At 54.6% G+C, this 57,671-nt stretch carries 43 protein-coding genes (1 of these 43 cut by a window edge); 6 read left to right on the forward strand and 37 right to left on the reverse strand.

The window, feature by feature from the left end; all coding sequences use genetic code 11:
- Positions 1-288: 288 nt before the first annotated feature.
- From RIN49_RS08390 to RIN49_RS08405, 4 genes are read right to left on the reverse strand one after another with little or no spacing between them, the layout of a single operon-like run.
- On the reverse strand, positions 289-1,296 hold the full coding sequence (locus RIN49_RS08390; RefSeq protein WP_309119816.1) for a phosphogluconate dehydrogenase C-terminal domain-containing protein: 1,008 nt from the start codon (positions 1,294-1,296) through the stop codon (positions 289-291).
- The gene (locus tag RIN49_RS08395) at positions 1,188-2,564 is read right to left on the reverse strand and encodes a four-carbon acid sugar kinase family protein (protein ID WP_309119719.1); all 1,377 of its coding nucleotides are present in this window, start codon (positions 2,562-2,564) and stop codon (positions 1,188-1,190) included. The genes RIN49_RS08390 and RIN49_RS08395 overlap by 109 nt, the downstream gene beginning before the upstream one ends.
- 17 nt (positions 2,565-2,581) lie before the next feature.
- Positions 2,582-3,853: a ribulose-bisphosphate carboxylase large subunit family protein gene (locus RIN49_RS08400; RefSeq protein ID WP_309119720.1), complete on the reverse strand. Its 1,272-nt coding sequence runs from the start codon at positions 3,851-3,853 to the stop codon at positions 2,582-2,584.
- Complete coding sequence (locus tag RIN49_RS08405) at positions 3,850-5,136, reverse strand: glycoside hydrolase family 140 protein (RefSeq protein WP_309119721.1); 1,287 nt, start codon at positions 5,134-5,136, stop codon at positions 3,850-3,852. The genes RIN49_RS08400 and RIN49_RS08405 overlap by 4 nt, the downstream gene beginning before the upstream one ends.
- 197 nt (positions 5,137-5,333) lie before the next feature.
- On the opposite strand from RIN49_RS08405, the gene RIN49_RS08410 reads away from it, so the two are divergent.
- A complete protein-coding gene (locus RIN49_RS08410; RefSeq protein ID WP_309119722.1) occupies positions 5,334-6,158 on the forward strand; it encodes an AraC family transcriptional regulator in 825 nt (274 codons plus the stop codon).
- A 39-nt stretch (positions 6,159-6,197) separates the two neighbouring features.
- Here RIN49_RS08410 and RIN49_RS08415 read toward each other — a convergent pair whose 3' ends face one another.
- The 13 genes from RIN49_RS08415 to RIN49_RS08475 form a co-directional block, all read right to left on the reverse strand.
- Positions 6,198-7,292 (reverse strand): Gfo/Idh/MocA family protein, encoded by a 1,095-nt coding sequence (locus RIN49_RS08415; RefSeq protein WP_309119723.1) that lies wholly within the window; start codon positions 7,290-7,292, stop codon positions 6,198-6,200.
- Positions 7,292-8,059 carry a sugar phosphate isomerase/epimerase family protein gene (locus RIN49_RS08420; protein WP_309119724.1) on the reverse strand — a complete coding sequence of 256 codons (768 nt, stop codon included), beginning with the start codon at positions 8,057-8,059 and terminating at the stop codon, positions 7,292-7,294. The genes RIN49_RS08415 and RIN49_RS08420 overlap by 1 nt, the downstream gene beginning before the upstream one ends.
- A gap of 18 nt (positions 8,060-8,077) precedes the next feature.
- On the reverse strand, positions 8,078-9,124 hold the full coding sequence (locus RIN49_RS08425) for a Gfo/Idh/MocA family protein (protein ID WP_309119725.1): 1,047 nt from the start codon (positions 9,122-9,124) through the stop codon (positions 8,078-8,080).
- Between the two features lie 91 nt (positions 9,125-9,215).
- Positions 9,216-10,784, reverse strand: a complete 1,569-nt coding sequence (locus RIN49_RS08430; protein ID WP_309119726.1) for a DUF3502 domain-containing protein — start codon at positions 10,782-10,784, stop codon at positions 9,216-9,218.
- Between the two features lie 71 nt (positions 10,785-10,855).
- On the reverse strand, positions 10,856-11,755 hold the full coding sequence (locus RIN49_RS08435) for a carbohydrate ABC transporter permease (RefSeq protein ID WP_309119727.1): 900 nt from the start codon (positions 11,753-11,755) through the stop codon (positions 10,856-10,858).
- Between the two features lie 18 nt (positions 11,756-11,773).
- Entirely contained in the window at positions 11,774-12,718 is a 945-nt protein-coding gene (locus RIN49_RS08440) for an ABC transporter permease (RefSeq protein ID WP_309119728.1), read from the reverse strand.
- A gap of 329 nt (positions 12,719-13,047) precedes the next feature.
- Entirely contained in the window at positions 13,048-14,031 is a 984-nt protein-coding gene (locus RIN49_RS08445) for a LacI family DNA-binding transcriptional regulator (RefSeq protein ID WP_309119729.1), read from the reverse strand.
- An 80-nt stretch (positions 14,032-14,111) separates the two neighbouring features.
- Complete coding sequence (locus RIN49_RS08450) at positions 14,112-17,504, reverse strand: GH36-type glycosyl hydrolase domain-containing protein (protein WP_309119730.1); 3,393 nt, start codon at positions 17,502-17,504, stop codon at positions 14,112-14,114.
- Between the two features lie 237 nt (positions 17,505-17,741).
- On the reverse strand, positions 17,742-19,145 hold the full coding sequence (locus tag RIN49_RS08455; protein WP_309119731.1) for a sulfatase family protein: 1,404 nt from the start codon (positions 19,143-19,145) through the stop codon (positions 17,742-17,744).
- Positions 19,146-19,306: 161 nt separating this feature from the next.
- Positions 19,307-21,103, reverse strand: coding sequence for a hypothetical protein (locus RIN49_RS08460; RefSeq protein WP_309119732.1), 1,797 nt, complete (start codon positions 21,101-21,103; stop codon positions 19,307-19,309).
- A gap of 283 nt (positions 21,104-21,386) precedes the next feature.
- The gene (locus RIN49_RS08465; protein WP_309119733.1) at positions 21,387-21,863 is read right to left on the reverse strand and encodes a GNAT family N-acetyltransferase; all 477 of its coding nucleotides are present in this window, start codon (positions 21,861-21,863) and stop codon (positions 21,387-21,389) included.
- 189 nt (positions 21,864-22,052) lie between these two features.
- The gene (locus RIN49_RS08470) at positions 22,053-22,832 is read right to left on the reverse strand and encodes a class I SAM-dependent methyltransferase (protein ID WP_309119734.1); all 780 of its coding nucleotides are present in this window, start codon (positions 22,830-22,832) and stop codon (positions 22,053-22,055) included.
- Positions 22,833-22,880: 48 nt separating this feature from the next.
- Entirely contained in the window at positions 22,881-23,756 is an 876-nt protein-coding gene (locus RIN49_RS08475) for a LysR family transcriptional regulator (RefSeq protein ID WP_309119735.1), read from the reverse strand.
- Between the two features lie 177 nt (positions 23,757-23,933).
- On the opposite strand from RIN49_RS08475, the gene RIN49_RS08480 reads away from it, so the two are divergent.
- The 5 genes from RIN49_RS08480 (at position 23,934) to secD (ending at position 30,772) form a co-directional block, all read left to right on the forward strand.
- Positions 23,934-25,310: an MFS transporter gene (locus RIN49_RS08480; protein WP_309119817.1), complete on the forward strand. Its 1,377-nt coding sequence runs from the start codon at positions 23,934-23,936 to the stop codon at positions 25,308-25,310.
- Between the two features lie 13 nt (positions 25,311-25,323).
- The gene (locus tag RIN49_RS08485; RefSeq protein ID WP_309119736.1) at positions 25,324-26,241 is read left to right on the forward strand and encodes an NADP-dependent oxidoreductase; all 918 of its coding nucleotides are present in this window, start codon (positions 25,324-25,326) and stop codon (positions 26,239-26,241) included.
- A gap of 165 nt (positions 26,242-26,406) precedes the next feature.
- Positions 26,407-27,942: an MDR family MFS transporter gene (locus tag RIN49_RS08490; protein WP_309119737.1), complete on the forward strand. Its 1,536-nt coding sequence runs from the start codon at positions 26,407-26,409 to the stop codon at positions 27,940-27,942.
- A gap of 263 nt (positions 27,943-28,205) precedes the next feature.
- Positions 28,206-28,583, forward strand: a complete 378-nt coding sequence (locus RIN49_RS08495; RefSeq protein WP_309119738.1) for a hypothetical protein — start codon at positions 28,206-28,208, stop codon at positions 28,581-28,583.
- A gap of 182 nt (positions 28,584-28,765) precedes the next feature.
- The gene (secD, locus tag RIN49_RS08500) at positions 28,766-30,772 is read left to right on the forward strand and encodes a protein translocase subunit SecD (RefSeq protein WP_309119739.1); all 2,007 of its coding nucleotides are present in this window, start codon (positions 28,766-28,768) and stop codon (positions 30,770-30,772) included.
- Between the two features lie 76 nt (positions 30,773-30,848).
- On the opposite strand, the gene RIN49_RS08505 is transcribed toward secD, so the two are convergent.
- The 20 genes from RIN49_RS08505 to RIN49_RS08600 form a co-directional block, all read right to left on the reverse strand.
- Complete coding sequence (locus RIN49_RS08505) at positions 30,849-31,562, reverse strand: glycerophosphodiester phosphodiesterase family protein (RefSeq protein ID WP_309119740.1); 714 nt, start codon at positions 31,560-31,562, stop codon at positions 30,849-30,851.
- A gap of 33 nt (positions 31,563-31,595) precedes the next feature.
- Entirely contained in the window at positions 31,596-32,468 is an 873-nt protein-coding gene (locus RIN49_RS08510; protein WP_309119741.1) for a carbohydrate ABC transporter permease, read from the reverse strand.
- A complete protein-coding gene (locus RIN49_RS08515) occupies positions 32,468-33,367 on the reverse strand; it encodes an ABC transporter permease (protein WP_309119742.1) in 900 nt (299 codons plus the stop codon). The genes RIN49_RS08510 and RIN49_RS08515 overlap by 1 nt, the downstream gene beginning before the upstream one ends.
- Positions 33,368-33,457: 90 nt before the next feature.
- A complete protein-coding gene (locus RIN49_RS08520; RefSeq protein ID WP_309119743.1) occupies positions 33,458-34,999 on the reverse strand; it encodes an extracellular solute-binding protein in 1,542 nt (513 codons plus the stop codon).
- 74 nt (positions 35,000-35,073) lie between these two features.
- The gene (locus RIN49_RS08525; RefSeq protein WP_309119744.1) at positions 35,074-36,942 is read right to left on the reverse strand and encodes a cache domain-containing sensor histidine kinase; all 1,869 of its coding nucleotides are present in this window, start codon (positions 36,940-36,942) and stop codon (positions 35,074-35,076) included.
- Positions 36,942-37,958 (reverse strand): helix-turn-helix domain-containing protein, encoded by a 1,017-nt coding sequence (locus tag RIN49_RS08530; protein ID WP_309119745.1) that lies wholly within the window; start codon positions 37,956-37,958, stop codon positions 36,942-36,944. Before RIN49_RS08530 ends, RIN49_RS08525 begins: the two co-directional genes overlap by 1 nt.
- An 86-nt stretch (positions 37,959-38,044) precedes the next feature.
- Positions 38,045-39,313, reverse strand: coding sequence for an MFS transporter (locus RIN49_RS08535; protein WP_309119818.1), 1,269 nt, complete (start codon positions 39,311-39,313; stop codon positions 38,045-38,047).
- Between the two features lie 244 nt (positions 39,314-39,557).
- Complete coding sequence (locus tag RIN49_RS08540) at positions 39,558-40,955, reverse strand: sensor histidine kinase (RefSeq protein ID WP_309119746.1); 1,398 nt, start codon at positions 40,953-40,955, stop codon at positions 39,558-39,560.
- Positions 40,956-40,957: 2 nt separating this feature from the next.
- Entirely contained in the window at positions 40,958-41,668 is a 711-nt protein-coding gene (locus RIN49_RS08545) for a response regulator transcription factor (protein ID WP_309119747.1), read from the reverse strand.
- A 78-nt stretch (positions 41,669-41,746) separates the two neighbouring features.
- Complete coding sequence (locus RIN49_RS08550) at positions 41,747-42,691, reverse strand: carbohydrate ABC transporter permease (RefSeq protein WP_309119819.1); 945 nt, start codon at positions 42,689-42,691, stop codon at positions 41,747-41,749.
- A 49-nt stretch (positions 42,692-42,740) separates the two neighbouring features.
- Positions 42,741-43,601 (reverse strand): carbohydrate ABC transporter permease, encoded by an 861-nt coding sequence (locus tag RIN49_RS08555; RefSeq protein WP_309119748.1) that lies wholly within the window; start codon positions 43,599-43,601, stop codon positions 42,741-42,743.
- A complete protein-coding gene (locus RIN49_RS08560; RefSeq protein WP_309119749.1) occupies positions 43,598-45,886 on the reverse strand; it encodes a DUF5696 domain-containing protein in 2,289 nt (762 codons plus the stop codon). The genes RIN49_RS08555 and RIN49_RS08560 overlap by 4 nt, the downstream gene beginning before the upstream one ends.
- Positions 45,883-48,042, reverse strand: coding sequence for a YIP1 family protein (locus RIN49_RS08565; protein ID WP_309119750.1), 2,160 nt, complete (start codon positions 48,040-48,042; stop codon positions 45,883-45,885). Before RIN49_RS08565 ends, RIN49_RS08560 begins: the two co-directional genes overlap by 4 nt.
- A gap of 26 nt (positions 48,043-48,068) precedes the next feature.
- Complete coding sequence (locus RIN49_RS08570) at positions 48,069-48,974, reverse strand: carbohydrate ABC transporter permease (RefSeq protein ID WP_309119751.1); 906 nt, start codon at positions 48,972-48,974, stop codon at positions 48,069-48,071.
- Entirely contained in the window at positions 48,971-49,900 is a 930-nt protein-coding gene (locus tag RIN49_RS08575) for a carbohydrate ABC transporter permease (protein ID WP_309119752.1), read from the reverse strand. The genes RIN49_RS08570 and RIN49_RS08575 overlap by 4 nt, the downstream gene beginning before the upstream one ends.
- A complete protein-coding gene (locus RIN49_RS08580; RefSeq protein WP_309119753.1) occupies positions 49,890-52,781 on the reverse strand; it encodes an extracellular solute-binding protein in 2,892 nt (963 codons plus the stop codon). Before RIN49_RS08580 ends, RIN49_RS08575 begins: the two co-directional genes overlap by 11 nt.
- Positions 52,782-52,949: 168 nt before the next feature.
- Positions 52,950-54,068 (reverse strand): ABC transporter ATP-binding protein, encoded by a 1,119-nt coding sequence (locus RIN49_RS08585; RefSeq protein ID WP_309119754.1) that lies wholly within the window; start codon positions 54,066-54,068, stop codon positions 52,950-52,952.
- 164 nt (positions 54,069-54,232) lie between these two features.
- Complete coding sequence (locus RIN49_RS08590; protein ID WP_309119755.1) at positions 54,233-55,555, reverse strand: Gfo/Idh/MocA family protein; 1,323 nt, start codon at positions 55,553-55,555, stop codon at positions 54,233-54,235.
- A 43-nt stretch (positions 55,556-55,598) separates the two neighbouring features.
- Entirely contained in the window at positions 55,599-56,948 is a 1,350-nt protein-coding gene (locus RIN49_RS08595; protein ID WP_309119756.1) for an ABC transporter substrate-binding protein, read from the reverse strand.
- A gap of 40 nt (positions 56,949-56,988) precedes the next feature.
- A protein-coding gene (locus RIN49_RS08600; protein WP_309119757.1) for a dihydrodipicolinate synthase family protein crosses the window boundary here: on the reverse strand, positions 56,989-57,671 show its 3' portion. The gene runs 250 nt beyond the window's last position; only the last 683 of its 933 coding nucleotides appear in the window; its start codon lies beyond the right edge, outside the window; its stop codon occupies positions 56,989-56,991.

Below are 57,671 nucleotides of genomic sequence, written 5' to 3' on the forward strand. Positions count from 1 at the left end.
ACAGCGACTTTCCCTATTTCGCGCGAAATCGCCGGTAAGGTCCGTTTCTAGCACGAATAGGGAAATTTGATGTTCCCTATTTGCCCCTTTATGCCTTGCGCGGCGAAAATAGGGAACTTTCCTGTACTCTATCGTCAGTTGCGTCCACGTCGCACGCCGCCGACGCGCGAAATGAGGAGCTCCTCCTAAATTTTTAGGGCATGCCGCCTCGAAAATTGAGGAGCGCCTCCCCATTTGCACGCGCCCATAGAAACAAAGCGCGCCGCCTCCCGACGGCGCGTTACCTTATTAAAGCTTCTGCATCTTCTCCGGGTGGAGCATGACGTCGATCTGCTCGCGAATGCTCTCCGGCCGGAACAGCTGCTTCCAATTTTCCTTGATCATCGCCCGACGGCCGTAGTCGATGGCGACGAGGCACGCGTCCGAGAACGGATTGACCCGGTTAAAGACGACGGCGAGCTCGATATTGATATGGCCTAGCATGAAGTCCTTGGCGGCTTCGTACGGAACGCCGCGCCGCACCGCCTCGTCCATCGCTTCGCCCAGCAGCGTAGCCATCATCGCCCCGATCGTCTCCGCCATCGTCGGTTCGAGGATCGCCATCTGCTCCACCGTAATCCGATGCGACCGCATGACCGGCGCATACATCTCGGCGGCGAGCCGCTCGCCGACCTCGTAATCCGATTCCGGTCCCTGCATCAACGCGCACACGATCGCCTGCTTGGCGGCGACGCCGCCGAACAAGTCGCTCTTCGCCTCCGGCGTCGTCTCGTCGTTGAAAACCGGCGGATGACACGGATGCGCCACGAAGTATGCGACATCCGCCCGCTCGGGCAGCTTCCCCAGATAGGCGGCGGCCGGGTCCAGCGCCACGAGCATGGCGCCGGACTTCATCTTAGGCACGATTCCCGCCGAGACGTCGCCGATCGCGACGTCCGGGATGGCCAGCACGACGATATCCGCTTCGGCGACGGCCTCTTCGAGCGGCGTCGTGCGGAGTCCGCGCTCCGCGAGCCGGGCGATGCCCCGCTCCCCGATCTCCACGTAATGTACGCGCCGATCGCCTTTCTTCAGGTTGTCCGCGATTCTGCAGCCCATCTTGCCGCCGGCGCCGAGTAACGCAACGCTTTGAGTACGCATGGTATTCGTTCCTCCCCCATCCCAAGTTGTAGTATAAAAGTCCGCCTCTATCGGCCTTCCAGCACGCGCACGAAATAATCCTCCCGCCCGACCTGGCCGCCCTTGAGCGCCAGCTCCTTGCCGTCGAAGCGCGGATCGTAAGCATAGCTGAGACAGAGCGGACCGCCGGGCGCGATCGGCATAAGACAGCTCAGCGCATAAATGCCCAGTTCGCGTGCGACGTAGCCCGACGTATCGCCGCCGGCCGCGAGAAACCGCGGAAGCCCCGTCCGCTCGATCGCCTCGCGCGTCAGCTTGCCGAGCTGCTCCCCGATCATGCGGCCCGTATCGAGCGACGTTCGCCCCGCGGCCTCCATGCGGCGCTTCAGCGCCTCCGTCTCGAGGCCGTTCGGCCCCAACGCGGTGTACAGCAACGGGCTGCCGCCCTGCGCCAGCGCCGCGAGCGAACGCTCGAGCAGCCGATGCCGATACGCCTCTGCCTCGTCCGGCGCCGCGAAGCCGTTCGCGTCCACCGGAATGCCGACGAAGCCGTTCCGCAGCGCGTATCGAATCTGCGCTTCGGTGACGGGCGAGCAGCTGCCCGACACCGCGAACATTTGCTTCGCGGGCCCGACGCGCCGGAACGGCGAGACGTCCGGAGCGATGAGCCCTTGTCTGCGCCAATGCGCCGTAAGCGCGTATTCCACGCCGGAGGAACCGATCACGAACCGCCCTCCCCCGAGCGCGCCTTCCCAAATCAAGCTCCCCGCCCGCTCGAGGCGCGCCTCGTCGAGCACGTCGAACAACACGAGATCGGGACGGTCCGCGAGCCGCAGGCGCAGGCGCTCCCGCACAGTGTCCTCTTCGCCGTCGAGATCGAGAAGGTCCATCAGCGCGATCGACATCGTCGTCTGCTTCCCGAGATGCAGCCGCAAATCCGCTTCGTCCATCGGCGTAACGGGATGGCGCGACATCGTCGGATGCCGGTCGAGCCGGAACGTATCGTCCCCTACCGTCGCGAAGTGGTTCCCGAACACCGTATACCGCTTCAACGCCGGCGCACCGACGAGGATCGGGATCGGCCGCTCCCCGCCGAACGCCGCCCGACCGAGCTCCGCCGCCTTCCCGATGCTGCCGATGTCCGGCGAGGAGTCGAACGTCGAGCACATCTTATAGTGCACGACCGGCGTGCCGGCGTCCCGCAGCGAAGCGAAGACGGGCGCGAGCTCCCGCTTCATCTCCGCCGGCGTCATGGAGCGGCTCACGCCGGCGACGCCGAAGGCTTGCAAATCCGGGAAGCGCCGATCGAGCAGCTCCCGCGTCGGCGGCTCCAGGAAGAGCGCCGTCTTCACGCCGCCGAGCATCAGCGCTTCCATGGAATCGGTCGATCCGGTGAAGTCGTCCCCGTAGAAGGAGATCAATCGCCTTACGGGCGATGTCGTCATGGACGGCACACCCCTTTCTATTTCGAAAATGTATCCAACGCCTGCCGCAGCTCTAGGTGCTCCGCCGCGAACGCCTCGCGGTCGAGTCCCCCGATCGCCGCTTCCCAAGCGAGCTGCATGCTGCGGACGCCGCTCGCCGGTCCCCCCGGATGCGCCATGATGCCGCCGCCCGCGATATTCATCAGGTCGTACGTGCCGAGCCGCCGGTACGTCGACTCCGCCGTCGCGGCCGACTGCCCGGAGGACAGCACCGGCATGCAGGCGTAGCCGCCGAAGAGCGGAGTCCGTACGCCTTCCACGGAGCGGATGACGGACTCGTTCGACTCGTAAAACTTGCTGTCCAGCGCATTCACGTGCAGATGGTCGGCGCCGGCCAGACGGCACAGCTTCTGATACGCCGCGAACTCCATGCCGAGCGCCGGGCAGCGGGTCATCATCCCCCACTGATTGCGATGACCGTGAATCGGCACCTCGCTGAATGAGTTCAAATAGGCGAGACCCGCGAGCCCGACGCTCTGAATGCTGACCATGACGCATGTGCCGCCGTGCCGCACGACCGTGTCGTGGTTTCGCCGCAGCTCGTCGATGTCGCCCGTAATGTTGAACGCGTACATCGCCTTCTTGCCCGTCTTGTCCGCGTGGCGCTCGATTTCTTCCATAACGACGCGCACCTTGTCTTCCAGCGGCGCGAACGTCGGATTCGCGTTCAATTCGTCGTCCTTAATGAAATCCAGCCCCGCCTCGACCAACTCGCGCACGACGAGCCGAAGCTCCTCCACGGTCAGTCCGATGCTCGGCTTCACGATCGTGCCGATGATCGGCCGGCCATAGACGCCGGCGAGCCGGCGCGTCCCCTCGACCCCGAACTTCGGACCGGGATAGCGGCGCTTGAACGATTCCGGAAGCTCTACGTCGAGCAGACGCAAGCCGCTAAACTCTCGCAGCTCGTAGAGATTGCCCGCGATTGTCGCCATCAGGTTCGGAATCGACGGCCCGAAGTTGTGCATCGGGAATTCCAGCTCCACGATGCCCCGACGATACAAGCCGTCGGCGTTCTTCGGCGGCTGCGCCCCCGGCAGACTGGGCGCCTTCGCCGGCTCCAGCTCCTCGATGCGGACGATATCCGCGCCGCTGCGCGCCTTCACCTCCGGCGTCTCGCCCGGCACGGGTACGAACGTGCCGGTCGATTGTTCGCCGGCCATCGTCTCGGCCGCCCGCCGCAGCTCGTACGGCGTCTCGATCCAATACGTCGCCTTGACGACTTCGCCTCTCGCGTCGCCTCGCGTCATGACGCTCCTCCCCTCCGGCGGGCGACGATCAACGCGTCGCCGTTGTAGCCGTGCACGCCGAACTCCGTAACGCCGTCCCGCACCGACGGCCGCGGCCGAACGACGTTGCGTCCGCCGAACTCGATCATCGCGAACTCGTAGCCGCCGAAGTCGAACGCGATCTTCGCCCCCAGGTTATGGGGCATATAGATCGCCGCCGTCCGGCGGTCGGGCGTCATCGCGAGCGCGACGTCCTCGGCGTGCCGGAGCAGCAAGTCGTTCGCCGGCTCGAGGTCGAACAGGTCGTACGTCTCGAACAGCCACTTGCAGAACGCGACGTCCTGCGCCCCCTGGAACCGCATCGCGGTGCGCCAATCGCACGGCGCGCCCCACAGGTCCTCGCTCGTGAACGGCTGCCCCGCCGCGTGCCAGGACCAGACGCCGTGCGCGCCGTACGTGAACCCGGCCTTGGCGCCGGAGAGGACGCTCTGCCAGAACGCACGGCGGATGTCGGCCGCGACGAAGCGGCCGTATTGCTTGAAGTAGCCGATCCCTTCGTAGTGCGGCTCGCCGTTGACGATCGGCCGCTTCACGGACAGCCCGTAGTGGTACTTCGCGCTCCGGGAGGCCGGCGCATCCGGCGAATGCCCCTGCTGGTACATGTAGAAGTCTAGCAGCGGGTCGTTCACGATCGACGCGTCGAGCTCGAGACTCGGCACCGGATGATAAGTGGTCAGGGCGTCCGGCCGCAGCCGCTTCAGCGTCTCCATCGCCCTCCGATACGCGCGGAACGTCGCCTCCGACGGGAAGTTCGTGTCGCCGCTGACGAGATAGACCGGGTCCGTATCGCCGAGCGCCCGTACGACGGACGTCACGTAGCCCTCGATCGCATCCTCCGGCATGACGAGCTCCGGGCGGAACCCCGCCGCCCACGTGTCCGGCACGAAGCTGGCCCAGAGCAGGACGAGCGCGGGGGTCAGCCCGTACTCGCGAGCGCGACGGGTCATCCGGGCGGCCTTTTCGAAATAAACGTCGTTCGGTTGGAAGAAATCCCAGCTCCCGTCCGCGCGCAGGGCGAACGGGTAGATGCGGTCCGCGGCGGACGACATGTCGTGTTCGATCGGCAGCACGCTGATTTGCACGGCGTTGAAGCCTTGGGCCGACCGGAAGCGGAGATACTCCTCCCACTCCTCCTCCGCCGCGTTCGTGAATACGTTCCAGACCGTATCCGCCAAATAGAACAACGGCCTGCCGTCCGACACGAACCGGTCCTTCGTCTCGGCGATGCGTAATTGCGTGGTCATACGGTTCTCCTCCCTGAAATTTCCGCCCCGATAGAGCTTTGGAGAAAGCATAGCATCGTTCGAGCCCTGCCGTATTTAGTAGAAATCGCAAATTTGCCCCCGGTTGTGAGGGCGCGGCTTCCTTGATAAGATTGGGGGGAAAGTCGGTCGTTTGCACAAAACTGAAATCGCCGTCATCTTTCGGGGAGGGATCGGCTATGCGGATTCGAGAATACGGCACATTGAAGATGCAGCCTTCCGGCGCGGGGGGCGTTCATCCGTATGATGAAATTTTATATATCGATTCCGGAGATTCCGAATTGCAGTGGATGGACCGGAGCTACCGGCTGCCGGCGCCTTGCCTCATGCTCATTCCGGCGAATACGCCGCACTGGGTGACGCCGCGAACGCCCGAAATCTTGGGGTGGTACCTGGAGACGGATATGGAATCGGCGCCGTTCCTCGAATACGACGCCGTACTGAACTGGAATCAGAGACAGTCGCGGAGCGACGCGAGTCGATCGTGGCCGCAGCCGTTGTCCGCCTGCATCGCCGGCGTCTCGTCGATCGTCGAGACGTACGAACGCGGCGAGCTGCACGCGTCGTCCGCGCATCGGCTGCTCGAATGGGACATTCAGAAGCTGCTGTTCCTCGTGGAGCTCACCGTCTCCGCGCCGGCGGACAACGTCCGACCGACGCCGGCGATCGACAAGCAGCTGTATACCGCGCTTCGCTATATGGAACGATCGTTTAAAAACAACATTACGATCGAAGAACTCGCGAGTATTTGCCATCTAACGCCCTCCTACGTCATTCGACTGTTCAAGCAGACGTTCGGCGCTACGCCGATCCAATATTTGCAGGAGCTTCGCTTGAAGGCCGCCATCAGTTACCTCGGTACGACCGATATGCCGATTCAAGACATCGCGGAGACGACCGGCTTCGCCAATCTGCATTATTTCAGCCGCATGTTTAAACAAAAGGTCGGGGAGAGCCCTAGCGCTTGGCGGAAAAAGCGGAGGGAACATTCGCCTGGTTCTTAGGATGATATCGACGCAACATTGCGATAAAAAAAGGCGGCATTATACCGCCTTCCAACATTTACGTTCCGCCGATTCCATCACGGCATCCATGACCGCCTGAACGTAGTATCCGTCCAAGAACGTAGGAGCATCCGCATCAGTCGCTTCTCCCCCCGCCTTGCGATCGCGAATCCGGTCGATCCATTTCCAAATCTCATTGCGTTCCGTGACTCTCCAAGGCCGGAAGAGCTCCTCCGTCGGGACGTTGTTTTCGTTCCATGCCCCGACCTCCGACGACAAATCGATCGGAACGGCCGCTTGTTTCGCCTTCGCGAGCGACAAGCTTGCTCCCAGATGGCTGGCGGCGAATTCCAACTTCCCCAGATCGCCGATCAACGTCATCCGGATCGTCTGCCCGTTCCGGCCTTGGTGTTCCAACCAGCTTGTGCGGAACGTACCGGTGGCTCCCCGTTCGTGGCGTCCGAGGAACACGACTTCGTCCGCCGCCGCATCCGGCCACTGATCGCGATAGGCGAACCGCGCATCGGCGGCCACCTCGGTCAATCGCTCTCCAGTCGCGAACGCGGCCAAATCGATGAGATGCGAGCCTAAGTCGCCTAGTACGCCGCCGATTCCTCCTCTAGCGGCGGAGCCGCGCCACCCGGGGGGACCCGATACGCCGTAATCGCCGGTATACTCGAAATGCCCCGAGCGCAGGCGGCCGATTTCGCCGCGTTGCACCATCGCCTTCATCCGGCGAACGCCGGGGTGTTCGCGATACGTGAAGTTCAATCCGTGAACGACGCCCGTCCGTTCCGCCGTGCGCAGCATCGCGGCTGCCTCTTCCAACGTCGCGGCCAGCGGCTTTTCGCTAATGACGTGAATCCCTCGCTCCATTGCGGCCGTCGCGATCGCGGCATGAACGTCGTTGGGGGTCACGATGCATACGCCGTCAAGGCAGGCTCGCTCGAACATGTCGTCGTACGACTCGTATACCGAAGGAATTCCGTACGTTTCCGCCATCCGTCTGGCGCTGTCCCCGCTTCCGCTGCAGATCGAGGATAGCTCGACATGCGGATGCTTCAATAGGACCGGGACATACCACAAGTCCGCGAACCAACTCGCTCCCGCCAGTCCGATCTTGATCTTATCCATTACCGAAGCAAGCCCATTTCTTTCAAGTTCAGATAGCTGACCGTCGCCGTCTCGATGCCCGTAAGATTGCGGAGTTCGTCTTGTTCGACCGTCATCCATTCGACTCCGATGTCCTTCGCCGCTTCGATCGATTCCTTGATTTTCACGACGCCGGTGCCTACCGCGGTCCACTTTCTTTCTTCGTCCAAAGTATAGACGTCCTTCAAGTGGATGGCCGGAACGCGGCCCGCCATCTTGCGAAGGATGTGCGCCGGATCGGCGCCGCCGATCGTAATCCAGGCGACGTCCATGCGGAAGTACAGATGTTTCGGATCCGTATGCTCCGCCAAAATATCCAACGAATATAGGCCGTTGAATGTGTATGTGAACTCATGGGCATGGTTGTGATAGCAAAATCGGAGCCCCTCCGACGTAAGTCGAGCGCCAGCTTTGTTATACAATTCAGCATCTCGAAGCAACTGTTCCCGGTTGTCGACGACGTCCCACCAGAAGGTGACGTCCTTCGTCTGCAGCGCATGCGCCTCCCGGATGACCTGATCGAGCTGCTTCTCGTCGCGCAGCTGCTCCTTATTGACGCTGTGCGTCGCGACTTGGAGTCCCAATCCGCGAAACCGCTCGACATTCGCCTCGACGTCTCCGTTCAGCAGCTCCCCTGCGCCTTCGATCCCTTCGTACCCGATCTCCGCGACGCGCTGCATCGTCCCCCAGAAGTCTTGCTTCGCTTCTTCTCGAACGATTTCGATCAAACCAAGCTTAGGTCTCGACATCGTAAAGGCGCACGCTCCTTATTTTGTAAATTGGCCGTTCTCGAGCATCGAAATAAACGGGCTGTCCGCGAAGCCGGCGATCGGCAGCTCCACGCGCGCGTTGCGGCGTACCGACTCATAGAAGGCGAAGATGATTTCGGAGGCGCGAAGCGCTTTCCGATGCGATACTTCCGGCTCTTCGCCGCCTGCTAAGCAGTCGATCGAGTGCCGGACGTACCCTTTCATCTGATCTTGCATCGAGGAGAGCTCCATCTCCGGCTTCCACGACGGGTCCGCGTATTTGACGCCTCCGACGATCTGCCCGTCCCACATCACTTCGATAAAGCCTTCGGTGCCGATCACGCGAACGCCGGCCCAAATTTTCGTCTTATCCTCCGCCGGTTCCCATGTATCGATCGGGCCCGAATAAAGACTCGCATGAACGCCGTTCGCGAACTCCAGATGCCCGTACGCGCCGCATTCCGACGGCACGTTGAACCAGTTATACGTTTCGGTCGTATCAACCCCGCCTAGCACCCACTTCGCCGGCGTTTCGCCCATAAAGCTCATCGCCTGATCGAACGTGTGAATGCCGCAATCGAGCAAATTCGGCGGGGAATACAAATCCATCCGAAGCACTTGTCCGATGTGCCCTTCCTGGATCAGGCGCCGTACGGTCCGATTGCCCGCCGCGAAACGGCGCTGAAGGGAGAACGTCAGCTGGCAGCCCGTCGCTTCGGCGATCCGGCCCATCTCTTGACACTCTCCCCAAGTCGCCGACATCGGCTTCTCGCACAATACGGCTTTGACGCCGGCTTCCGCGCAATCGCGAAATACCGGCAGATGCAGCGGCGTCCACAAGCAGATGAGTACGACATCGGGCTTCTCCTTCGCCAACATGTCCTTGTGATCGGTGTAGACGTTCGCTTGGAATCCGAATTCGGCCTTCAGCGTCTCCGCCGACGCTTCCGAAATATCGGACAAGCCGACGACCTCGCATCTGCCGTCGGCCTGCACGCCGATCGCGTGTTCATGCGCCCGTCTGCCGCAGCCGATGAAAGCGACTCGAAAGGTTGGTGCGTTCACGTCACATCTCTCCTTTACATGTACTATAAACTCGTATGATTCATAGATAAGGGAGCTATGAACATAGCTCCCTTCCCTGTCTTATTTTACATTATTGTACCGGTTCGAACTCGGCCAGCTGCGCTTCCACTTCCGCGATCACCTTGTCGATGCCCGCCGCTTTCAGCTGCTCTCTGTATTCGGCGACCGCTTCCTTCGGATCTTTGCTCGTCTTGCCGAGCATCAGCTGCATGCCTAATTGGGAATTCACGTTGGAAATCGCGGCGATTTCCGTCGTCACGTTCTTCGGATCGAAGCTGAAGCCCATGTACGGATCGTTGATGGCGACTTTGTTCCATTCCTCATATAAGCTGCTGCGGATCGGGTTTTCCGTATCCATCGGCAAGTTATACTTATCGTTCCGCAAGGACCAAACCGCGAAGCCGCCGCCGTCTTTCTTATCGTCGAATCCGGGTGGCGTCTTCTTCATTCCGTCTTCAATGATATATTGACGGCCTTCGATACCGTACTGAATCAAGTTGTAATATTCCGGATCGGTCATGAACTTCTCGATCGCCATCAACGCGCGTTCCGGATTTTTAGAGTTCGTACTGATGACCGTGGAGTTCTCTACGCCCATTTTCCGCTTAATTTTCTGGTTTGCTTCCGCGAACGTATAGAATCCCGTCTCCACATCCGGCATCGCCTTCACATCCGAGCCGTACTTGCCGATCCAGTCCTGCGCATGCGTCAGGTAACCGGCCGAGTTCGCCGATCTGAAGTTCACGTCGCCAGCGACCTGCGAGGACAACACATCCTTCGGCCAGTAGCCTTTATCCGACCATTCGCGCATCTTCACGGCCCAGTCTTCGAATTGTTGCGTGAACGCCGGGTGGAATACCTTCTTAAAGTCTTCCGGGCTGCTCGTGACGAGGTTCAGCTCCGCGAACGAGATGCCCGGCGCGTTGATCCACTTCTCCGTCGTATCGACCAACATTCTGTACATGTTGAAAGCGTCGTTCGCATTGCCGTTGATCGCCGGGAAAGATTCATTCGCCACTACGTTGTCCATATATTGTTCCAGTTCTTCGATCGTGCTGATTTTCTCCATGCCGTATTTCTTCAGCAGATCCGCACGGTATACGTAACCGGTCGGGGTGAACTCGCTGTATAAGGAAGGTACGCCGTAGATTTTGCCGTCGACCATGTTACCCGCCCAAACGGTCTCGGGAATTTCAGCCTTCAGCTTGGGAGCGACCTTATCCAGCATGTCCGTAATATCGACGAGGGCGTCTTGTCCGGCCAGCGTAAAGTACGATACCGCGGCGCCCGGCGACGCATGCGACATATCGAACTGCTCGCCGGAAGCGAACAACAGCGGGTATTTCGTGGCGATATCCGGCCAGTCGATATACTTGACTTCCAACGTCGCATTGATATCGCGCTTCAGCAATTTATTAATCTCTGCCAGAATGTCTTTGTTGGCGACGCCTTCGGAGCCCCATAAATAATAAACCAAATTCACTTCTTTCGAAATGTCTACGCCGTTGTCGGTCGTAGGCGCCGACGGCTGTTCGGACGGCGCGCTGCCGCTGCCTTCGTTCGAAGCGTTGCAGGCAGCCAATAGGGTGGTCAACATCGTAACCGTCAATAAAGCGATCGAAAATTTCTTGCCTTTCATGTTTTTAGCCTCCCTTTTTCAGATCCAAATCTTTCTTCTATAATAGATACCCCTTGAACGAGGGGTATGTATTACCCTTTGACCGCGCCGATCGTAAGACCCGTGATAAAATAGCGCTGTAAAAACGGATACAACAAGATGATCGGCCCCGTAGCCAATACGGCGGTAGCCATCTTAATGGATTGCGTCGGCAGCTCGGCCGCGTCGATGACCACGCCTTGATTGATCAGCGCTTGAATATTGGTTTGATTGATCATGCGCTGCAAGAAATATTGCAAAGGATATTTATCCGGCGTCTGGATGTAAAGCATGCCGTTATACCATTCGTTCCAAAACCCGAGCGCCGAAAAGAGGCCGACGGTGGCGAGCGACGGAATCGCCAGCGGAATGAAAATTTTCCAATAGATCAGGAAATCGCCTGCGCCGTCGATCGTTGCCGATTCGTACAAGGAATCCGGAATCGCCTTCATGAAATTCCGCATCAGGAAAATCGACCATGCGCCCACGACGCCGGGCAAGATCATCGCGAACAAGCTGTCCTTCAGGTGCAAATATTTGACCATCAGGATATAGCTTGGAATTAAGCCACCGGCGAACAGCGTCGTAAAATAAATCAGAAAGGCGAAAAAATTTCGATACTTGAAATCTTTCCGGTTCAACACGAACCCGGCCATCGACATCATAAACAATCCTAACGCGGTGCCGACGACGGTAATAAAAATCGTTACGCCATAGGCTTTGGATAACGCGGTCGAGTTGTTGATCAGCATTTCGTAAGCTTTAAGGGAAAATTCGTTCGGGATCAGCTTGTACCCTTCGCGAATGATTTCCTGTTCATTCATGAAGGAGGAGGAGATCATCAATACGAAAGGAAACAGGCAAGCCAAGGCGAAGCAGGTGATGCAGAAATAACTGATTGTCTTAATGAAAATACTGCCGAAATCTTCTTTTTGTTTATGGGCTTGAACCATACGATCCACCCTCCTCCCTTAAAATAAGGCGCTGTCCGGTTCAATCTTCCGTACGATCAGGTTGACCGTTAACACGAGAAGTAAGCCGAACAAAGATTGATAGAATCCTACTGCCGCCCCCATGGAGAAGTTGAACTGCCCCACCAGACTGCGGAAGACGTACGTATCGATAATGTCGGTTTGCGGATAAAGCACCGAGTTCGTGCCGATCAAATTATAGAACAGATCGAACGAGCCCTTGAGAATTCCGCCGAGACCGAACAGCAGCAGCAAGATGAAGGTCGGCTTCAGCATCGGCAACGTCATGTAGCGAATTCTTTGCCATCGGCTCGCCCCATCCATGTAAGCCGCTTCATAGAGGTCGTGATTAATGCCTGTAATCGTCGCCAGATAGACGATCATGCCGTATCCGGTCGCGCTCCATATTTTGAAAGCCACGATGATGTATTTCCAAATCTCGGGGTCGGAGTAAAATTCGTAGCGCTCCAGACCCAATGAGGTAAGCATCGTATTCATGAAGCCGGTGTTGTAATTGAACAGGTTGTAGGCGAACACGCCGACGATAACCATAGAGATGAAATGCGGAAGCAAGAGAACGGATTGGGAAATCTTTTTGAACCATTTGCCCGCGATTTCGGAAAGCATGATGGCGAACACGATTTGGATGACGTTCCCCAGCGCGAGAAAGACAAAATTATAAAGGAACGTATTTTTCGTAATGTTCCAGAGATCGCCGTTTTTAATCAGAAATTCGAAATTTTTCAAACCTATAAAATCGCTTCCGAAAATGCCTTTGCTAATGTTGTAGTCGACGAACGCGACGTACGCCCCCGGCATGACGAGATAGTGAAAGATAATAAAGTATAAGATCACGGGCGACAGCATCAGGAACAAAACCTTGTTCTTTAAAACTTCCTGAAAAATACTTCCACTATGAAGCTTAACCTTTGTTATGACATCCATGTGGCCCAACTCCTGTTATGTTTCTTCTTCTTCCCCTGTCGTTTAGCGCTTACATTTCAAGGTTTTTTCTGCGAAACGTTTCGATTCTCAAAAAAAATAAAAGGCTTCGACTTCCTCCAACCTTTGTTGAAACGTTTCTCTTAACACGAATATTACATCATGGACGTCGTAAAATCAACCATATTTTTGTTATGAATTCGCTTGCAAACAACTAATAATACACGTTTTTGTATAAAATATACAGGAAATGTCGCAAGTTCGAAACGTTTCGAACTTGCATTCTATCGTCCCCGGACAAGTTAAAAAGAAACGTTTCGTTCGGCATGGATTTACTTCCCCGTGCCGACTGAATTTCCTTTCAGCAACGTTACATAGATCCGCTCATGATCCACCGTATCGCCGTTAATCAGCTTGATCAACTGCTCCGCGGCGAACGCGCCCCATTTGCGCTTCGAATAATCGATCGTGGTTAGGCGCGGCTGCGTATACGAAGCCAGCTCTATATTATCGAACCCGACGATATGAATTTGTTCCCCGATCCGAACTTGCGGGTGGTGCTCCGCCAAATAATTGAACATGCCGATCGCCATCTCGTCGTTGAAGCAAAACACGGCCGAAGAAACCGAGCCGCCGTTCGTGTCCGTCATAATGTTCGCGGCCGCCCGCTCTCCCGCCGATTTGTTGAAGTCGCCTTCGATGACGGTAAGCGTAACGCCGGCTGTCCGCTCGACCACTTGCATGACGGCCTGCAGCCGCTGTTTAGAATCATACGAGCCGCTGGGTCCCGTTACGGCGTAAAGCGTTCGGTGTCCTTGCTCGATCAAATATTCCGTCGCCAGCATCGCTCCCGCCTTGTTGTCGAGCAATACCTGGTTGATGTTCGGATGCGAAAGCTCTCGGTCCAGCACAACGAGCTTATGCCCGCGATCGGCATAGCTGATCATCTCGTCGCTGCCGAACGTCTGGTCCAAAATAATGGCGCCGTCGATCATGCGCTCCGGCAGCATCCGATGCGACTGCTTGCCGCTGCATACGATAAGGTCATACCCTTTTTGCGTCAACGTCTCCCTCGTTCCCTGCAGGAGATCGCCATAGAACGCGCCGCTGAAGTCGGTTAGGAAGACGCCGATAATTTTCGTTTCTCTCGTCTTAAGCGATCTTGCCGCCGCGTTCGGTACATAATTCAATGCCTTGGCGATGGCAAGGATTCTCGACGTCGTCTCATAGGTTACCTTGGGGCTGCCGTTAAGAGCGTAAGATACCGTCGAGATCGATACCCCCGCTTGTTTAGCGATATCCTTAATACTAACCAAAGCGCTAGCCCCTCTCTATGAATATATATAACTCTATTATGATAGAAACTGGCGGCGTTTGGATACCGCCAGTTTGTTCATTACATAAAAATTTCGATCCGGTTGGAGGCCGCATTCAAGCTCGCTTTCAATCGCTCGTCCGGAATTCGCATGCCGCCCGTACGGTACGGGTTGGCCGACGGGATCAGCGGCATCTCCTCGCCGTTGATCGTGATTCTCGCGATCCGTTTCGCATCGCCGATGCGATAGACGAAGGTGATCGGCAAGCCGTCCCACATGAACTCGAAATGCATGCCGTTCAGCTTCTCGGGCAAAATCGGATCGATGATCATTCCGCCTTCCGATTGGCGAATGCCCAGCGCATTCGCGATCAGTTGGTTCATGTAAATCCCGGGACCGCTTGAATAAATCCGCCAGCCGCCTTTCACCGGCACCGTACCTTCGCGAAGCTCGTCGAATCGCTCCAGCGCCTCGTAACGGGTATTGAAGCGGCCGTCCGAGCTGCTGAAATACGAGTTGCTTTGGCGCAGCTCCGCATTCGGCACGACATCGCGCAGGCCGACCGGATTAATCATGAGCAGACTTTGCCACACTTCATCGGTCTTGCCCAGCTTCGCCATTGCCTCTACATAACGGATATGCGCATGCACGTATTGCAAGCCGATCTCCCGGCCGAAATTCGCCGCCTGCTCCGCTCGCTTGAAGTTCGCGCTTACGCCGCCCGCATATGGCGCGGGGCGATCCATAAGCCGTACGCCGTCCGGGCAATACAGACGTTCTTTAATAATGCGGTAATGCTCCTCCGCCTGTTCCTTGGTCAGCAGCTCGCCGATCATGCTGCGCGTCATCGGAAGCAGTCGGTACCGAATGCCCGTCGTCGTATCCGTCGGGTGAAGCATCAGCTTCGCTTCTCCCGGCTTCTCCATATAGACGAAGCCCGGGATCACTTCATGCCGAAGCATATAGCGGTTGAAATCTTCTTTGATCGCGGCCGCCAGCTCTAACAGCGCGGATGACTGCGTTCTATCCACGGACTCCATCGCCCGGCCGAACTTCGCGATCGTCTGATACGTCAGCGCCACGGTCCAGCTGCTGATCATATATTGCTTCAACTGCGGGTTCGCCGGTTGAAGCGTATCGTCCCAATCGCCGTCGCCATACGAGGACAAATGCGTGTCATGCAGGAAATGCTCCTTAATATAAGCGACTTGCTTCAATGCATGCTCCAGCAGCGTTGCCGTTTCCGTCGTAAATTCGCCCTTATGGCGCACGGTGTATGGAACGCGTTCCTGCAGGATGCCGTAATCGTTCGTTGCGGCCAAATAATCGCCCAACACCTTCAGCGGCCAGACGATAATGTCGCCGTGACTCTCCTCCTGCTGGATGCGGAAGTAGCGGTCGAACATGAACCATTGCGGCCAATTGCCGTCATCCTCGTATTGATGCGAGTAGACGATCTTCAGAATTTCCGCGACCTGCTCGTATTTGCGCATCGCCATGAAATATTCCGTCGGCCCTTGGCAGACGTCGCGCGTGCCCCACGCCGCGCCGCCGTATTGTTCCAATCCGTGCGGAACGGAGTAATGGACGAGCATGTTGTGCGTGTACCACCACGCCAATGCGTTTACCTTTTCCAGTTCGTCCGCGGCTTCTGTCGTTCCTTCCGCGGATAAGCGGAAGCCGTTCATCACGTTCCGGAAAAAGGTGCGGTAGCGCTCGATCTCGAGTTCCGCTTTCCGTTCCGCGAGCGGCAAATCCTCGCCATGCAGCAGTCCTTGCACGGTTATCGTCCATTCCGCGCTCGCGTCGAGCGAAAGCACCGCTAACGAAGCGGACCCGGCCTTCACTCCTTGGACCAACAGGCTTTCATCTCCAGCCGTCATCTCCGCTCCGTCCACGGCCATCCGGTATTGCAGAGCGGGGAATACGGAGGAACAAAGCGATTCGCGATCCGCTTTAAAAATAAGCATGCCATTCGCATTCTCTATATGGTAAGGAAGCTCGTATTCGTTGTTGTTCATCGACACCTGGTTCGTCACGAGATACCGATAAGCGTTCCCGTTCGCCGAACGCAAGTGGAGGCGTACCTCGGGCGTATCGACTGTCGTATAATTCGTAATAATAAGCGTATCGTCCGTTACCTTGTAGTACCAACGGGCATAGTTGAACCCGATCTCGAACAGCGAAGGCATCGCGAGCAACTGGTACGTTCCTTCCAGTTCTACATAGATGCGCTGCCCCGACGTCTTCAGCGTATTCAAAGCGTTGCGAGTATTCGTGAGCAGCTTATGGAAGTTCGTATTGCCGACGAGCAGCTGCGAGTTGAACACGCCGTACATATACGAAGTCGTCGTCATTACGTTCTCTGTCATCTTGTCGTTGCCGCCGGACATGAGGATATGGCCGTGAGGACGTTCTACAAGCAGTTCCTTCTCCTTCAACACGACATGCTCGTGGCTGTCGGTAAAGAAGGAAAGCAGCTTGCCGTCCTGCCATTCCTCGTGATGACGGTTCGGGAAATAGGCTTCAATTTCCTCCATCGTCATCGATGCGGTACGCACCGGGGAACCGATCTCGGCAGCGACTTCGACTTTATCTACAGGCTCGGAGGTTGCCGCAAGATCGGCTTCTTTGGTACGCTCGGCCTGTTCCCATGCGTTCCGAACCTCCGCGCCGAACGCCAACGAGTCGACGGCCGAAGGGTGATTCGCCTTGAACAAGCCGTAAAATACGAAGCGTGCTTTCCCCTGGAGGCGGGTACGCTCCGATTGCAGCGCCGCATATCCGAATTCGTATTGGTAAATTTCATTCGCCAATTCAGGCTTGCCAAGCGCTTCAGGCACATTCGTTTCCTTGTAGCCGAGGCCGAAAAATTGGAACCCGTCCGTCGAATAGCCGGCCGCGCCCGTAAGCGAGCCATGTTGCATATAAGGGAAGGCGCCGCCCTTCATCGGCTGATTCTGACGGAAGCACAGCACATACCCTAGCTTCTCGTCCTTAAACGCTTTATGATCGACATACTGCGACATGTAGGCTTCGTTCGTCCGAACCGCGCCGATGTCGGCGAGTCCGATATCTTGACCGTACACGACGTCGATTAATGCTTCGCTTCCTTGGGAATCCACCGTTATATCCCAGAACCAGACGCCATGCTCCGTCGCGGTGAACACGACGGCGTAGGCGATGCCGCCGAACGCCGTCCCCTCCCATCGCAAGCGCCCGTTTCCGACCGACATGCGGCTCGCCGAACGAATCCCGAGCAACGGCTCATAAGTAATGCCTTCCGCACGATGCAGGCGTAAATAAAGGTTGTTCAACGATCCTTCCACGGAACTCGACACCACTTGGTTCAGCATCGTCTCTTGATGAACGGCTCTCGACAGATCCCCGCTGCTCAGAAAATCAAACGTCAGTTCTCCCGCTTTGATCCGGATCACATCCATCGCCTTACGCGGATCGATTCCTGCTTCCATGCTTTTCACTGCCTTCCTGCTTGCAAAGTCTGAATGTAAGCGTCGTCATATTGTCAATCGAAACGTTTCTATTGATTACTGGATTATAAACAATTCTAATAGGATCGTCAATGACAGATTCCCCCGGGCAACCCGCTTTAGCCGATCGCGCGGCAAAAAAGAAGTGATGCCGGAGGCAACACTTCCCATAGGTTCTATCATCGACCGTATCCATTTCATTTTCTAACTATCGGTATATTAATGGATGTATTCGTCCTGAACGTCTTTCATTAACCCTTCCAACTGCTTCTTTAAATTTACGATCGTGTCCGAGTAGTCCGGGTCGCCGTATACATTGTTCAACTCGTAAGGATCCCGCTCCAGGTCGAAGCATTCCCATTCCGGCGGACGGTCTTCGTCTCTCGAATCCGTCGTCCCCAGCGCTTGGGCGTAATAATAAATGAGCTTATACCGATGCGTGCGGATGCCGTAGTGGGCATACACCTCATGGATGCCGTCCAGATGCATCCAATATCGGTAATACATCGAGGTCCGCCAGCCTACCGGCGTAACGCCGTTCAGCAGGGGGCGAACGCTTACGCCTTGCATGCGCACGTGCATCGGCAACCCGGCATATTCCAAGAACGTCGGAGCGAAATCTACGTTCAGAATCATCGCCTCGCTCACGCTCCCGGGCGTGATCTCTCTCGGGTAGCGAATCAAGAACGGCATGCGAAGAGACTCCTCGTACATGAACCGCTTGTCGAACCAACCATGGTCGCCCAGGAAGAAGCCCTGGTCGGACGTGTAGATGACGATCGTGTCTTCCGCCAGACCGCTCTCGTCGAGGTAATCCAGCATGCGGCCCACGTTATCGTCGATCGAAGCGATGCAGCGCAAATAATCTTTGATATACCGTTGATATTTCCACTTCCGAACCTCCTCGGGGGACAACCCTTCCGGCGGCGGTCCTTTCGTGTCGAGGTCGTGGAGGTCGTCGATGCGCATCTTCGCTTGCACGGCCGCTTGCGAGCGAGTGGCGTAGTCGTCGTTAAACGTCTCCGGCTCCGGAATGTCGATATCCTCGTAGAGATGCTTGTGCTTCTCGTCCGGCTCCCAATGACGATGCGGCGCCTTGTGATGGCACATCAACAGGAACGGGCGCTCCGCGTCGCGGCGCGCGATCCAATCGAGCGATCGATCCGTAATAATATCCGTCACATAGCCGTTGTATTTTTTCTTCGTTCCCATCTCGATAAAATCAGGATCGTGATAATCGCCCTGATCGGGCAGGACGCTCCAGTAATCGAAGCCTGTAGGATCGTAGTTGCCGCCATGCCCCAGATGCCACTTGCCGATCATCGCCGTCTGATAGCCGGCCGCCTGGAGGAGCTTCGGGAACGTGACCTGTCGACCGTCCAAGTCGTCGCCCAACGTCTTGACGCCGTTAATATGGTTGTAAGTCCCCGTGAGGATCGTCGCCCGGCTAGGCGCGCAAATCGAATTCGTGCAGAAGCAGTTGTCGAAGCGCATCCCCTCGCGCGCCAACCGGTCCAGATTCGGCGTCTCGTTGATGCGGCTGCCGTACGCGCCGATCGCATGCGAGGCATGATCGTCCGACATAATAAATAGGATGTTGGGTCGTCTTGAAGTAGAGGACATACTCGTACCTTCTTTCTGCTGTCGGAATGGAATACATAAGTTACAAATGAAACCGTTTACCGGAATTATAGATCATATACCTATCATGTACAAGGAGAAACGTTTCGATTGCAGCCAAGAAAAACCCCGAACCATTCGGCGCGGGGTCTGTTCGCTCTCAGTTATTCGGTCAACCTGTCGCGGATGCCGTTCATGTAAAGCGTTAAGGCTGCGTCGCTCTCTCCTTCGGTCATGCTGCCGTTATCGACGAATGCGACCAGCTCTCGATTGAACGCGCTCGCCAGCCGGAAGAGCAAGTCTTCGGCGTCCAGCCCGACGGCGCTTGCCAGCGACTCGCCTTGCGCCAGCGACCGGAGAAGCTCGTCCTCGGACATGTCCTCGTTCGACGCAAGAGCGGCAGTATCGGCTAAGGCCTGATCGAGACGCTCCTGCGCGTACGCTTCCGCATTCACTTCGGGAATGTAGCCCGGAGCGTTCACCGCATGGGCGATTCCTTCCCTCGCTAAGGCCTTCGTCGCTTCTGCGGCCGCAGCATCCAATTTTCCGGCCGTGACCTGAAGATCGATATACCGATCCGCGGACCATTGCAGCGAGGAGATCAGCTCATCCGCTGAGCTGCTATCCAGGCCGATCGCCTCCGCGATCGTCTCGCCCGACTTTAACGCATCGCGCAGCTCGTCGGCCGTCGTCTCCTCCTCCGCGAAGAGCGCGCTTTGCTCGACGATGCCTCGGATGCTGGCCTGGGCTATGGCGGCATCGCCTTCCTCGGCGATTTCCGCTTCCTCCGCGGCAGGCCTGGATTTCACGGCCGACTGCAAGCGTTCCGCCGCTGCCTGCTTCAACCGATCCGCCAGTTCTACCGTAAGAGCGCCGTCCTTCCAAGCTGCATCAATCGATTGCTCGGCCTTGGCGATCAGGGCTTCCTCCAAATCGCCTTCGGACATGCCCGCAACCGATGCAAGACTTTCGCCTCGTTCAAGCCACGTCATCGCGTCCTCGAACGTTTCTCCCGAAAGGATCGCCGCGTCCACCGATATCGAGGCGATTCGATCGTTCACAAGGTCTTCGCCGAACCGCTCCATCCACTCCGTAGTTTCCCGATCGTAACCGGGCGTCGTTAACGCCTGGGAAATCGCGTCTACCCCTTCCTGCAGAAGCGATTCCGCTCGCGCCTCCGTCAGGCGGTCGCTCGCGACGACCGCATCGAGATCCCGTCTCATCAGATCGGCGAGGTACTGGGGGAGCGTCATTGTTTCATACAAAGCAGGGGTCTCGTTGAGATCGTCCTCCTCGGCCGTATTCTCCTCTTCAGCCTGCGGGATGGCTGCCTCCGTCAAGCTTTGGCCGTCGCGGAGCGCAAGACGCAAGTCATATGTACTCATGCCGGCCCATCTGGCGGCGTCCTGTACGATGTTCGCGATCCGAACGCTTATCGTCTCTTCCCCGGCGTCCTGTAATGCGAAAGCGGACGCAACGGCGCTCCACGAACCTGAAATCGCCTCGTCGACAAAGTCCGTTGCGCCTTGGAGCGCTTGCTCCGCTTGCGCACGATTGATAGCTTCATTCGCGACATTGAAATCCAAGACAGAGCGAATATGCTCCAGCATCGCAGTTCTCAGCGTTTCCGCACTTAACCCGGTCGCCTCCGTTAGCGGCTGACCGGATCGGAGCATCTCATGGACATCCGCCATTTCGTTGTCCGATTCGGCTATCCCGTTCGCCAGCATCGATTGAAGTTGGCGCTGCATGAACAGTTTTACGAAATCGGAACCGGCCGCGTTTGCGTGGACCGTCGACTCCGACGCTTGGTTTTCCGCGAGCAGCGCTTCGTCCGCCGTTGCGGCGAAGGCGGATTGCGCCGGGATCGCGATAACGGCGGAAGCTGCGATGACTGCGGCGCTTGAAAGCACCATCAAGCCTCTCTGTAACGATTTCATTCCAATCTTTTTGTTTCCCATGTTTTGTTCCATCCTTCCGAAAAGTATGAATTGCGCTTAGACGTCCAAGGCCCAAGGCCTGCGCTCTTGGCGTCGTATCTCTGAGTTTGATAATAAAGAGGTTTGCTGATATTCTCCTGAATGCGGGCTTAATGCCGGCTTAAGATTTGTTAGAACCGACGAAAAAGGCGCTTTTTGACCTAGGTCAAAAAGCGCCTTTTCTTTTGCCGCTCGCATTTCGGTTCAGCCGGCCTTCATCCTCAGCGCGAGAGCGATGTTCGGATCAGAGGATGATAAACAAAAATCAGAGTTGCAATACGGTTATGGACTCGTTGTTGAAGACTTCGCCGTTGTCGCGGAAGCCGAAGCTTTCGTAAAGCTTTTTCGCAGCGACGTTTTCCGGTTTATAAGGAATCCAACAGCAATGCGCCGGACCTGCCGGAAAGGTGCGGATAAATTCCAAAATTTTCGTCATGGCTTCCCGACCGAAACCCCGATTCTGATATTGCTTATCAATCATCAGTCGCAGGATGCAATAGTTTCCTTCTGCGATCGACGGTTCTTCGTATCCGGTGATTCCATAAGTGAACATAACGAAACCGACCGGCTGCTCATCCGCATAGATGGCGAATGGAAATGGACGCCCCCCATTGGTTGCAAGGACATAACACGAAGCTACGCTTGACAAATTGGATGCAACGAAGCCCCGTTGATCTTCTGAAACCTCTAGGTTGAAAATGGCACGCCTGTTTTCCAGCGTGATTTTTTCGAGCGTAATCATAAGGAATTCTCCCTTCCCCCTCATCCTATTGCGCCGCGGCCGCATAAATAACATACAATTCATACAAGAAAAGTAATAGACTTATATTCATTTTTTTAATATACTATCATGTATTCATGGCATTTTTAGGGAAATGATTTTTGCGATAAAAAGCCCCTCCGTTATTAAAACGAGAGGGGCTTACATGTCTTATACTTTTGTAGCGCGGTAAACGAATGTCTGATTGCCGCTCGTCGGTTTCTTGCCATCCTCAAAGTCCGCGCAAACGACAATGTCGGAAAAACCGATGCTTTCCAGGATGTACTTAAATTCCTCGACTCCGTACCAGCGCAATGCAAAGCGTTGCAATTCCGTTTGGACCAATACCCCGTTACGCCACTTTTCGTATTTCAAATGACTGACGCGATATTGATGAAAGAATAAGTCGGCTTCCACCGTCTTGCTTTCCATCGTAATGATGTCGCCGTTAGGCAAGCGGTGGGTTGCCGATCCGCTCCATCGTCCGAACTCGGAACTGTTAACGTTATTATCGGGCAAAAACAGATCCAGAATCAATTGTCCGCCTGGTTCCAAATGTTCATAAAGTCGATGGAGAGCCCGCAACGACGCTTCTCGATGTTCGATCAACAAAAACGATCCGCCGGGAATGATGATTGCTTCGTACTTATGAGGCAAAGAAAGTTCCTGCAAGTTTGCCTCATACAAGACAGGGGTTAAGCCGCGTTCCTCGCATCGTTTTCGGCAGGATGCCAACATTTGCGGGGAGTAATCCGCTCCGTCCACGGTTAATCCCGATTCAAGAAGAGGAATGATGACGCGTCCGGAGCCAACCATGGCCTCTAGAATGCGTCCCGTGCAATGTTTCAGTTTTTCGCGATAATATTCTACGTCCCCGTTGAGGGATTGACCGACTTTCTTGGTTAGGTCATAGACCTCTGTGCAAAGTTCACCGTAATGACTAAAGGACATATCTATTTTCCCTCCGTCTCCAAGCACCGGTCAATACCGGCAGCTTCGTCATGCGTCGTCTCCGCTAAAATACCGTCCGACATAGTCGATAAAATTGCGAGCAGCCTTGGATAGATAACGCTTGTTATGCCATGCGATTTTGAAATGCCGTCTGCAAACCGGGTATTCGATGGGAAGCAGTTGGAACGCAGCATTAGGCCCGCCGCAATTGCCGACAAGCGCAACGCCCAATCCCGAGGAGACAAGTTTGGCGATGGAGGCCGCGTCGTCCACTCTGCAGACAAAGTTTGGCGCGATTCCCGCGGCGCGCAGAAAATCTTCGTTCATGATCTGAAAATGGAACCCTTCTTTGTAGCCGATAAACGGTTCGTTAGCCGCTTCGTTTAATTGGACGCTCTGGCGCCCGGACAACCGGTGCCCGGGAGGAACGGCTAAATAAACATCCTCGTATAGGACGGACGTCGAGCTGAAATCCGGCCTGTCCATGGGCAAAGGGGTAAAACAAAGATCCACTTCTCCGGATTCAATGAGCCGCGCCATCTCCCCCATAGAAGCTTGCGTAATGCGAAAATGAACATTCGGGTGAAGCGCGACGAACGCGTTCAACGGTTCCGACAACCGATCCAGCGTCGGCGTCGCCAGATGAATGCTCCCGTGCTCCGCCCCCGCGAGATCGGCGACTTCTCGTTGCCCCTCCTCCAGAAGGGTAAGCGCCGCCTCTACTTTATTCAAGAACGCCCTGCCGAATGCGTTGAGCCGAATTTTCCGGCCTTCTCGATCGAAAAGCGGCACACCCAAATCCTTCTCCAGCCGGGAAATCGTCTTGCTAAGCGCAGGCTGCGCGATGCGTAAATCCTGCGCCGCTTTCGTCATATGCTCCCATCTGGCAACCGTGCGGAAATATTGCAGCTGCAGCAACTCCATTTCTACGGCCTCCTTATATATTCAAGGGAATGAATATTATATAAAAAGATGTATTTTTATATATTGATTATCCGCTATACAATGAACCTATGCAAGGGCATGCGAGCCTTCCCGGGAAGACGCACTCCAATGCTGCTTAGAGTCTGAACTTCGGTTGATGAAAGCGTGGTGAACGACGTGGAGCGCGGCGCCCGACAGCAAACAAACAACCTCTTACTCCGATTCCTCGCCTTCACGCTGATGGTCTCCGTGATGAGTGCGACAATGTTTACGATCGTACTGCCGGAAATTCGAGCTGAATTTCGGCTGACTTTCGCTCAAGTGAGCTGGGTGACGACAGCCTACCTGCTCCTCTATGCCATTGGTACGGTCGTTTACGGGAAGCTTGCCGACAGCTTCAAACTTAAAAATTTGCTGACATTCGGCTTGATCTTTTTTTCCTTCGGTTCCATGATCGGTCTGATGGCGCAAGCCTTTTGGATGGTTTTGCTGTCCAGAGTTTTGCAGGCGGCGGGAGCCGCGGTGATTCCGGCGGCGGCCGGCATGATACCGGTTCGGTATTTCCCCCCGGAGCATAGAGGGAAGGCGCTGGGGGCGTCGATGACGGGCCTTGCCGTCGGCGCCGCAATCGGCCCGTTGATCGCCGCTTTGGTATTAAGTTTCTCCCATTGGAGATGGCTGTTTTGTATTCCGCTCCTGACGTTAATCGCAATCCCCTATTATCGCAAAAATCTAGACGACGAAGCCAGAATGGCCGGCCCGATCGATTGGTTAGGCGGCGGACTGCTCGCCGGAACGGCCGCGCTGCTCCTTCTGGCCATCACGAATCGGATGTGGCTTCCGGGCGTTGGGTGTATCCTCCTATTCATCTTGTTGATCCTTCGCATCCGTTTATCGTCAAACCCGTTTATCCGCCTAGAGCTAATTCGGAACAAAAGCTATTCGCTCGTGCTCGGGATCGCGCTTCTGACTTCAGGCATCGGATACTCGCTCGCATTTCTGAGCCCGCTGCTGCTAACCCAGGTCCAGCGCTTAGCCCCGCATGCGGTCGGCTTCGCGATCGTCCCTGCCGCCGTCGCGACTGCCGTGCTGAGCCGAAAGGCGGGGAAGCTGGCGGATGAAAAAGGGAATCCATACGTCTTTTACATCGCCTCCTTCCTGCTGCAGACTTGCTTCCTTTTGTTGTCGTTTTTCGCGGGCGCCTCCTCGGTCTACATCGCTTTGTTCCTGATCCTTGGCAATGTGGGCCAATCCTTCTTGATGATCGTCCTGTCCAATACGCTCTCCCAGGCGTTGCCGCAAGAGCAGACAGGGATCGGGATGGGCTTGCTGTCGATGCTGAACTTCATCTCCGGAGCGGTAGCCGCAAGCGTATATAGCGCAATCCTTGACCGAGGCGCAGTATCAAGCTGGAACGGAGTCGTTACGAACTCGGCCGCGTTCGCTTATAGCAATCTGTATTTGATCCTAGCCCTCTTGCACGTATTGATTTTATCGTTCTACTTTGTTCAATTCGGTAAGACCGACGCCGGAAGAAAACGGTACGGATCCTAAGGAGGACAATCTAATGAAAGCAGCGGTATTTACATCTTTCGGGGGACCGGAAGTGATGCGGGTCATGGAGGTTCCGGATCCGCACGCCGGCCCGGGCCAAGTTCGGGTACGCGTAAAGGCGGCCGGCGTACAGCATTATGATTGCGCGATCCGCGGAGGCTGGACGCCTTCTTATGGCGTAACGGTGAACTTCCCGCAGATTCCAGGGAATGAGTTTGCAGGCGTGATCGACGAAGTGGGGGCCGGGGTAACCGGTTTTTCGATCGGCAGCGAAGTGCTTGGATTTGCAATCTTGAACTGTTATGCCGAATACGTCGTCGTCGGAGCCGATCAGATCGTGGTGAAACCCAAGACAATGACCTGGGAGGAGGCCGGCGGCCTGACCGGCAACGGTCAGGGGGCTTCCATCGCTTTGACGGCGATCGGTGTGAAGCCGGGCGATACCGTATTCATTAATGGCGCGGCCGGGTCGCTTGGTTCAATCGCCGTTCAGCTTGCGAAAGCGTTGGGCGCGAAGAAGGTGATCGGTACGGCGAGCGAAACCAATCACGACTTTATCCGTTCCCTAGGCGCTATACCGATAACGTATGAGAAAGGATTGGCGGATCGGCTCCGGAAGATTGCGCCGGAGGGAATCGATTGCGCATTCGATACCGCCGGAGGCGAGGGTCTGCATGCGGCAGTCGAACTCGTAGCGGACAAGAAGCGAATTTGTACCTTCTTTGCCTACGACCTTATCGAGGAGCTTGGACTTCGCGTCGTCCGCGGCGAACGCTCGGCAGCGCGTCTGGCCGAGCTTGTAGACCTCCACACGCAAGGCAAGCTGCATCTCCATATCAGGCAGATCTTCCCGCTGGACCGGGCCGGCGATGCGCACCGCGCGATCGAAAGCAGACACGGCCGCGGAAAAATCGTGCTGAAGATCGATTAGGTCAACCGTGTCAAGAAACGGCTGCCATTACGAAGGCAGCCGTTTCTGTCTGGATTCGGTTTTTGACCGCCGAAAAAAAGAATTGGTTGTCTAAATCACTGACACGATGCCGTCAAACTTCACCCGATAGAATGGAATCAATCCAAGCGAAAGGGTGTAGAAACGATGGCAAGCAAAACGAACAAAACGGGATGGGTGATCGCAGGCCTCCTGCTCTCGATCCTGATGTCCTCGATGGACAACACGATTCTGGCGACAGCGATGGGGACGATCGTCGGGGAACTCGGCGGCATGGACCAATTCGTGTGGGTCGTGTCCGCCTATATGATCGCGGAGATGGCGGGGATGCCGATCTTCGGCAAGCTGTCCGATATGTACGGGCGTAAACGTTTCTTCGTGTTCGGCATCGTGACGTTCATCGTCGGCTCCGCGCTGTGCGGCACCGCCGATTCGATCGCGGAACTGAGCATGTACCGCGCGATTCAAGGAATCGGCGGAGGCGCGCTTATTCCGGTCTCGTTCACAATCATGTTCGACACGGTGTCGCCGGAGAACCGGGGCAAGCTAATGGGTCTGTTCGGTGCGGTATTCGGCTTGTCTAGCATCTTTGGACCGCTGCTAGGCGCCTATATCACCGACTACATCAGCTGGCAGTGGATATTTTACGTGAACATTCCGCTCGGCTTGCTCGCCTTCCTGTTCATAGCCGCCTGCTACAAGGAAACGGTACGGCGCGAGAAGCAGCGCATCGATTGGCTGGGGGCCGTGACGCTCGCCGGGGCGGTCGTCTGCCTCATGTTCGCGCTCGAATTCGGCGGCAAACTGTATGCGTGGGATTCGGCCGTCATCCTAAGCCTGTTCGGCGGATTCGCCATACTGGCGGCGGCGTTCGTCGCCGCGGAACGGCGCGCATCCGAGCCGATCATTTCGTTTCGCATGTTCCAAGACCGGCTGTTCGCGTCCAGCAATCTGGTAGCCATCATGAGCGGCGCGGCGTTCATTACGGCTTCCGTTTACATTCCGATCTTCATGCAAGGCGTGCTCGGCGGCACGGCGACGAACTCCGGCCTCGTGCTGCTGCCGATGATGCTCGGCACGGTCGTCTCTGCGACGTCCAGCGGCTTCATCATGAACCGGTTCTCCTACCGGTCGATTCTTGTCACGACGCTCACGCTGCTGGTCGCAGGCATCGCCTTGCTTACGACGATTCACGCCGAGACGCCGCGGCTTGCCATCACGCTGTACATGATCATGGTCGGACTCGGCATCGGCGCTTCGTTCTCCATTCCCACGAACGCCGCCATCCATTCGCTCCCCGCCGCGCAGCGCGGATCGGCCAACGCGACGCTGAACTTCCTTCGCTCGCTCGGCATGACGCTGGGCATTACGATCTTCGGTATCTTGCAGAGCCACGGCATGGCGAAGAAGCTGTCGGCATCGCTGACGCAAGGCGGCGCAGCCGGTCCGGAAGGACTCGACGTGAAGGATCCTTATCTGTTGATGGCGCCGGAGACGCGCGCGCTGATCCCGGACGATGTCTTATCGCTCGTTACGACGGGGTTGGCCGATTCGATCGCGAACATCTTCGCTTGGGGATTGATTCCCGCGGTGCTGGCCGTCGCGGCGGCATGGCGGATGACCGGCGCGAAGCACGATCCGAAGGCGGAGCTCGAAGCGCGCGCCGCAGCGCATTCCCATTAACGGAAAGGGGAAGCTCGATGCTGCGCGAAGCAACGATGCGTCCGGACCGGCGCAGCCTTACCCGTGCAACGCTGGAGCGACAGCTGCTGCTATGCCGCTCCAGCCTCCCGGCGGTCGATGCGGTCTCGCATCTGGGGGCGATATGAATTATACCGTCTCGACCCCCTATCTTGCGGATGCCGCAACGAACGAATTGGTCATTGCGGAGACGTTGTGGTACGCTTTGCTTATGTCATTGTAGTGGAGAATGGAGGTGAACTGGAATGACCGTTACGAAGAAACTTCCTTTTCACCGGTTCCTGATCCTTGTAATGGTTTCTATTTTCATTCTCGTTTCTCCATTGTCCCTTGCGGCGCTGCAGCAAGATCATCCGAAAGCATCGGTTCAGGATGAACCCTCCTTCGAGGTCGATCGCGCACAGCAAGCCCATTTGGGAATCCGACAAGCGATCTCCCAACTAAGGCTGCTGCCGACTCCATGTTTTCAGCTATTGTTCGTCATCGTCTCCCTCATCGCGGTACTCGGCGTTGCTCGGGTGCTTCTATTCCTGTACCCCACGATTTTTCTACTCCGTAAAATCTTACTGCTCCTTCCGATCAAATTCACGTCCAAATACGTGCGCCTGACTTCCGACTTATAATCGAAAATTATAGTTTGGAAGGGGTATTTTATTTGCTATTCCCTAAAAGAATACTTGCGTTCGTTCTGACGGTTCTCATTACCTTCGGGTGTTTCGCGATGACCGGCCCTGACATCGTCAAAAGCATTCGTCTCGGTCTTGATTTAAAGGGCGGATTCGAAATTCTATACGAAGCCGAACCCTTGAATTCTGGAGGGGAGGTCACGAAAGAAGCGCTTGTTCAAACGGCGAGAAGTCTGGAACAACGCGTGGATGCCCTCGGAACGACGGAACCCGAAGTGTTACCCGAAGGCGAGGACCGGATCCGCGTTCGGATCGCGGGCGTAGAGGATGAAGCGAAGGTTCGGGAAATCCTGAAGAAACCTGCCGTATTGACCTTCCGCGGGCCCGATGGATCCGTTAAGTTGCAAGGGAACGATTTCGTCCAAGGCGCGGCCGTCGTCGCTTTCGACGAAATCCAGCAGCCAATCATACAAATCGAAGTGAAGGACAAACAAAAACTAAGGCAAGTTTCGGAGGAGCTGTTCCAACAGCCGTTGGCTATCTTCCTAGACGAAACGTTGATTTCGGCCCCCGTCGTAAGAGCGATTCTGCCGGACGGGCGCGCGACAATCTCAGGAACGTATAGCTACGAGGAAGCAAAAGACCTTGCCGACACCATCAATCTCGGTGCGCTTCCTCTCAAACTAACCGAAAAGTACACTCAATCGGTAGGCGCCTCCCTAGGTCAACAATCATTGGAACAGACCGTGAAGGCGGGGATCATCGCTTCGATCTTTATTTTGTTGTTCATGTTGACGCTCTACCGCATTCCCGGCATCGTAGCCGGCATCACGCTCATTACCTACACGTGGGCGCTGTTGCTAGTGTTTTACTGGCTGAATGCTACCTTGACCCTTCCCGGGATCGCGGCGTTCATCCTAGGGATCGGGATGGCCGTCGACGCGAACATCATCACGTACGAACGGCTGAAAGACGAGATTCGAAGCGGGAAAAGCCTGTTATCCTCGCTTCGCGCGGGTTCCAAACATTCGATTCGCACGATCGTCGACGCCAACTTGACGACCGTCATTGCCGCCCTTGTGCTTTTCTACATCGGCACCGGAGCCATCAAGGGTTTTGCCCTGACCTTGATGCTTAGCATAGGACTAAGCGTCCTGACGAACGTGTTTTACTCCCAATGGTTATTGCAGCTTCTCATTACGTCGAACCTCGTCAAGAGCCCCGCCTTGTTCGGCGTTCGGGAATCCGAAATCGCGAAGGTGAACGAAGCTCCCATCCCGTTGAATCGGTTTTACGAACGTTGGGATTTCGTACGGAAGAGAAAGATCTTTTTCGGGGTGTCGGTCGTTGTTTCCGTCTTAGGAATAGGCAGCTTGCTGCTACAGGGATTGCACCTTGGAGTGGATTTTAAAGCGGGCACAAGCTTGGATATCGCGCTTCCACAAACGACGACGAGAGCCGAAGTGCAAGCAATTACCCAAGGCATTCGCTTGGAACCTGCTTCGTTTACGGTGGGCGGCGAAGCGCAAGATCGGGTGGGTCTCCGTTTCGACAGAGTTCTTGACGCCGATACCGGCGAAGTGGACGAAACGATTACCGCGTTCAAGCAGCGCTTCGGAGACGAGATTTCCTACGAAGAGAACACCGTGGACCCTGCGATCGCCCGCGAATTGGTTCATAAAGCGCTTGTTGCGCTATCGATTGCGAGCATCGGCATCGTGCTTTATGTGACCGTTCGTTTCGAATGGCGTTTCGCTCTCGCCGCGGTCGCGGCGTTAATTCACAATGCGTTCCTTGTCGTCAGCCTGTTTTCGATCGTTCGGTTGGAAGTCAACCTGCCGTTCATCGCTGCGATTCTAACGATCATCGGGTATTCCATTAACGATACGATCGTAATTTTCGACCGAATCCGGGAGAACTTGCGCTTCGCGAAAGTGAAAACCTTCGAGGACTTGGCGGAAATCGTGAATCGGAGTATTCGCCAAACCTTGCTGAGATCCATCAATACGGGCGCGACCGTCATCTTCGCAACGATCGCATTGCTCCTTTGGGGGAGCCCGTCCATCGGCTTATTTTCGATCGCCATGACCGTCGGTTTGATCATCGGGATGTATTCATCCGTCTGCATCGCCAGCCAGCTATGGTTGCAGGTAAAGAAGGGGTCGCTTGCACGGGCCGGCGACTAGTCATGCAGCCTCCAATTTGCGAAGACTCCCGCCGTTAACAATCGCGGCGGGAGGTTTGACTATTATGCGCTTCCCCTTATTCCTCTGTTAAAAGAGTATCCGTCGTGATGTAATCGACGCCGGCATCGAGAAAGCGCAAGCTCTCTTCGCGTTGATTGATCGTCCATAGCGACACTTCGATCCCGGCTTCTCTGCATGCTCGAACCGCGTCGGGCGTCATTACCTTGTAGTCGTAGTCAAGAAACATCGGCATCAGCCGCTTCGCCAACTCGATATCCTCGGGCGACGGCGGCTTCGCGGACAAAAATCCGAGCGGGACTTCGTTGTCGATCGCCCGCACCTTCCTCAAATCGTCGGCGTTGAAGCAGATGAAGCTGCTCTGCCCTCGCATGCCGCACTCGTCGACGAGGCGTACGAGACGATTCAAGTCGGTATCGCGATGATATTCTTCGATTTCAATGAATGCATGCATGTTATAGGACTTGCAGATGTACAACACTTCTTCCAGCGTGGGAATTTTCAGCCCTGAGTAGGCTTCAATGCCATGACCCGCGACGATCTGTAAATTCCGGATTTCCTCGAATGTGTGATCTTTCGCCTTCCCGCTTCCGTTCGTCATTCGATCGACCGTACGGTCATGATGTACGATCCAATGTCCGTCGGTCGTGCAATACGTATCGCATTCGATGCCCCAGAAGCCCGAGCGGCCGGCTAATTCGAAAGCCGCCGTCGTATTTTCCGGCGCTCGCATACTGAATCCGCGATGTGCGACATACTTCGTCGTCGGCATGGCAAGTCGCTCCTTATGATGTAGATTGCGTTCTCAACCCTTCACGGAGCCTAACAGAACTCCTTTGTTAAAGTGCTTCTGCAAGAACGGATAGATGACGAGAAGCGGCAGCGCGGTCAGAACGATCGCGGCCATCTTGGCCGCCGGCGTATATTGAAACTCCAGATTCGAAGCGTTCGAGAGCGTCGTATCGCCCCCTTCGACAATCATCTGTCTGAGAAACACCTGCAGCGGCATGAGTCGGTTGTCGTTCAAATACAAGATGGCGGAAAAATACGTATTCCAGTTCGAAACGAAATAAAACAGCGTAAACGTCGCGATCGCAGGCAAGGACAAAGGCAGGATGATCGCGGCCAGCAGCCTCCATTCTCCGCTTCCGTCTATTCTTGCGGACTCCTCGAGCTCGACCGGGATCGATTGGAAGAACCCCCGCATGACGATCGTGTTGAAGGCCGAGATCGCCGAGCTGAGCCAGATCGCCCAGAAGCTGTCCAACAAATGAAGGGATTTCGCCACCAAATAGGTAGGAATCATGCCGCCCGAAAACAGGATGGTGAAAAAGACGAGAAAATTGATCGAGGCGCGCAGCTTTAACCAGGGCTTTGACAATCCATACGCCATCAGGGTAGTAAACACGATATTGATTAGGGTTCCTACGACGCCTAGAATGACCGCATTTCGGAACGCCTGGGTAAACCCCGGGTGCGCCATTAAATACCGATACCCGTCCAGGGTGAATTCCTGAGGGAACAAATAAAATCCTCGCGTAAGGAATTCCTTCTCCGACGAGAAGGAAATCGAAAATACATAGAACAACGGGAACAATGCCAATCCGGCGGCCAGAATCACCAGCGCGTACACGAAGACGTTGAATACGCGGTCAATCGACGATTCGCGAATCCCCATCAGAATACTCCCTCCTGCCCTAACCGCTTGGCGATTCGGTTGACGAGGAGAACCATCGTCAATCCGACGGCGGATTTAAACAATCCGACGGCGGTCGAATAACTGTAATCCCCCTGGAGCAGTCCGACTTTATAGATGAACGTCTCGAACACTTCGGAAACTTTGTAATTCAACGGATTTTGAAGCAGGAAAATATGTTCGAAGCCCAGATCCATGATATGCCCGATCCGCAAAATCAACATAATGACGATAACGTTCCGCAACGAAGGAATCGTAATATGCCACAATTGACGCAGCCGGTTGGCGCCGTCCGTGACGGCCGCTTCGTACAAGGTAGGATCGATGCCCGCCAACGCCGCAAGGAAGATGATGGCCCCCCACCCCGCGCCTTGCCAAATATTTTGGAACAGCCATACCCAACGGAAATATTTCGGATCCGTCAACAACTCGACCGGGCCGAAGCCCCAGTCCGCCAATATCTGATTCAGGCCCCCGGACCCGCTGGCGAACAATAGGACGGTAATGCCGACGATAACGACCCAGGAAATAAAATTCGGGGCGTACAAAATCGTTTGTACCGGCACCTTCACCCATCGCCGCTTCACCTCGTTCAGCAGCAATGCCACGAGAATCGTGGTGGGGAAGAAAATGAACACGTCCAACACGTTCAGTAAAAGCGTATTTTTAAGAAGCAGCAGGAAGTCGCCTTCCGCGAACAATCTTCGAAAATGATGAAGACCTACCCATTCGCTCTTCATGACGCCTTGGAATGGACTATACTCCATAAAGGCGATCGCGATGCCGAACATCGGAACATATTTAAAGACGATGAAATAAAGCAGCCCGGGTAAAATCATTAAGTAGATAGGAAACGCTCTCGACCAATACCCTCTAGACATAGCTACCTCCCGCAGCAGCGCGATGACTTCATGTAGGTAAACCGTCCCGCGCGGCGGCAGCCGCGCGGGACGCAGGGAGAATCGAACCGTTTATTTTGCTTTGTAAGCTGCATTGATTTCTTCGATGATTTGATCTCCGCCGCCTTGTTTCCATTCCTGAATCGCGTCGTCGATCGTATCGACGGGCTTCTTGCCCGCAATGATTTCGATCACCGTATTTTGAAACTTTTGGTTCAAGGCGCTGCCCTTTTCCGTATAGGCAGGAGACGAGACGATAAATTCGTCGGCTGCGTTCTTGTAGGGATACTTCTTCGCATTGACGATCGATTGCTCCATCTTCGCCGCCCACTCGGGATCGCTCCACTTGTAAATATTGAATCGATTGCTATTGCTCCGAAGCACCCAATTCCACAGCAGACTCTGGCGGCCTTCGCCTTCCGCCTGTAACGCTTCCGTCATTTCATAGGAGTCGTCCGCATTTTTCTTGTAATGCGCGCCTTCGATCCCATTCTTGATGATGTCTTCGCCTTCGGGAGACATCCACCAATCGAAGAGCTGCAGGATCCGCTCGCGCTTCTTTTCGTCCACATTTTTGGTTAATACAACCTTAATCATGCCGCTTGTCGGCGTGTTATTGCCCCGCGACCCGTCCTCCCCGATCGGCGGCGACAGCTCGACGAACGCGGCGCCGGGTATGAACGACTGCAGCTGCTTATTCGTGTTTTGACTGAATTGGAAATGCATATCGGCGAATCCGACTTTGCCTTGCGCGTACTTTTCGTTAAAGTTCGTGTTCGTGATGAAGTCTTGATCAAGTACGCCCTCGTTGTAAGCGGTATTCATGAAGGAAAGGAACTTCTTCCATTCCTCGGCTTGGGCTTGCATCGGAATCAGCTCGCCGTTTTGTTCCTTCCACCCGTTCGCGATGCCGAACGCCGCCAGAAGCTCCGGAATGCCCAAGTTCGATGAATTGCCGAGCGCCGAAAATCCGAAGGTGTCTCGCTGGCCGTTCCCGTCCGGATCCTGCTCCGTGAATGCCTTCGCAATCTCGTAAAACTTCTCGATCGTAAACTCGTCTTCTCCCGGAAGCTCGATCCCTAGCTTCTTCATCCAATCTTCGCGAACGTAGATCGTGTTTTGGGCCGTGTTATAAATCGGGATTCCGAAAATCCGGCCTTCGGGGTTCAACAGCTGCCATTCCTCCGGCGTCGCGACGCCTTGGAGCGTCGGGTAATCGGATAAATCGGAGCTCAGATCCAACAATGCACCCTGCTCCGCCCACTGCATAAATACACCGGGGCTGTCGATCCGAATGACGTCGGGAAACTGGCCGGACGCTGCGATCACATTCAGCTTCTCGTAAAAATTGGCGTTCGGGATCCACTGCATCTGCAAATCGACGTTAAACTTCTCGTTGATGTACTGGATCGTCGGATGATTGTTATCCGCCCATCCGCCGCCTGCCCAAGAGGCCGCCATCATCTCGATCTTGATTTTCTCAGATGCGTCCCCGGGCTCGACGTTCGGCGCACCGTCCGTCGTTTCCGGAACGCTTCCGCCTTGCGAGGAGCAACCTGCCGCTATGCCTGTAACCATGAGTAAAGCAACCAACGTCGAGAGCGCCTTCTTCATCCCCTGCTTACCTCCAATGCGAATGTTCACTTCCCTTTCTTTTTCATTATAAGTTTCCGGTTGCGGGTATTTTTTCACGATTCTACGCTCATTTTGTCTAATATTTCGGAGTTGCCTTTATCCTTTTTCGGGAATCGAAGCGTAACGATGCTCCCCTTCCCTTCGCCGGATCGAATGCCGACGCCGTAAGGGCTTCCGTAGGTCAACCTCATTCTGGCGTGAACATTGAGAATGCCGATCGATTCTTCCCTCGTGGACGGCTCGGGCCGATCTTCGATCGATCTCATCTTTTCATAGAGAGACTCCAGAACGTCCGTCGGAAACCCGCTCCCGTTGTCTGCAATGTCGATCAATAGATCCCCGTTCTCCTCATAGGCGCGAACCCGTACGCTCGCATTCCCGATTTTGGGTTCGATCGCGTATTTTACGCAGTTTTCCACGATGGGCTGTAGAGACAGCTTAATGATAAGACAGTCCATAAACTTTGGGTCCACCGAGATCTCGCTCGTAAACTTCGCGCCGAAGCGAATATGGACAATATCCAGATAGCGCTCCAGATTACGAAGTTCCTCTCTAAGCGGCACCGTCGAACCAGCCATCTTGGTGGTGTAACGATAGACGCCGGCTAAATTGGTAGCCATCTTCTCGATGGCAGGCACTTTCTCGATAAAAGCGATACTCTTGATGATCTCCAGCGTGTTGTAGAGAAGATGGGGGTTGATTTGGTTTTGCAACGCTTGGATCAATGCATCTCTTTGCCTCAATTGCAGATGCATCTCTTTCATCTCCAATTCATGCACGGTATGTACGAGTTCGTTCAACCTTCTCGTCATCTGATTAAAGCTTCGGTTCAGCTGCTGCACTTCGTCTTTCCCTGGTATCACTTCCGCGCTGACGGACAAGTCGCCGTTTTCGACCCTTTTCATTAAATGCCTAAGCTGGAAAATCGGGTGGACGATCCAATGAAACATGCGCGGGATGGAAAGCAACGAAATCAAAATCAAACACAAAGTGATATACAAGACCGACTTCTTGGCGACATCGAGCCCGCTGGCCATTTCATTCATCGGAACATAAGCGACAATATTCCACCCTGTCTGCCAGGAGCGGTTATAAGTTAATAAAATCTTCTCGCCGTCAAGTTTTATGGTTCTATCCGATACCGTAAGTTGGATTCCGTCTAAAGCCGTGTCTTCTAAGGGACGTCCAACGTATTGCACGTCCGGGTGGTAGACGATCTCTCCGGCAGCGTCTACGATAAAGAAGTACCCCGTCTTCCCGAGCTGCACCTGCCCAAGAATGTTTTGAATTTCCGTGATCGATAAGGCAATGTTCAAGTTGCCGATCAGTTGCATCGTTTCGGGACTGTGAATGGGAACTACGATCGTAATAAAAGGGTAAGCGGCGACCTTTCCTTTGTGAAAGTAGGATGGGATCACTCGCTGCGTTTCGGAAAAGGGGCTGTGTATCCAGGGTACGGAGGAATACGCGGAACGCCGTAAAGAGCTGTCTTTCGAGTACAACAGCCGCTGGTCCGACGAGCGGAGGACGACTCCCAGAATATCGGAGTCATTCATGGCGATATATCTTGTCAAAATGTCTTCGACAAGCGCTTCTTGTTCTCGGTTGAAATGCTGCCCGGCCGCGAGCCATTTTTGGATCATGCCGCTCTCCGGGTTGTTTCCGAGCAACGGATTGGAGGGCAATGGACCGGCGATGGAGGAATAGGTCGATTGCGCAAGTTGGTTGAAGTAGCGGTCGAGCTGGTGATTAATCCGCGCCGTCGAGTCTTGTGCAATCAGATAAAAATCTTTTTTCGCCGATTCCGTATAGTAGTAGGAAGAAATCGCTCCCATCAGAACGATGGACAGAAAGCTAACGGAAAACACCATGGCGAGGATTTTGGTCTTGACGGAGAAACGATAATGCCAGTGCTTTCTCATCACGGACTCAGCTTCTTTCTATATTTAAGCGGCGATACGCCCACGGCGGCTTTGAATACTCTGGTAAAATAAGGCATGGTTGAAAATCCGACGGTTTCGGCGATCTCCGATACCGAAAACGATGTTTTAAGCAGCAACTTTTTCGCTTCCTCGATGCGGAGGTCGTTCACATAGCTGATCAATGATCTCCCGGTATGTTTTTTAAATAATACGCTGAAATGCGAAATGCTGAAATTCGTTACCTCCGCCATTTCCATCAACGTAATATCTCTCTTGTAATTTTCCACAATGTACCGGCATGAACGCTCGATCGCTTCAGGTTTGCCTGCGGAGACGGCGATCGGATATTCGAGATACCACTTTTCCAATAAGTTATTGAAGTAAGACATTATGGTTGAGTCCGCTTCCGAATTTGGAAAAGGCTTGTCCGAAAAGCCGATACCGAAATCATGTAACATAGACTTCAACTTGTTGTCGAGGATCTGAAGCAAGCTTACTCTAGCGCTTTTATTGATCTGATTGAGTTGGAGGATAGACTTCAATAAGTCGGAATGTTTTTGCAAGACGATCCGGGGAGACAACCCCTGCTTATTTTCCAACAAATTCTGAAAGCGGATCACGTATTGATTCAAGTCGCGTAATGTCTCCAACTTCTCTTTAGATCTGTTCAAGGATTCCGCGAAAGCCGCAAACTCCACAGGTTTCAACAAGTACTCCGATACGCCGTAACTCATTGCCTTCTGCGCGTATTGGAAATTATCGTAGCCGCTGATAATGAGAGATACGAGGGGGAGGCGGTGCTCTTTAATTTTTTTAATCAACGATAAACCGTCCATGTCGGGCATCATAATGTCGGTGATCAGCAGCATGGGCCATACTTCATGGATCAAATTCCATGCTTCCTCCCCATTGCTGCAAGCACCTACGACCTCGAATTCCTCCCCGGCCGCTTTAATCATTTCCACGATACCTTTAAGTACCCAAGGTTCATTCTCGGCAACTACTACCGTATACATATCGTCTATTGACCCCCGAAACGTGATGTGCTGGTACGTCTATCTATTATATAACATGAACGTAATTGCAATATTAAAACGAAAAATCAATGATGGTGATGCGGACCGACCGCATGGACCCGGTGTTCCAGTTTCATCTTCAAGAGCGGCAGAACGGCGAGTACGCCGGCCAAGAAAATTCCTGACGCTGCCAGGTAAATCGCGCCGAGAGGCAAGTATTCCTTGATCACCCCCACGAAGCTCATGTTGAGGACCATCCCGCCCATAAAGAGAGGGTTGAGGATGCCGTTCACTCTACCGACGTAGGCTTCCTCCGCTTGATTCAGAATTAACGTATTGCATGCGATATGGATAAACGGGACCATGAGTCCGGAGAGAAATTGAGCGGCAAGGGCGATGCCCAAGACCGGAACCGTCCCCAGTACGGACACGGCCAGCGCATTCGCAATAAAACCGATCAATAGCAGCTTCTGCGGCGGGACATGCTTCGAGAGTCCCATGGCAAGGATGCCGCCGAGAATCATGCCGATGCCGTTCAGCGAAGTAAACCATTGCAGACTTTCCGCCGATAATCCTAATTGCTCCGTAACCAAGAAAATCCCGAGCGGACTGATCAATCCAAGGCCCATGCCGCCGGCCAAGAAGAATGCGCCCATATACATAAAAATCTTTTTAGAGGTTACATATTTTATCCCCAGCTTCATCTCGCGGGAGACGTTCACCGACGAGGATGGCCCGCCTTTCCGTTCATTCCGATCCGGAGGGAGCAACGTAAGCGCCGCCGCCGACAAGAGGAAGCAAATTCCCATGATCGCGATAGCGACTTGAATGCCGAACCGGAAATAAATCAACGTGCCGAGAATCGGTCCGAAGACCATAAAGACGGACATCATCGTTTGGTACATCGACATCCCCATGCCCATCAGCGATTCCGGTACATGAAGCTTAAACAACTTCATTCCGGACGGTTGGGAAAACTGAGACAGCACCGATGAAACCAGCGTGGCGAAGAAGATCGCTTCCCACCCGCCGTATACTAGTGCCAATAACACGACGAAGATGGATAAAGCGCTTAGTAAATCGCAAATCATCATCGTTCGTTTGGGTCTCCACCGGTCGGCGAACGTTCCGCCGATGAAGGAAAAGACAAAGATCGGCGCGAACTCCGCCACGGAGATCATCGCGATGGCTACGGGGTCTTTATTCGTTTGCTCCGTTACGAAGAGCAAAATCGCAAAATTGCGAATCCAGATCCCCATCTGTAATAGCAACCCCGACAATAGGATGGACTGCACGATCCGGTTACGAAATAGACTCCTTACACTGGGGGAATGGGCTTGATACGGAATCGACATCATACAACACCTCGCGAATTAGAATGCGGCGGGTCCGGTTCATATACCGCTTAGTGAATAGTAACCTAGTCCGGGCAACGCACTTCCGCAAATGTTGAAGGACGTCGCGCAAATATTTGCGTGGGAGGCGCAAGTCGTTCCCGTCGCTACCCAAATCCTGCGAAAAAGAAAAAGCAAACTACAAGGATTTGCGAGCTCCCTTGTAGTTTGCTGATTCCTGGATTGGATGAGATCATTATTCTGATTAGTTTATCGGAACATAGCCGGATTCGGATTCGGCAGTAACGTACTTCGCCGGAATGCGGATGGTGAACACGGAGCCGACGCCAAGCTCGCTTTCGGCCCATACCGTTCCGTTGTGCGCGTCGACGAGCGCTTTGACGATGCTAAGCCCCAGCCCCACTCCCGAGTTAAACCGGGACCTTGATTTGTCCGCGCGATACAAGCGGTTGAAGATGTACGGCAAATCCTCTTCGCCGATTCCGATTCCCGTGTCCTCGCATATAATGTCCGTGTGCTCGGGCTCGCATTCGATTCTTAGTTTCACGGTACCGCCGGGTTGGTTGTATTTAATGGCATTAGATAACACATTGGAGACGACCCGAACGATCTTATCGCGGTCCACTTCGCAGAAGCAAGGAACGTTCGTGCTCTCGAACGTCAATTGAATGCCCTGCGAGCTCGCCAACGTGCGGAAATTTTCATGAACCTTCCGCGCCAAGCGAACCATGTCCGTCGTTTCGATATGAATGGAGAAGCGGGCGCTCTCCGCTTCGGACAGCCGTTCCAAATCGTTAATTAAACGGGAGAGCCGTTCCAACTCTTCGAAGATCTCCTGCATGCGCTGCTCGTCCGCCTCGTATACCCCGTCTTGGATCGCTTCGATTTGCGTGAGCATCGAAGTCAACGGCGTTCGAAGCTCATGGGTTAGATCCTCCATTAAGTGTTGCCGCCAATCTTCCTGTTTCTTTAGTTCCTTCACCATCTCGTCGAGCGTAACGGCCAGCATCCTAACTTCCTCCGGTCCCTTCGAGGAAATTCGCAATTCCCTGCGGCCCATCCGAATTTGATTCGTTTGCTCCTCCAACAGCTTGAGATGTCTCGACAAGACGCGAGCGATCCAAAAGCTTAACAGGAATGCGATGACGATGATGGAGGCATACAAGATCTTGGAACGAAACTCCAATTGTTCCTGATATTCGATCATCGTAGGATTCAACTTGTTCCGAGCGGCCAGATTCGCCGCCTTGAGGGTTCCGACCGTACGGCCGTCGATAATATACGGATATTCGTTGGCTTCCTCCAAGTACGCTTCATCGAAGTCCCGAATCGTATCGATCCAGATCGACCGTCCGTCCAGCGACGTATATTGGATTAAGATCCCGTAAAGATTCGCTCTCCTCTTCACCCATGCGATCTCTTCCTCTTCCGGCGCGCTCGCTCGAATCTCGGCCTGACGCATATCGTCCATCAATCGATAGGCATTGCCATCCAACAAGCTTCTTTGGTAGGTCGAGAACAAGCTGTCCCAATGGAACCGATGGGCGGAAGAAATGAGCAAAATAAATACGAGCGAAAAGAAGAAAAAGGCCGTGAATAGCAAAACGTTCATCCGGCGTAAATAGCGGAGCAGCCCTTTCAAAATCAGTCTCCCTCCGGCGCGGCGGCGAATTGATACCCAGCGCCGATCCGAGTCATAATATACTTTGGCTGCTGACTGTCTTCCTCGATCTTCTTGCGTAAATTTTTTACATGGGCGTCTATCGTCCGACTATCCCCTTGGAATCTATAACCTTGGACAATATAGGAAAGCTCGCTGCGACTGAACACTTTCTTCTGATTTTCGCACAAGACGGTCAGGAGCTTGAATTCGGTTGCCGTTAACTGCACCGTTTTGCCGTTTACGAGCACGCTTTTGTTAGCCGGATTTACGACGAGCCGACCTCTGTCGTATACCAGCGGTTGGCCCTCTTCGTTCGTATCGTCGGTTTCATGCAGATGAAAGCGACGCCTCAGCGCTTTAATTCTCGCCACGACTTCTTTCACCCGGAACGGTTTCACGATATAATCGTCCGCCCCCAGATTTAATCCGCGGATGGTATCGTTCTCCCGGTTTTTCGAGGTAATCATGATGATCGGCACATTCGACTTCTGCCGCACTTGGCGGCAAACGTCTTCGCCGCTTAACCCTTCTAACTTAAGATCCAATAAAATAAGATCATGTTGATGCAGATCGAATTTGCTTACGGCCTCGTGCCCGTCGGAAGTAAAGTCGACCGCCCAGCCTTCCATCTCTAGATAAGCCCTCAACACATCCCTAATCTTCGGTTCGTCCTCTACGATCAATATGTGCATCGCGGCCTCACCCTTACGCAACGTATTTACAGGTATTATACCTGATATTCCGCCATCCGGCTGTCTCGAATTTCCTCTCTATTCGACCAGCCCCGTGCGTTCCACGCCTTCTACGAAATATCGCTGGGTGAACATGTAAAGCACTAACGGCGGCAGGATCATCAAGAAAGAGGTAGCCATCTTGATCGGCTCGTCGAATACCGTCGGACCATTCTCCGCGATTCTTGCTTCGATCCCCGCCGAAATCTTGGACATGCCGAGCGAAAGCGGAACGTCCTGCGCGTTGATTAGATACATTGCAGGGTAATAGGAATCGTTCCAATTCCACACGAACGAGAATAGGAACACAACGATGATCGCAGGCCGGGCCAACGGAAGCATGACCTTGTAAAACACCTTAAACACGTTCGCTCCGTCGATCCGCGCCGCTTCCTCCAGATCCTTCGGCTGGGTGCTGAAGAATTGCCTGAAAATAATGACGAACAACGCCCCTTTCAGCCCATGGCCGAATAGCGCCGGAAGCAATAGCGGATACAGCTTGTTGATCCAGCCCAGCTCGCTCGCGGCGAGCAGCATCGGCAATATCGTAAGCTGGGGCGGAACGATGAACGTTAACAGCAAACAAAACATCCAGAACGTCTTGAGCGGAAATTCGAGTCGGGCGAAAGCATACCCCGCGACGGCGCACAGCAGCGTCTGAGACGCGGCGATGGCTAGCGTAAGGCCTGTGCTTAGCAAGAACGCTTTCGCATAATCGAGCATAACCCAAGCTTCCTGCAATGTCCCTAGATATATAACGCGCGGTACCCAATTGACGGCAGGATCGACCAGATCCGCGGCGTCCTTCACCATCGTCGAGATCATGAAAAACAAAGGATTTAAATAAATATAAGCGGTGTCGATAAGAATGACGTAAATAAATAGCTTAAACAGAAGGCCTTGGTCCGCTTCTTTCCCTAATAAGGCATACTTCGTTTTCCGCAATACCGTTCCGTTTCGGATCCATTGCCATTTTCTCCTTATGGCTTTCTTATCCGTATGCGTCGCCGTATTCCCCACTCCCATTCCCCCTCTACGAATTTACGACCCGGTAAGATCTTGTGATCCGATGGAAAACGAGAAGCGTTACGCCCAAAAACGCCAGAATAATCATGAAATAAATCCATGCCAGCGCGCTGGATAGCCCGTAATTGCTCGAGTTCACCTTGGCGATGATCGGATTCGTCGGGAAGGTGAACAAGTCCACCACCGTATAGACCAAGTTCAGGAAAATGAAAGGAATCATACCCGGCAGCGTAATTTTCCAAAACGTCTCCCAAGGGTTCGCCCCATCGATGCGAGACGCCTCGTAGATCGAGCTCGGGATCGTCTGGCGGCCGGCAAGGAAGAGCAAAATTTGAACCCCGGAATACCAAAGGATCAAAATGAACGATTCCAACACCGTTATGATGGCGTTCGCCCATAGCTCCGGGAGGCGGGTCGCGATGAACGAGTTCACGTTATATCGCGACAGGAAATCCAGCCCGCCTTCCCCTTGCGCGATAAATTCGAGAATGACTCTGCCCGTCGTAAAGATCACCGGCAAGAAGAAGATCATCCGAAACGCCAATCGACCGGGAAACCGTTGGTTTAAAATAATCGCGATCAGTAACGAGAAGATGATAATGATCGGCAACATAATAACGGCTTCGCTCAAAAATGGGATCAGGTCGTTGTAAAGGACGCTCCCGTTTTCAAATAAGATTGATTTGTAAAGGTCGAATCCGACGAAATTGGCCTCGATGCCCGTTGCCAACACCTGTACCCGATGGAAACTCATATACAGCGAATACAAAATCGGAAACGCCATAAAGACGAAAAATCCGACGACCCAAGGAGCGATGAACAACGAGCCTTCGATATTCCGCACCGCCTTGGCGCTTAGACGCTTCATTGTTCGCTCTCCTTTACGATGAAATAACCTCTCGCCTCGACATGCATAGTACCGACCGAATAAGGAGTGCTCCCATAATTCACAACGATCCGCGTCCCGTTCTCGTAGGTCGTCTCGAACACATCGTTCGCCAACGCCCGGTGGTTCACGATAAATCGATCCTGCAGATCGCGTTGCGCCTCGTTGTAGGCTTGGTATTGCTGAACCGCCTTCTCCGCCCAATCCTCGTACTGCGTGCTGAACATTCTTAGGCTGTATGAATCGTTCATTCGATGCGTCGGCTCATGCGTGAAGGCGAAGGACGGAAGCGCCCCGTATTCCAAATCCCGCAAGAATTGCTCTTGATATTCCCCTCGATCGTTCACGTATCGGGAAGAATAGGTAAGCAGCCCGTGCAGCGCGATCTGCATGAACGGAACCGCCCGATCCGAGAACAGGTCGTAAGAGTAATCGTCGACCATCCCGAAAATATGGTCTGCATATGCGTTCACGTACTGCGCGGAATAGCTTGCATTAACGGTCGAGAATCGCTCCGCCGCCTGACGGTAGAACTGCGCTTGCAGCGCCTTGGCCTCGCTTCGGCTGCTGCCGTACCGCGTATTGAAGTCGCTGATCAACCATTGCCCCACTCCCCCGCCGTAACCGTATCCATGGCCGAATGTCATTCCGTCGAACCCTAGCTTGGAAATCTCCTGCAGATCCTCGTCGAAATACCGTTCGACGAACCGCAGGCTCGCCATGGGCAAGTCGTTCCCGTACCAATCTTCGAAATTCATGATCGTGCCGGACATATCGCGCATCGCTGAATGCCGGCTAGAGAAGCCGTGCGCCCCCGTGTTGTTCAACACATAATTGACGCCGTAGGACACCGGAAACCCGAGCGAATGCGCGAAATCGACGAAATGCCGGATGCCTTCATTCCCTCCCAAGCGGGAATCGACCGGGAGAACGTCGCCGAAACTCGTGAACCCGTCTTTCTGCCAACCGAGCAGGTTAATGCTCATCCGCTCCACTCCCATGCCGTAGAGGGTATTCACGATTTCCATCGCTTGACTGGAGGTCGTCATCGGAACGTAGGCATCCATGAACAAGCCTTCTTCCCGATCCCCGCCGATGAGGGACACTTGGAGCGGAATCGAACGTTGCTCCGGCACAAGGCGTTCGTACCCTTGTTCTTCCATCAAATACTGACGGTACCGAGAAGCCATTCCCGCATACGTGCTCTGCTCGCCGGTCAATACGTAGTAGCGGACGACGCGGTCGGACCCGAAACGGCGTTCCTCGTCATAAGCCAGATACGAGGTTTCGCGGTGGCGGTTCGTGACCTGCTCGTACGGGGAGCGGTAACGCATCTCCGCGCCGATCCAATTATATAGACTGTAAACGCCGGCCGGGGAGGCGATGATGTCGGCGTACTCTTCTCCCCCTTCCACGACCGATAGGAATCCGTTATCGCCCGACTTCATGCCGAAGACAGGCATTCTTACCGTATGTCGCGAAGACTCGTCGGCGCGGTAGGCGAAGTCCGGTCCGTAGATCGGTTCCTTGTAAAGATTCATCTTATTCCGACTGGATTTCGAAAAATTCATAATCGCCCCCGAGCCGTCGGGGATGAACAAATACCCGTCTTGACCGATGCTGTGTTCGGCCCCGAAGAAGGGGAACAAGCGTACCGATAACAATCCGTTCCTCGCCTCTTGAATTCCTTCGTTCACGATCTTCGTCTCTATATAATCGTCCTGAATCCGAATTTCTACGGGAATGGATACTTGTACGTCGGTGAACGCGTACGTGAGGCGAACGCCGCCTTCGATCGGCTCGTAATCGCGGATCGCGCCGTTGGCGGAAATCCAGTTCGTTAATTCCGGACGCGCATTATGTCTCGTAAAATCTAATGTCTGGATCATAACCGGGGATCGCAAATGATCTTTCCAGATGCCACCGATCGTCTCGTCCTTCCAATGCTCGGGGTTCGGGTAGGAATGCCATAGATTCCCGCTCCGCTTATCCGTAACCATGAAGTGACCTGACCCCGGATCGACTCGCAAAACGAGCGTATGCGTTTCCGCCACTTGTTCGAATTGCCCCTCCGACGGCAGCTCCTCATGACCCGACATCGGGTTCTGCACGGCTTCGATCGTCGCCGCGAGAGGCGGAGCCGTTGCCCCTTCGGAGCTCCATCGGATGTCCGTCGTCATCGCCAGATAGATCAACACAGCGAGGAAGAGCGACATCACGATCGTCTGCGGGATTCGCGCGCGAATCGTACCAACGATTCGACTCATCGAAGCGTCACCTCCTGGTACACTTCATAAATAAACAATCTAAGCTCGTTCGACAAGCCGATCACGATAAAGGCGAGTACTCCTGTGACCAGCATGGCGAAGACGGACAGCAAGATGTTGACGACGGTCTCTCCTACGCCGTAATTTTGCAACGACTGCACCTTCCAGAAGAACATGGCGCCGACCCAGACGACCAAGCCGTAAAACAGATACTGATAGATCGCTTCCTCGGACAACGTCAAGGCGTTGGAAACCAACGTTAACGGGATGGCGAAAAGCGCGAACGGGATCAGAGCGTATGCGCTGCCGACGAACACGTCCTTGAAGCGGCCCTCCCCGCGGTAGATCGAGCTGATTAAATAATTGCAGATCACCCATATGAGCCACACGAGCGAAAATTGAATGAATACGGTCAATGCATTGACCGAGTGTTCCTCTGCCTTGAGGAAGGAGAAGCTCGTTAACATGCGATACACGAGCAAGGCGGCATACATGCCGATCAAGACGAGGAAAGCTCCCCGGTAGCCGCCCTTATTTTCGAACCGCAGCGCCGTAAACCCGTCTATCGGATGCTTCAGCATGTAGAACGCATGCTTCAGCTGCTCCCATACCGGATGGAGCCCTCGAGTTGGTCGTCGGGCGGCGAACCGAGCGGCCAGCTTCCGGACGAACCGTCCGGAGGCGAGGTATATGGCGCTAAACGCTACGAATAACGTCGCAAAGAAGGAAAATCGTTCTTGGAACCATCTTAGCCGCAGCTGCCAGAACGAATCCGAGTACCCCACTTGGTCCCCGGCGCGTCGAAACAGTTCCTTCGCCGTGTCGTACTCTTCCTTCTGGTAGGCCGTCTTGGCCAATCCAAGAATGGCGGGCGTATATTGCGCGTTCAGCTCGAGCACTCGATGCCAATAAGGCTCGCTCTCCGCATAAAACCCCTTATTCGTCAAATCGTTCGCATGATAGACGAGTTGACCGAATTCCGACAGCCGGAACACTTGGAGCACATTCTCTTGATCGTCCAGGAGGAACAACTCGTTTCGCGAATTGACCGCTACGGCCACCGGATTTTTAATCAAGCCGAGCTGCGTCGAAGACGGCGCCGATCGGCCGCCCCAGAAAAACAGAAGATTGCCGTAAGCATCGTATTGGTTGACGTATCGGTATTGTTGGTCGATGGCGATGATGTTGCCATACTGATCTACGGCAAGATCCGCGATTTGCGGAAGCAGCTTCCGCCCTTCCTCGGAATACCGCGTCCACAACCGTTCTCCGAAAGAAAGCGACTTCGATTCTCCTTCAAGCCGTTCCGTCGAATTCACCAACAGGTTTTTCCCTTCGTAGTTTAACCGCTTAACCTGGCTGCTGCTGATATTTCCCGAAGTCGAGGTGTAAATGAATCCGTCCGGTCCGATCGCCACATTGCTGATCGCTCCCGGCAACTTGCTGATTTCGTTCGCGTACATCTCTTCGGTATACAGCGCTCGCTTCACCGCGTCCAGCACGGAGAACTCCGTTTTATTGGCTCCATAGAAGCTTTGGAAATTCCCCTCTTGATCGATCTGCAGCAAGCCCCTGTAACCCCCGAGCGTTACGACATACAGGTACCCCCGCCGATCCGCTACGACCTTGATCGGATCGTATTTGAAATCCTCAGGAATGAACCGCGAATCCGGACGCCCCATCTCCTGTACGAAGTTTCCTTCCGAATCAAGGTGCACGACCCGTTGATTCCCCGTGTCGGCTACGTAGATGTCGCCCTCTGGGTCGACGAATACGCCTTCAGGGGCTTTGAACGGGGAAGATTCCGACTCAATATACCGAAGAAAATGTAGATTTTCATCGAAGTGCACGATTCTGTTGTTCCCGGTGTCCGCGATATAGACATGATCTCTCGAATCGACGAACACGTCCTTCGGTCCCGACAGAGGCGAGGACTGTTCGGATTCCGGCTCCTCCGGGTCCGGAACGACAAGATCGTCGCCCAGTAGTCGGATCGGCGTATATGCCGGTTGCGTGAAGATCACGTTGCCGTAACTGTCTTTCGTGAACGTCGGATACATCACATCGGCCTTGACCGCAGGGTCTCCGGCTCCCGCTACAGTGGTCAGAAGCACGGCGGCTACCGCAGAGAGCAAGGTTTTTCTCCAATACTTCAATGGCTTCGCTCCTCCTTTCCGCGCGATTATTTGATACCGGAGTGGGCCATCGTGGCGATCACCTTGCGTTGAAAGACCAAGAAGACGAATAAGGTCGGTACGATCATCACCAGCGAAGCGGCTGCCGCAGCCCCTTGCCGCGCTACGGAATTCGCTAAATTTTGCGTCAACGTCTGCAGGAAATAAGGGAACGTCTTCATCGAATCGTCGGTCGTAAACAAAACGGACGTTTCCGTATTCCCCCAGATGTTCTGGAATTGCAAGATGGCGACGGTGGCGACGGCCGGCATGCACACCGGCATCACGATGCGCAGAAAAATCATCACTTCCCGGGCTCCATCGAGCTTCGCCGCCTCGATCAGTTCGTTGGGCACTTGGTCCATGAATTGCTTCATGAGGAAGACGCTGACGGGTGCCGCGACGTGCGGCAATACATGGGCCCAAAACGTGTTCGTAATGCCTAGGGACGATACAACGACATAACGGGGAATTTGCATCGTCTCCGGAACGAACATCAACGACACGATGATGACGAAGAACAGTGCGTTGGCGCCCGGAAACTTGTGTTTCGCCAGCGGGTACGCGCAGAGGGCGCTGACGATCGTCACGGCTAACGTCGCGATCACGGCGATCGAGATGCTGTTGAACATGTACCGCGACGCCGGGATGGCCGAGTCCCGGGTCACGACGAACAACTCCGTAAAGTTGGCCCAAGTCGGATCCATCACAAAAATATTCGGCGGAAATATGAACAGCTCCGAGTACGGCTTCAGCGCGTGGTTGAAAATATAGATCAACGGGAGAAGCATGAAAATCCCCAGCAGCAGCAGTACGACCGCGATCCATATTTGCCCGCGGTCCCATCCGAGGAGCAGGGACGCTCGGCGTCGCAGCGCAACCGCTGCCCGCTCGTTCCAACCTAACCGGTTCATGCCTCATCCTCCTTCGCTCCGAACAACCTCCAGCTCAGTCGATTGGCTAAGAATATAATAATCAACAGGACGACCGACACGGCGGAGGCATACCCCATCTCGAACCGGATCAACCCATAATCCTCTACATGGTTCACAAGCAGATGCCCCGCATATTGCGGCGTCGGATTTTGTCCGGAAAGCTCCACCCCGATATGCCCCGCTTTGAACGCGCCGACGATCGCCATGACGGCCGCGAACAGCATCTGGGGTTTCATCGACGGGATCGTAATCAACCACACCTCCTGAAGCCTGCTGCGGATGCCGTCCACCCGCCCTGCCTCGTGCAACGTCTTATCCACGTTGAGGATGCCCGCCAACATGGCAAGGAAGCCGATGCCCATCGAAGACCACAACGTCACGGAAATCATCGAATTCATCAAATACTTCTTATCCAACACCCACAATCGCGGTTCGTCGATGAATCCAATACCTAGTAGAAAGCTGTTTAAATACCCGATTCTATCGCCCGACAACAACGGGATCCAGATGATCGACATCGCCACTCCCCCCGCCAAGGAGGGAGCGTAGAACGCTAACACATACCACAGCCTCGCTCGATCGGGAAGCTGCGCCAGGAGCCAAGCCAGCGCGAAGGAGGCGATATAACCGCCCGGCCCTACGATAACGGCGAATTTCACCGTATTGGGCAACGCATATTGCAAGAAGAGCGAATCCTGAGAGAACAAGTATTCGTAATGCTTCCAGCCGACCCAGCGCGGCGCCTCCATCCCGTTGAAGGCGGTGAAGCTAAGTCCCATGGCCGCAAGCACCGGAATAAGGATAAAGATGCCGAATGAAATTACGAACGGCGCTATGAAGAGATAGGACAACCGGTATCGCCAAATTTCCTGCGCTGCCGCAGACCATCGCATCCTAATCGGCATATCGATCGACCCCTTCCCATGGGCGATTCACTTCGGGCAATCCGAACGTTTCGAGAATGTTTCCGGCCTCGTCGCGGTACCCGAATTCGCTCTGCTTCCGGATCAACTCCCGGTTGATGTTCATCACCGCTCTCTCCAGCGAGCTGCGGTAATTCATGCCGTCGACGACGGTCCGGTTCCAAGCGTTATTTAGCTCTCTCGGAATGAAATACGAGCCCGGTACATTAACCATTGATTTGTACCAACGCCACTGCTCCAACAGCGGATCCAACTCATCCGGCGTCCAAGGCAGCTTAACGAACGCCTCCGCATTCGCTGTGTTCCATCGGAATTCAGCCCCATAGAAGCCTTCCAACTCGGAACCGAACTGCTCTTGAATTTGGGAAGACATCCACCAACGGATAAATTCCCAGCCCCATTCCGGATTCGAAGATTTCTTCATAATCATCGCGGAGCTCTGACCGGCGGCTCCCGATGCCGGCGTCCCCGCTCCGAAACCTCCGAGACCTTGGGACAGCATGCCGATATTGCCGCCCGCCCAACGCTCCACCTCGCCTAACTCGCCTTCGTACCCCGGGATCGGCGCCATTCCCCACCATCCGGTCAACTCGGGAGCGGCCACCGATAATTGGAGATACGTATTCAAATCCGCGATTCCGATCGGCATATCGCCGTCGCGGAAATGCTGGTAAAAGCTCGGGACTTGCTGCTCGATGCCGTAGAGACTAAACAGCTCCGTCGCTTGCTGGAACGAAGTGAATCCTTCCGGCGTATCGAGCCCCGTCCGCATTCCGTCCTCCTTATAGAAGTCGGCGCCGTTCTGATAGACGAACATCAGAAATTCCCCCGTAGGAATGTAGAAGTTGTATCCATTCTGCTGCAAGGTCGGCAGCATCTCGTATACGTCATGCCACGTGTTCGGGATCCCGAGACCTAATTGGTCTAAGATGTCCTTCCTATAGAACAGCATCTTGAGCTGCAAGGTTTCCGGTACCGCATAATATCCGCCGTCATAATAATAGGGGAGCATCGATCCCGGCGCGAAGTTCTCGATGAATTCCTCGGATCCTTCGAATGCGGACAAGTCCACGGCGGAGTTGCGGAAGGCGAATTCCGACGGTTTGCCTTCGCTGATCCCGAGCGCCACATCCGGAGCTTTGTTCGTCGCATTGGCCAGTACGAGCAGCTCCTCGCGCGGCAGCAAGTCGATCTTTACGGGAATGCCCGTCTCCGGCGTGAAATACTGATCGGCCAGCTCCTGAAGCAAATTCACATAGTCCCGGCCATAATTCATCCAGACGTTTAGTACGCCCTCTTCGTTATCGGACAACTGATTCTCCTCGCTGAAGGACCGGGCGAAGTTCATGACCCCGCTCGTCGCCTTCTCCCAGAGGTTGGCCGTCATTCTAGGAAAGTCGCTTCCATGCGGGACGAGAACGATCTGGTCGAGCGCAAGCGGCTGTTTCGTTAATTGATTCGTAATCGAGGCTACCTTGGACTGAATGATCGCCAGCGTGTCCTTCTTGTTCGGAATCTGATTCGGCCGATCGACCAAATCTTGAATATCCGATATAGCTGTACGAAGCGACTGGTAGTTATTATCCTTGCGCCCGTTATTCGCGATCCACAGCTCGGACATCGTGTGCAGCTTCTCTTGAATTTGCCGCAGCTGCTCCGGGATTTCCGGAAAATTGTCTTCGATGTCCCAAGTGCGGTTCGGATCGTCCTCGCCCCTTGTCAGCATCTGCACATCGCTCGTTACGTTGCCGAGCTGCTGAATCGCTTGTTCGAGAAGCACTTGCACTTCTTTATGCGGCGCATAAGTGACGCTCATGGACAATGTGTGTTCGCCCGCTTCCAAGTAAAACGCATAGGGCTGTCGTTCCTCGTTACTAAGGATGTATCGCTGCCACTTATTGTCGTAAGGGATTCCGAATGCGAGCATCTCTTGGAAAGGAACCTTCCCATCGATCAATAGCTTTCTATAAGAAGTCACATTGGACTGCAGGTTATTCAAGACGCGAAGACCGATATCGTACAAGCCGGCTTCCGGAACCGTGAACGCCCATGTGATCTGCTCTCCTCCGTCGTTCCACCGGTTTCCCCCCACTCCGTTAAATAGGGTGGCTCCGTCGGACTTCGGCGTCATGAAAGCGTCTTTATCGCTCAAGATCTGAATCGAAACTTCGTTTTTCTCGTGCATCCGTTCCGCTTCGATAACGATCGGCTCGCTGCCGGCCGAAGGATTCGCCGCCGGGTATCCGGCGAGTACCTCGCCGTAGGTCGGCAACGCTTCCGGCGGTCCGAACGCGATCGTGTCTAGCACGATTGAGGAGAAGCCCTGCAGCCGCAACGTGTGCGTCCCCTCCGTTAGTTTCCACAACAGCGGAACGCCATAAGAATCCTCCCGATCGGTGACCGCCAAGTCTGCCCAACGTTCTACCTCGATGGGCTGCGGACGCATATGATCCCCGAAGCGATCGACTTTCAGCGGCATCGCGTCGCGGAAATACCGAGGGAACCGAATCGACCGAGCTTCTCGGAAAGGAAATGCGCCGTCCACCGCGATAGAAAACGTCGCCGGACGATAGGTACTCGACCCTGAAGCGCTTTCATCCCGGTAATGGTTGTAGCGTACCGTCATCTCGTACAGGCCGGTCTCCGGCACTTCCACTTCGTATTCGATCCAGTTGTCCCGGTCGTTACGCCAGATGAGGACATCTCCGGCACCTGCGTAGCTACCCTTCGCAAGTCCGGATTCATCCGATGCAGCGATGTAATCGGTCGCCTGAATACGAAACGATTCCGTCCCTGCGGACAACCCTTCCGCCTGCCATTGCCGCAGGACGTCATGGTACATGTGCCCGAACTGTTCTTGCATCGATTGGAGTCGATCCCGAGGTTCGTCCGCTGCAGCCTGCGATGGATGCCACACGGCGGAAGTCAGCACGAGCGACATCGATAGGATTGCGCAAAGCGCGGATATCCATAACCTGACCGCGGGACGGGACCTCCGTGTATTCCTCGCTTGCATGTCGCTCCCCCTCCCTTACTCCGTAATCCGTTCATGGCTATCCCGGTCGAAAAACACCGCTTTGCTCATGTCCATCGTCACCGTCAGCGGCTCGTCTATGTCGTACCGATACTTCGGATGTACGCGCACGATGAGATCATTTTCCGTCCCGGCATCCAGGAAGAGGAATCGATCCGCCCCCATCAGCTCGCTGGATTTGTGCATCCCTTGAAGCTCCGCATGAGGGGAAGTACCTGACTCGAATCGTTCGTTGCTAATATTTTCCGGTCGGATTCCAAGAATGACAGTCCGTTCGACGAGATTGCGAGCGCGCAAGGCAGCCGCTTTCTTCACGGGGATTTCCAAGGCGAATCGACGGGTATGAAACTCCAGCTTGTCTCCGTTCTCTAGCAGTTTACCGCTTATGAAATTCATAGGCGGCGATCCGATAAACCCGGCGACGAACAGATTGTTCGGCAAGTTATAGATTCCTTCCGGCGTATCCACTTGTTGGATGACGCCGTCCTTCATCACCACGATCCGGTTGCCCATCGTCATCGCTTCCGTCTGATCATGGGTGACGTAAATCGTGGTCACGCCAAGCTGCTTGTGCAGCCGGATGATTTCCGTGCGCATCTGCACCCGCAGCTTCGCATCCAGGTTGGATAACGGTTCGTCCATGAGAAACACTTGCGGATTCCTTACGATCGCCCGGCCTAAGGCGACCCGCTGCCGTTGTCCGCCGGAAAGCTGCTTCGGCTTGCGGCTGAGAAACTGTTCGATCTCCAGCACTCTAGCCGCTCGCTTCACGTGAAGGTCGATTTCGTGCTTCGGAAGCTTCCGCAGTCGAAGGCCGAACGCAATATTCTCGTACACGCTCATGTTCGGATATAGGGCATAGTTTTGGAATACCATCGCGATATCCCGATCCTTCGGGGGGAGATCGTTGATTAAGCGGTCGTTAATATACATTTCCCCTTCGCTGATCTCTTCCAGCCCCGCCACCATTCGCAGCGTCGTCGATTTCCCGCAGCCCGAAGGACCGACAAAAACGACGAATTCCTGGTCTTGGATTTCTAAATTGAAGTCTTTCACAGCGTAGGTCGAGTCTTTCGCGTACTTCTTATAGACGTGATTAAACAAAATTCGCGCCAAGCCGCAACTCCCCTTTCCCTATCCGTCTGAATCTCTTATATTCACTGTAATGGAACCGGCGTGAATTTCGTGTGAAGATTTCCTTTACAATAAAAAACATGGAAGGCGCATGAAAAAAGAGGCCCTCTCTAGGTTCCAATGGACATAGAGAGGGCCTCTTCTTCTTACGTCAATTCGCGATATTCATTCAGATAGACCCATCGTCCTTCCTCCATCGATCGGTCCGCCGCGAACCCGACCAGATGACTCGTGATCGAATCTTCCAGGCTCGTCGTGTTGGGGGACGGCTCGCCGCCTTGGATGATCCGGACGAAATCTTTAATCAGAATCGAATCCCCTCCCCCATGCATCCCCTTGGAGGCGTTCAATTCCACCCGTTCTTCCGTATATTCGCGACCCTGGCGCGCGTCGTATTTCCGAATGACGAACGCCCCGTCTTCCAAAGCGCCTTGAATTTCACCCTTCGTGCCGTTGATATGAAGAGAGCGATGGTTCATCGGGGAATTGCCCACGAGATTGAATACCGCCGTGGAGCCATCCTCGAATTCGATCGATACCGACTGGTGATCCGCTACGGTGTTGTCGCATCTCCAGACGCACCGTCCGAACGGGCTATCCGTCTTTAAGGACTCCCGCTTCTCTTCCTCCGTCATCGATTCATGCTTCCCCGGCCACACGTATTTCGCCCATAGGTTCATCTCCACGTGATGCTTCTGAGCCGAATACGGGCAGGAGGCTTCGATCTGACAATCTACCAGACAGCGTTCGCCGGAGCCGGCAGGCGCCTGTTCCTTCGTAAAATGCGTTAACCCCCCGAAGCTGCTGACGCGCTTCGGCGCGATACCCGATTTCATCCATGCGAGAATATCGAGATCATGGCATGATTTGGCGATAAGCATAGACGTCTTGCTAAGCTGTTGATTGCTCCATTTTCCGCGAATATACGACACGGCCATATGATGATATCGGATATGCTCGGACGCGTACATGCTTATGATGTCGCCGATTTCCCCGTCGGCGATTCGCCTGCGGATTTCCGAGTAGAACGGGGCGTATCGAAGCACGTGACATATCATCACCTTGCGGCCATGCTTTTTGGCTTCTTCTTCCAGGGTCACGATTTCTTCCGCGGATGTCCCGATCGGCTTCTCCAGAAGGATATCGTATCCTGCCCGGAGCAAGGGAATCGAGGTTTGGACATGCAGGGGATCCATTGTCCCGTTGATCGCGGCATCGGCGAAACGAGGAACCCGTACGAACGCTTCCACCGAGTCGAAGCAGTTCTCTTGGGCGATTCCGTGAACCTCCGCCGCCCGTTGTCTTCGCGCCGGATCGGGATCTACGACGCCAACGATTTTCATCTCGTCGGGATAACGCAACGCATGCGTAGCATAACCCATCCCTCGGTCGCCCGCTCCAACCAACACAACCTTAATATGCTTAGAACCTTTACTCGGTGTAACGGTTTGTGTCTCTACGCTAACCATTGGATTCGTTTCTCTCCTTTGCCCTCAATGTGGATCCAGTCGATTATGGATTTTCGGAGATCGCCTGGTTGACAGCCTCGTCGACTTCTCTCAAGACGGTGTTGATGTCGACGTTCTCCGTGACGACGCGGGTCAAGCCCTCCGTCACCTTGGTGGCCGCGGCGGCGTCCCACTTCGACTTCGCATATGGCGCCGCGAATTGATTTTCGTAGAGGACGTTAACATCCACTAGGCCGGCCACTGCATTGCCCTCGTACAATTTGTTGCGAACATCCGGATTTACCAGCGGCGTAGCCAAACCAAGCGTCGCCAACTCCGATTGCACTTCGTCGGACGTATAATACTTAATGATTTCCAGCGCCAGCTCCGGTTGCTTCGAGGTCGTGGAGATCGCCAAGCCGCCTCCGAACAACCCCGTACCGATGCCCGGCGCGTCCTTGAACACCGGATAGGTCGTTACCCCGATATCCATGCCCGCGTTAATCGCTTCAACCCAAGCCGAGCTGTGAACGGAAATCAGATGCGGGAACATCGCGAGGTTCTGGTCTTTGATAAATGCGTTGTTTCCGTCGCCTAGCGTCGCTCCTTCCGGGAAGTTCCCAGGCACGCCGTAGATGTCCTTGTAGGTTTGAAACAGCTTGCTCCAGCCCTCGTTGGAGCCGACGACCGATTTCCCTGAAGCCGCATCGACGTACGGCAGCGAAAGCTGCATTTGCAGTCGGTTCACGTTTATGCCGGCATGCAGCCCGCGGTAATTTACGCCGTCCTGCGTTCTAGAGAGCTCCTTGGACAATTCGATTAACTCTTCCCATGTGCTGTTCGGTTTCGGGTAATCCACCCCGAACTTATCGAAGATCGCTTTGTTGTAATGCAGCACGAACGGCTGAATCGTGTAGGGAATCAAATACAGCTCCCCATTCGCCGCGTACGACCGGATATCGTCGACGATGAAAGGATCGAAGCGGTTCAAATCGATATTTTGTTCCTTCGCGAGCGGGTCCAGATCAAGCGCGAGATTCAGATCGATAATGCTCTTCAAGTTCGTAATGCCTTGGTCGATAATATCCATCTGCGTGTTGGAGGCGACGACATCCGCGAAGGTGAAGTCTTTCGACGTGACGAGCTGTTTGACGGTCACGTTCGGGAATTGCTTGGTAATAATGTCGATATACCGCCTCTTGAAGTCCGCTTCGCTGAAGTTTACCGAGATGACGATTTCGCCCGTCGCCGAGGACGGATCGAACTCCGCCGGCGCGTTCTCCGTCGGCGTCGGCGTCGGCGTCTCAGCCGGCGGCGACTGCGCCTCTTCGCCGGCGCCGCCGGCCCCCGAGCACCCGACGATCATCGTTGCAGCGAACATCCCCATGACTACCGCTTTCATTTTGTTCTTCAATCGTAAAACCTCCCTTAGTCTATGTAAGAATCATTGCGATTCAACTGCTGACGTTAGACTTCAGCCGTTCTCTTACGTAGGAAGTTAAGACTTGAAGCTGCTCGATCTCGAGCTTCTGATTCGGTTTAAAACACGTCTCGTCGATTACGCGGCTTCGAAGCTGCAGAGGAACTCCGCTCAGCTGCAAATGATACTTGGCATTCACAGGATAGTATTGCAATTCGACTAGGGACGCGACCCCGAGGAACGCCTGAATCGCATCCGCGATCGCGGGGTCCGTACGCCAACGTTTCACCAAGTACGCATAAAGATCTAAATGAAAATTCGCCATAACGCCGCTGAAGCCAGCAGCCCCTAGTTTTAAGGATTCTAGTAATGTAGAAGAGTTGGCATTGAATAGTTTCAAGCGGCTGCCTCTCACCGCCTCGAGCTTCGCCCTCATTTGCTCGACATCGCAACAAGTATCTTTAAGGAAGGAAAATCTCCCGGTGTCCGCGCACCATCTGAGCAACTCGGGACTTAACAGTCTCTTGTAAGGATAAGGACATTCGTAAATGCCGAACTGCACTTCCGGCACCCGCTCTAAGAGATACTCCGCATTTCGCTTCCAAATCTCATCGTCCTCCTCGCGGGCAGCCAGTCGATTGCTAACGAGAACGACGGCGTCCACCCCCGTCGATGCGATCCTGCCCAACTCCTCGACCTGATCGTCCGATCGGTCCG

The organism is Paenibacillus sp., from assembly GCF_031177825.1.
GTDB lineage: Bacteria > Bacillota > Bacilli > Paenibacillales > YIM-B00363 > Paenibacillus_AE.

Bases quoted from the DNA above. Each gene is read 5' to 3' on its own strand.
- RIN49_RS08395 (WP_309119719.1), bottom strand. From the start codon at position 2,564: ATGACGACATCGCCCGTAAGGCGATTGATCTCCTTCTACGGGGACGAC.
- RIN49_RS08400 (WP_309119720.1), bottom strand. From the start codon at position 3,853: ATGACGCGAGGCGACGCGAGAGGCGAAGTCGTCAAGGCGACGTATTGG.
- RIN49_RS08405 (WP_309119721.1), bottom strand. From the start codon at position 5,136: ATGACCACGCAATTACGCATCGCCGAGACGAAGGACCGGTTCGTGTCG.
- RIN49_RS08410 (WP_309119722.1), top strand. From the start codon at position 5,334: ATGCGGATTCGAGAATACGGCACATTGAAGATGCAGCCTTCCGGCGCG.
- RIN49_RS08415 (WP_309119723.1), bottom strand. From the start codon at position 7,292: ATGGATAAGATCAAGATCGGACTGGCGGGAGCGAGTTGGTTCGCGGAC.
- RIN49_RS08420 (WP_309119724.1), bottom strand. From the start codon at position 8,059: ATGTCGAGACCTAAGCTTGGTTTGATCGAAATCGTTCGAGAAGAAGCG.
- RIN49_RS08430 (WP_309119726.1), bottom strand. From the start codon at position 10,784: ATGAAAGGCAAGAAATTTTCGATCGCTTTATTGACGGTTACGATGTTG.
- RIN49_RS08435 (WP_309119727.1), bottom strand. From the start codon at position 11,755: ATGGTTCAAGCCCATAAACAAAAAGAAGATTTCGGCAGTATTTTCATT.
- RIN49_RS08440 (WP_309119728.1), bottom strand. From the start codon at position 12,718: ATGGATGTCATAACAAAGGTTAAGCTTCATAGTGGAAGTATTTTTCAG.
- RIN49_RS08450 (WP_309119730.1), bottom strand. From the start codon at position 17,504: ATGGAAGCAGGAATCGATCCGCGTAAGGCGATGGATGTGATCCGGATC.
- RIN49_RS08455 (WP_309119731.1), bottom strand. From the start codon at position 19,145: ATGTCCTCTACTTCAAGACGACCCAACATCCTATTTATTATGTCGGAC.
- RIN49_RS08460 (WP_309119732.1), bottom strand. From the start codon at position 21,103: ATGGGAAACAAAAAGATTGGAATGAAATCGTTACAGAGAGGCTTGATG.
- RIN49_RS08465 (WP_309119733.1), bottom strand. From the start codon at position 21,863: ATGATTACGCTCGAAAAAATCACGCTGGAAAACAGGCGTGCCATTTTC.
- RIN49_RS08470 (WP_309119734.1), bottom strand. From the start codon at position 22,832: ATGTCCTTTAGTCATTACGGTGAACTTTGCACAGAGGTCTATGACCTA.
- RIN49_RS08475 (WP_309119735.1), bottom strand. From the start codon at position 23,756: ATGGAGTTGCTGCAGCTGCAATATTTCCGCACGGTTGCCAGATGGGAG.
- RIN49_RS08485 (WP_309119736.1), top strand. From the start codon at position 25,324: ATGAAAGCAGCGGTATTTACATCTTTCGGGGGACCGGAAGTGATGCGG.
- RIN49_RS08490 (WP_309119737.1), top strand. From the start codon at position 26,407: ATGGCAAGCAAAACGAACAAAACGGGATGGGTGATCGCAGGCCTCCTG.
- RIN49_RS08495 (WP_309119738.1), top strand. From the start codon at position 28,206: ATGACCGTTACGAAGAAACTTCCTTTTCACCGGTTCCTGATCCTTGTA.
- RIN49_RS08505 (WP_309119740.1), bottom strand. From the start codon at position 31,562: ATGCCGACGACGAAGTATGTCGCACATCGCGGATTCAGTATGCGAGCG.
- RIN49_RS08510 (WP_309119741.1), bottom strand. From the start codon at position 32,468: ATGGGGATTCGCGAATCGTCGATTGACCGCGTATTCAACGTCTTCGTG.
- RIN49_RS08515 (WP_309119742.1), bottom strand. From the start codon at position 33,367: ATGTCTAGAGGGTATTGGTCGAGAGCGTTTCCTATCTACTTAATGATT.
- RIN49_RS08520 (WP_309119743.1), bottom strand. From the start codon at position 34,999: ATGAAGAAGGCGCTCTCGACGTTGGTTGCTTTACTCATGGTTACAGGC.
- RIN49_RS08525 (WP_309119744.1), bottom strand. From the start codon at position 36,942: ATGAGAAAGCACTGGCATTATCGTTTCTCCGTCAAGACCAAAATCCTC.
- RIN49_RS08530 (WP_309119745.1), bottom strand. From the start codon at position 37,958: ATGTATACGGTAGTAGTTGCCGAGAATGAACCTTGGGTACTTAAAGGT.
- RIN49_RS08535 (WP_309119818.1), bottom strand. From the start codon at position 39,313: ATGTCGATTCCGTATCAAGCCCATTCCCCCAGTGTAAGGAGTCTATTT.
- RIN49_RS08545 (WP_309119747.1), bottom strand. From the start codon at position 41,668: ATGCACATATTGATCGTAGAGGACGAACCGAAGATTAGGGATGTGTTG.
- RIN49_RS08555 (WP_309119748.1), bottom strand. From the start codon at position 43,601: ATGAAGCGTCTAAGCGCCAAGGCGGTGCGGAATATCGAAGGCTCGTTG.
- RIN49_RS08560 (WP_309119749.1), bottom strand. From the start codon at position 45,886: ATGAGTCGAATCGTTGGTACGATTCGCGCGCGAATCCCGCAGACGATC.
- RIN49_RS08570 (WP_309119751.1), bottom strand. From the start codon at position 48,974: ATGAACCGGTTAGGTTGGAACGAGCGGGCAGCGGTTGCGCTGCGACGC.
- RIN49_RS08575 (WP_309119752.1), bottom strand. From the start codon at position 49,900: ATGCCGATTAGGATGCGATGGTCTGCGGCAGCGCAGGAAATTTGGCGA.
- RIN49_RS08580 (WP_309119753.1), bottom strand. From the start codon at position 52,781: ATGCAAGAACAGTTCGGGCACATGTACCATGACGTCCTGCGGCAATGG.
- RIN49_RS08590 (WP_309119755.1), bottom strand. From the start codon at position 55,555: ATGGTTAGCGTAGAGACACAAACCGTTACACCGAGTAAAGGTTCTAAG.